The sequence below is a fragment of the Pseudonocardia sp. MH-G8 genome (assembly GCF_002262885.1).
Lineage (GTDB): Bacteria > Actinomycetota > Actinomycetes > Mycobacteriales > Pseudonocardiaceae > Pseudonocardia.
Genome location: NZ_NKYF01000019.1, coordinates 113,988 through 169,624 on the forward strand (window position 1 = coordinate 113,988; position 55,637 = coordinate 169,624).

Sequence of the window (55,637 nt, forward strand, 5' to 3'; positions counted from 1 at the left end):
GCCGACCCGACGGCGACGACCGACGCGCCCGCGTCCAGGAACTCGCGGGCGTTGCCCGCGCCCATCCCGCCGGTGGCGACGAAGCGGACCTGCGGGAACGGGCCGTGCATCGCGGCGAACCACCCGGCGCCGAGCACAGACGCGGGGAAGGCCTTGACCCAGTGCAGGCCGAGGCCGACCGCGCGCTGCACGTCGGACGCGGTGGCGACGCCCGGCAGGTGGGCGAGCCCGGTGTGGGCACTCGCCGCGGCCACCCGCTCGTCCAGGCCGGGGGCCACGGTGAACGCCGCGCCCGCGTCGGCGGCGTGGCGCACGTGGTCGGTGCTGGTCACGGTGCCTGCGCCGACCGGGAAGCCGCGGGCGGCACCTGCCGCGACGGCGGCGGCGAGCGCCTCGACGGCCTCGGGGTCCTGGATGGGCACCTCGACGGCGGTGATGCCGTTGTCCCACGCCCGCTGCGCGAGCTCGACCGTGCGGGCCACGGAGAATCCCCGCAGGATCGCCATCACCGGACGCCCGGCGAAGACCTCGTCGAAGAACCCGGCTACGGGCGCCATCCCAGCTCCTTGGAGATCGTGGTGGTGACCTCGGTCAGCCGCGGGAGCAGCTGCCCGAGGTCGTCGAGCGAGGCGCGGGCCTTGAGCGCGGTGATCGAGACCGCGGCCATGACGTGGCCGGACGCGTCCCGCACGGGCATCGCGACGCAGTTGACGTAGTCCTCGTACTCGCCGTCGTCGACCGACCACCCGCGCTCGGCCACCACCGCGAGCTCCTCGCGGTAGCGCGTCGCCGAGGTGATCGTGGTGTCGGTGTGGCGGGCGAAGTCGGTGGTGGCGAGCATCGCGTCGACGAGCGCGGCGGGCTGGAACGCGAGTATCACCTTCGCGACACCCGCGGTGTGCAGGCAGACCTTCTGCCCGACCTCGGAGTACAACCGCACCATCCCGGGCTGGTCGATCTTCTCGGCGTAGACGATGCCGGAGTCCTCCAGCGCCGCGAGGTGGATCGTGTGCGTGCACTCCTCGCCGAGCGCCCGCAGGTGCGGGCGGGCCACCCCGGCCAGGTCGAACTGCTCGATCGCGAGCTGCGCCAGGCCCGCGAGGCGGTAGCCGACGCTGTAGCGGCCGTCCTCGTGGCGCCGGGTCAGCCCGCACTCGGTGAGCGTGCCGAGGATGCGCAGCGCGGTGGAGCGGTGGACGTCGAGGTGCTCGGCCACCTCGGTCTGCGTGCGCGGGCGAAGGCTGATGAACTCCAGGGCCTCGGCGGCGCGCTGGATGCTCTGGGACATCTATGTCTCCGGCAGGTAGTCGTGGGTGCTGCTCAGTGCCCGGGCCGCCAGGTCGTGCCCGGCCCGCAGTCTCCCAGCGGCATCCGTGCCGCGGAGCAGTTCCGACAGGTACCCGGCCGCGAACGCGTCGCCCGCTCCCACGACCTCCACGACCTCGACGGCGTGGGCCGGGACGAACACCGGCTCCGTGCCGGCCGCCGCGATCTCGGTCGCCCCGACCGCGCCGTCCTTGACGACCAGCCGCGGCCGGGCGCCCATGAGCGTCGAGACGGAAGACGCGTCCGGCGTGCCCCACAGGCGCTGGGCCTCGTCCTGCCCGACGAAGACGACGTCGGCGCGGCGGGCCAGCTCGAGCAGCACCGGGCCCGCCTCGGCGGCGGGCCAGAGGCCCGGCCGGTGGTTCACGTCGAACGACACCAGCATGTCGCGTTCGCGCGCCACGGCGTAGATCGCGTCGAGCAGCCCGCGGCAGCTCGCGGACAGTCCCGCGGTGATGCCGGAGACGTGCACGACCCTGGTGGCCGACCAGTCGAGACCGTCCAGGAGGTCCGGGCTCATGCGGGACGCGGCCGAACCGCCCCGGTAGTAGTACACCTGCGTGTCCTTCGGGCCCGGATCCTTGAAGTAGACCCCGGTCGGCGTGTCCGCGAGCGCGCGGACCGCCGAGGTGTCCACGCCGTGCCGGGCGACGGCGGCGAGCATCCGCCTGCCCAGCGGGTCATCGCCCACCTGGCTCAGCCACGCCGCGCGGTGCCCGCGCTCGGCCAGGTACAGCGCGACCGTGGACTCCGCCCCTCCGACGTGCAGTGCGAAGTGCTCGGCCAGCTCCAGCGGCGCCGGCTCCACGGGCGTCACGAGGATCATGCTCTCGCCGACGCAGAGGACCTCCGGGGACTCAGCCGGCGACGGGGTCACGGTCACGCTCGGTCTTCCTCCTTCTCGAACGGGCGGCGGCGCGCAGCCGCGGGCCGGCGACGGCGAGCACGCTCAGGGCGAGCAGCGCGAGCGCGATGGGGCTGGTCAGGATGCCGTTCGCGCCGTCGATGAGCAGCGCGCGCCGCAGGTTGCTCTCCGCGAGCGGGCCGAGGATGAGCCCGAGCACCATCGGGCCCGCCGGGAAGCCGAACCGGCGCATCCCGAGCCCGAGAACCCCGAACACGAGCATGAGAGCGACGTCGAACGGGTTGTTCTGGACGGCGAACGTCCCGACCATGCAGAACGTGATGATCACGGCCCACAGGTAGCGCTGCGGGAGCGCGAGCAGCTTCACCACACCCTGCAGCCGCAGCAGGCTGAGGCCGAGGGTCACCGCGGTGGCCACCAGCATGATCGTCGCCAGGCTGAACACCAGGTCCGGGGAGTTGACGAACAGCGACGGGCCCGGCTGCAGGCCCCAGATGATCATCGATCCGAGCATCACCGCCATCACCGAGTCGCCGGGAACGCCGAGGGCGAGGGTGGTCGTGACGGACCCGCCCATCGTCGCGGTGCTGGCGGTGTCGGGCGCGGCCAGCCCTTCGAGGGAGCCCTTGCCGAACTTCTCCGGGTGCTTCGACGCGCGCCGCGCCTGGTCCCACGCGATGACGCCGGCGATGTCGCCACCCGCCGCCGGGATCACCCCGACGACCGCGCCGACCCCCGCGCCGATCGCGGCGGGTCTGCGCAGCTCGCGGCGTTCGCTGCGGCTGGGCCACCAGCTGCCGAGCTGGGTGATCAGGGCCGGGCGGGCGCCGCGCCGGGCGCAGACGATCTGGTTGAACACCTCGGCGATGCCGAACAGGCCGACGATCGCCGCGATGAACGGGATGCCGCTCGACAGCTCGGGCAGGCCGAGCGTGAAGCGTTGGTCCCCCGTGATCGGGTCGCGCCCGACCGTCCCGAGCAGCAGCCCGACCACTCCGGCGACCAGGCCCTTGGCGACCTTCTCCCCGGAGACGCCCACCATCATCGTCAGCCCGAACACGACCAGCGCGAACATCTCGGCCGGGCCGAACTGCAGCGCGATCCCCGCCAGCGGCTGGGCCGCGAAGATCAGGATGAGGATGCCGACGACCGACCCGAACGCGGACACGAGCGCGGAGCTGGTCAGCGCGACGCCTGCGCGGCCCTGCTTGGCGAGGGGGTAGCCGTCGAACGTAGTGGCGATGGACGCCGGGGTACCGGGCGTATTGATCAGGATCGCCGGCACCCGGTCGCCGAACTGGGCGGCCACGTAGATCGCGAGCAGCACCGAGAGGCCCTGCAGCGGTTCGAGGGTGAGTGTGAAGCCGGCGGCGAGCGCGACGGCCATGGTGGCGGTCACGCCCGGGATGGCGCCGACGAGCGTGCCGAGCAGCACGCCGATCAGCAGGCAGAGCCCGATCGTCGGGTCGAGCAGCGCGCCGACCCCGTCCAGCAGCGCGCTCACAGCGGCACCTGCAGCAGCAGCCCGAAGATCACGTACAGCAGGCCGGTGGTGAGCAGCGGGAACACCAGGAGCGCCCGGATGCCGCGGCCTCCGGTCACGAACACCAGCCCGGCGATCAGCGGCACCGTGACGACCAGGAAGTGCAGCTGGTACCAGGCCGCGCCGTAGCCGACGATCAGCGCGAGCACCGCGATCAGCTGAGCGACCCCGTGACCGCTCGCCGGCTCCTCCTCGGGAGCCGACGGCCTCGTCAGCCCCAGCGTCGCGAGCGCGACGGCGCCGACGATCAGCGCGACGCCCAGCACGGTGGGCCACCATTGCGGCCCGAGCTCGCTCTCGTGCGCCGCGACGATCGTCGAGCGCGCGAGCAGCACGCCGATCCCGGCGGCCAGCACCACCGCTGCGGCCCCCAGCTCCCGCACCCGAGAGGCGGCCAACGCGGGGGGAGCCGCTTCCGCCTCCGGGGCCGACTCCTGCTCGGTGATCCCGGACATCACGGCGCCTCGGACAGGGCGGCGAACCGCTCGCTCTCCGCCCGGACGAACTCGGTGGTCTCGGCAGCGGAGCGGTACAGCGGGATGTTCCCGCCGGACGTGATCAGCTCGACGAACGGCTGCGACTCGGCCGCCGTCCGCACGGCCGCCTCGAGCGCGGTGGCCGCCTCCTGCGGGAGCCCGGCCGGCGCGGCGACCACGGCCCAGCTGCCGGTCACCACGTCGATGCCCTGCTCGACAGCCGTCGGGACGTCGGGCAGTGCCGGGGCCCGCTCCTCGGTGAAGGTGGCCAGCACGCGCAGCCTGCCGTCCGTGTGGGCGGGCGAGGTCTCCCCGATACCCGCGACGACGGCGTCGACCTGCCCACCGATCGCGGCGGTGATGCCCGGCGCGGCACCCTCGAAGGGCACGCCCTGGAACTGCACGCCGGCGGCCTCGCCCAGCTGCTGGGCGCCTGCCTCCCAGATCGAACCGGGTCCGGCGTTGGCCACCGTGACCGTTGCCGGGGCGGCCTGCGCTGCGGCGACCAGGTCCGCGAGCGTCTGGTGCGGGCTGTCCGCGGGCACGGCGACGGTGCCGGGCTGCGAGTTGGCCTGGCCGAGGAAGTCGTAGGCGGCGGGGTCGACCGCGTATCCCTGGTGGGCGAGCATGGCGACCTCGACCGGGAACACCGCGATGTTGTAGCCGTCGGGCTCCAGGCCGGCGACGTGCTGCATGCCCACCGACCCTGCGCCGCCCGGCCGGTTCTCCACCACGATGGAGACGCCGAGGGCGCTCTCCATCTCGGCGGCCAGCGTGCGGGCGGTGAGATCGGTGGCCCCTCCCGCCGACGTGGGCGTGAAGAACGTGATCGTGTCGCTCGGGAACGCCTCGCCTGCGTTCCCGCCGCCCGACCGATCGGCGCAGCCGACCAGTGCGGCACCGGCCGCGACGGCCGTGACCGCGACGGCGACGAGTCGGGATCGCCGGATCCAACCGGACATCTTCGTCCTCCCAGTGGAGATTGTTGCAGTAGATGCAACGCTGTTGCGTTGGAAGGACCTTAAAGGCCTGCCCATATGGAGACAAAGCCCGTGTGACCGACGTGGCACCGGCCGGGCGAGCCCGGACTCCGTGGGGCCTGGTCGTACTGTTCGTCCTCGATCCGTCAGGCACCGGTCGAGGGTCTGTCGAGAGACGTGTCAGGGACCTGTCAGGCCGAGCCCAGCGACCCCGTGGCCAGGATCCCGCCGTCCACGCGCACGGTCTCGCCGGTGATCCAGGACGCCGCGTCGGAGACGAGGAACGCGACCAGGCCGGCCACGTCCTCCGGGGTCCCGAGCCGCTTCATCGGGTAGGCGGCGCTCACCTTCTCCTCGCCCTCGGCGTACAGGGCCGTGGCGAACGTGGTCTTGACGATCGCGGGGGCCACGGCGTTGACGCGGATCGAGGGCCCGAGCTGCCACGCCAGCTCCTCGGTGAGCCGGATGAGCGCCGCCTTGGACGCGCCGTAGGCGGGGATCACGCCCGACGACCGGATGCCGGCCACGGACGCGATGTTGACCACCGCGCCGCCGTGCTCGCCCATCCAGGCCTTGTGGGCGAGCTGCACGAACCCCAGCGCGGCGACGACGTTCGTGTCGAAGGTCTTGCGGACGGCATCGAGGTCGGCGTCCATGAGCGCGCCGTAGGTGGGGTTGATCCCGGTGTTGTTCACCAGGATCGCGAGATTGCCGAACCGCTCGACGGTGCGGGTGACCGCTTCCTCGCGCGCGTCGGCGGAGCCGGCGTTGCCGGGCAGCGCCAGCACCCGGTCCGCGTCGGCGGCGGCCGCGAGCCGCTCGGCCGCAGCGGCGAGCTCGTCCGGCTTGCGGGCGGTGATCGTGACCGAGGCACCCCTGGCCAGCAGCTGCGCGGCGATGGCGAAGCCGATGCCCCGGCTCGCGCCGGTGACGAGGGCGGCGCGGCCGGTGAGATCCTGGGGGTGGGCGGCGGTGATGTCGGTCATGTCCGGACCCTACTGTCGGAATCCACTCGCGCCGGTCGGTAGTCTGGAACCCGTGATCGTGGTCCGGATCGAGTAGCGCGGCGGCTGTGTGCCGCCCCTGTCGATCGTTCGGACGTCCTGGAGTTCTTCTCGTGATCACCGCTACCGACCTTGAACTGCGTGCCGGTTCCCGGATCCTGCTGTCCGGCGCCACCCTGCGGGTGCAGGCCGGCGACCGCATCGGTCTCGTCGGGCGCAACGGCGCCGGCAAGACCACCTCGATGCGTGTGCTCGCGGGTGAGGGCGAGCCCTACGGCGGCGCGATCAGCGCCACCGGGCCCGTGGGCTACCTGCCGCAGGACCCGCGCGAGGGCGACCTGTCCGTCACGGCCAACGATCGCGTGCTGTCCGCGCGCGGGCTCGACGTGCTGCTGCGCAAGATGGAGAAGGCGCAGACGGCGATGGCCGAGCTCGTCGACGGCGACGAGAACGCGAAGGCGGTGCGCGAGTACGGCCGGCTCGAGGAGCGGTTCTCCGCCCTCGGCGGCTACGCGGCCGAGAGCGAGGCCGCGCGCATCTGCACGCACCTCGGGCTGCCCGAGCGCGTGCTCACCCAGTCGATCGCCACGCTCTCCGGTGGGCAGCGCCGTCGCGTGGAGCTGGCCCGCATCCTGTTCGCCGCGTCCGACGGCGGGTCGCAGAGCGCCACCACGCTGCTGCTCGACGAGCCCACCAACCACCTGGACGCCGACTCGATCACCTGGCTGCGCTCGTTCCTGTCGTCGCACGAGGGCGGGCTCGTCGTGATCAGCCACGACACGGACCTGTTGGCCGACGTCGTCAACAAGGTGTGGTTCCTCGACGCCACGCGCGGCGAGGCCGACATCTACAACATGGACTGGCGCCGCTACCAGGAAGCGCGGGCCACCGACGAGAAGCGCCGCCGCCGCGAGCGCGCCAACGCCGAGAAGAAGGCCGCGGTCCTGCACACCCAGGCCGCGAAGATGGGCGCGAAGGCCACGAAGGCGGTGGCGGCCAAGAACATGGCCCGCCGCGCCGACCAGATGTTGGCCGCGCTCGAGCCGGAGCAGCAGGCCGACCGCGTCGCGCGGATCCGCTTCCCGGACCCGGCGCCGTGTGGCCGCACCCCGCTCACGGCCGAGGGGCTGTCGAAGGCGTTCGGCTCGCTCGAGGTCTTCACCGGCGTCGACCTCGCGGTCGACCGCGGCGCCAAGGTCGTGGTGCTGGGACTCAACGGCGCCGGCAAGACCACGCTGCTGCGCCTGCTCGCCGGCACCGAGAAGCCTGACGCGGGCGAGGTCCTGCCCGGCCACGGGCTGCGCACCGGCTACTTCGCCCAGGAGCACGACACGCTCGACATGGCGGCCACGGTCTGGGAGAACGTGCGCCACGCCTCGCCGGACACCCCCGAGCAGAAGCTGCGCACACTGCTGGGCGCGTTCATGTTCTCGGGCGATCAGCTGTCACAGCTCGCGGGCACCCTGTCCGGCGGCGAACGCACCCGGCTCGCGCTCGCCGGGCTCGTCTCCAGCGCCGCCAACGTGCTGCTGCTCGACGAGCCGACGAACAACCTCGACCCGGCCAGCCGGGAGCAGGTGCTCGATGCGCTGCGCCACTTCGCCGGCGCGGTCGTGCTCGTCACGCACGACCCGGGTGCGGTCGAGGCGCTCGCGCCGGACAAGGTGATCGTCCTGCCCGACGGCACCGAGGACCACTGGTCGGCCGAGTACCTCGAGCTCGTGCAGTTGGCCTGATCGGGCGATTCGTCCGGCGTGTCGGGCCACCCGATCGGGCTGACATCGGCAGTGCCCCTGCGTGTCGGCGAGCCGCACGGAAGGTCACGCGTCACCGCTCTCGGCTCCTGGGGTGACTCACAGGTGGCGACGGGGTGACATCGGGGTGTGCGGGACGAGTCAATGATCACCCGTACGCGTGATCCATTTGGCCGAACCGTTCACCGATCACCGAGTGGATCTCCTGGCACGGGGTAATCCCGTGGACGATCATTGCCGCACCGGGGGGAGCCGGAAACGATCTGCCTGCGGTCGACGCAGGTGGGCGAAGGAGATCATGGTCATGGCCGACCTCAAGAAGGGGGCCCGGATCACGGGCACCCAGCGCGACAAGCTCGCCACCGACCTGAAGAAGAAGTACGAGAAGGGCGCCAGCATCCGCGCCCTCGCGGAGCAGACCGGCCGGTCCTACGGGTTCGTGCACCGGGTGCTCTCGGAGACGGGTGTGACGTTGCGCGGGCGCGGTGGCGCCACCCGCACGAAGAAGGTGGCCCCGAAGAAGTAGCCCCGCGGGGCGGCCGGCCCCGGGGCCGGTGCCGCTCCGGGTTAGCCTGCCGGTCATGACGACGGCGACGGTCGATCCGGAGCTCCTGCAACGCGGCGGGCTGACGCTCGACGTCGACGGGCCACGAGCGACCATCACGCTCGCTCGTCCCGAGGTGCTCAACGCGCAGACCCCGCCGACGTGGGAGGCGTTCCGGACGATCGGGGAGGCGTTGCCCGAGCAGGTCCGGGTCGTCGTGGTGCGCGGTGCCGGCCGGGCCTTCTCCGCCGGGCTCGACCGCCGGTTCTTCGCCGCGCAGGAGGTCGAGGGTGCCCCGGGTCTGTCGGCGATCGCGGCACTGCCCGACGACGACGCCGACGCCACCATCGCGGGCTTCCAGCTGGGCTTCTCGTGGCTGCGTGAGCCGGGGCGGGTCACCGTCGCCGCGGTGCAGGGGCACGCCATCGGCGCCGGGTTCCAGCTCGCGCTGTCCTGCGACCTGCGCGTGGTCGCCGACGACGTGCAGTTCTGCATGGCGGAGCCGGGGCTGGGCATCGTCCCCGACCTGGGCGGCACCTACCCGCTCGTGCACGCCGTGGGCTACGCGCGCGCCGTGGAGATCTGCCTGTCCGGGCGCCGGATCGGCGCGGAGGAAGCCGTGGCCACGGGGCTCGCGCTGCGCGCCGTGCCGACCGCCGAGCTGGACGACGCGGTCGACGCGCTCGCGGCCTCGCTGGTCGTCGCGCCCCCGAAGGCGGCGACCGAGACCCTCGCACTGCTCGCCGGTGTCGCCGAGGGTGCCGATCCCGCCGCGGCGCTGGCCGCCGAGCGCGCCGCGCAACTGCGCAGGCTCCGTTCACTCGCCGCCGGCGAGGGCTGAGCGCCGTCATGATCGGCAGGAGTGGTGTGAGGGCGTCAGATTTGTCGCCGCGGCACCACTTTCGCTGATCATGACCGCTCGCGTTCCGGAACGCGGCCCGGTTTCATGGTCAGGTCGACGTCAGGGCTGTCGCCGCGAGCTTTCACAGCCCTGGTGCCGATGTGACCACGTCACCAGGTGCCGACGACGGTGCCGTTCGTCGCGCGGGATCGAGCCGGCGGCGCCGGGAATCCGCCGACGGCCCGTTCGTAGGCGTGGGCCACGCGCAGCACCGTCGCATCGGCGAAGTGCTTCCCGATGATCATCATTCCGACGGGCAGGCCGTCGACGGGGCCGGCGGGCACCGAGCACGCCGGGTGGCCCGTCACGTCGGTGACGCACGTGTTGGTGATCATCTCCAGGGCCCGGGGGATCACCTCCTCGCGCGGGGCGTCCGGCTGCGGCAGCACCGTGGCGCGCAGCGGCAGCGTCGGCATGACGAGCACGTCGTAGCGCTCCAGGGCCTCGTCGTAGGCCGAGCGCAGCCGCGGCACCAGGTTGCGCGCCATCGCGTAGTGGCGGCCGTGGTGGCGGTCGACCGCGTACCGGCCGGCCAGCAGCACGAGCTTCACGGTCTCGGAGAACCGGCTGCCGTCGGCGCGCCACCGGCTGCCGTAGTGCGCCATGACCTCCGGGTCGTAGGCGCCCTCCCAGTTCATGCCGTAGCCGTTGCCGTCGACCATCTGGGCCATGGCGCCCTCGGTGGCGATCACGTCCCAGATCCGCGCGCCGTGGACGTGCCAGGGGATCGAGACCTCCTCGGCGGTGAGCCCGGCGTCGCGCAGGACGTCGACCCCGGCGCGCACCGCCGCGTCGACCTGCGGCTCGGAGTTCGGGTGCCCGAAGCCCTCCGCCACCACGCCGACCCGCAGGCCCTCCGCGCCGCGGGCGAGCGCGCCGACGTAGTCGTCGGGCACCAGGTCGCCGGGCTGGCGGGGGTCGAGGCCGTCCGCTCCGGCGACGACCGACAGCACGAGGGCCGCATCCGCCACGGTGCGGGTGATCGGGCCGAGGTGGTCGATGGTCTGCTCGATGGGGAAGGCGCCGGTGTAGGGCACCAGCCCGTGCGTGGGCTTGTGCCCGACGGTGCCGCTGTAGGCCGACGGGATGCGCACCGACCCGCCCTGGTCGCCGCCCATGGCGACGTCGACGACCCCGCCCGCGACCAGTGCCGCGCTCCCCGACGACGACCCGCCCGCCGAGCGGCGCTCGTCCCACGGGTTGCGCACCGGCCCGGGACGCGAGGTGTGCGAGCCGCCGGAGAAGCAGAGGTCCTCGCAGACGGCCTTGCCCGCGATCGTCGCGCCCGCGGCGAGCAGCCGCGAGACGACGGTGGCGTCGCGCAGCGGGACGTGGCCCTCCAGGTACAGCGAGCCGTTCATCATCGGCACGCCCGCGACGGCGGTGTTGTCCTTGATCGCGACGGTGCGGCCGGCGAGCGGGCCGTGGCCGCCCTCGGTGATCGCGGTGGTGACGTACCAGGCGCCGTAGGGGTTGTCGGCGCCGTCGGGGCGCTGCCAGGCGCGTTCGGGAGCGGTCGGGGCCGATGCGGCGTACAGCTGCTCGACCGCGTCCCACGAGGCCAGCAGCCCGTCGACGAACGGGCTGAACGAGGTGACGTCGGCATCGGAGAGGCCGAGGCCGTAGCGCTCGGCGACGGCGCGGATCGCGGCCGGGTCCGGTGGGTCCACGGGCATGTCCGGCCTCCTCGTCGACGCGTCCGACGACCGTAGCGAGCACAGCGGCGGCCGGGCAACGGCTCGGGAGCAGGTCCCGGGAGTAAAGGCGCCGGCCCGCGTGTTGGATGCAGGGTTGCAACGGTGTAAGTGAAGGGGGCCGCGGATGGATCGGCCGATGGGGATGCTGCGCGGGGTCGTGCGCGGTGCCGAGGCGCCGAAATCGATCAAGAAGGGCACGATCCCGAGGATCTGGGCGTTCGCGCAGCCCTATCGCGGCTGGTTGCTGGCGTTCCTGCTGCTCACCGTCGTCTCGGCCACGGTCGGCGTGCTCACGCCCGTGCTCGCCGGCCGCGTCGTCAACGCGATCGTGGCGGGCGGCGAGGTGTCGGCGGCCGCGGCCACCGTGGTCGGTCTCGCTGCGGGGATCGCGGCGCTGGCGGTGCTGGAGGCCGTCGTCGGGCTGGTGTCGCGCTGGTTCTCCTCCCGGATCGGTGAGGGTCTGATCGTGGACCTGCGCCGAGCGGTCTACGAGCACGTGCAGCGCATGCCGGTGGCCTTCTTCACGCGCACGCGCACCGGCGCGCTGGTCAGCCGGCTCAACAACGACGTCATCGGCGCCCAGTCGGCGATCACCTCGACGCTGGCCACGGTGCTGAGCAACAGCATCCAGCTCGCGCTCGCGCTCGGCGTGATGATCACGCTCGCGTGGCAGGTGACGCTGCTGGCCCTGGTGCTGCTGCCGATCTTCGTGCTGCCCGCGCGCCGCTTCGGCCGGCGCCTGGCCGAGCTGCGCCGCGAGGCGGCGGACCTGAACGCCGGCATGGGCAACCAGATGACCGAGCGGTTCTCCGCGCCCGGCGCCACGCTGGTGAAGCTCTTCGGAAGGCCCGAAGAGGAGGCGCAGGACTTCGGCGAGCGCGCCGAGCGCGTCCGCGACATCGGTGTGCGCACCGCGATGGTCTCCCGCGTCTTCGTCACGGCGCTCTCGCTGGTCTCCGCGTTGGCCCAGGCGCTGGTCTACGGCCTCGGCGGCTGGCTGGCCGTCACCGGCCGGATCGAGCCGGGCACCGTCGTCACCCTCGCGCTCCTGCTCACCCGGCTCTACACGCCGATGACGGCGCTGGCCAACGCCCGCGTCGACGTGATGACCGCGCTGGTCTCGTTCGAGCGGGTCTTCGAGGTGCTCGACCTGGAGCCGATGATCACGCAGGCCCCGGACGCGGTGGACCTGCCGGACGGCCCCGTCGACGTGCGGCTGCGCGACGTCCGGTTCGGCTACCCGAGCGCGGACCGCGTGTCGCTGGCCTCCCTGGAGGAAGTTGCGGTGCTCGACACCCGCGGCGGCGAGGAGGTGCTGCACGGCGTCGACCTCGACGTCGGCGCGGGGCAGCTGGTCGCCCTGGTCGGCTCGTCCGGGGCCGGGAAGTCGACGCTGGCCTCGCTCGTCCCGCGGCTCTACGACGTCGACGCCGGCGCGGTGGAGCTCTCGGGGATCGACGTGCGACGGCTGACGGCCGCGTCGCTGCGCGGGGCGGTCGGCGTGGTCACGCAGGACGGGCACCTGTTCCACGACACGATCCGCGCGAACCTGCGCTACGCGGCACCGGAGGCGAGCGACCCCGAGATCGTCGAGGCGCTGCGCCGCGCCCGGCTCGGGGAGCTGTTCGACGCGCTGCCCGACGGCCTGGACACGGTGGTGGGGGAGCGCGGCTACCGGCTCTCGGGCGGCGAGCGCCAGCGGCTGACGATCGCGCGACTGCTGCTGGCCCGGCCGCGCGTCGTGATCCTCGACGAGGCCACCGCCCACCTCGACTCCGAGTCCGAGGCCGCGGTGCAGGAGGCACTGGCCGAGGCGCTGCAGGGGCGCACGGCGATCGTCATCGCCCACCGCCTGTCCACAGTGCGCGCCGCGGACCAGATCGCGGTGCTGGAGCACGGCCGGATCGTCGAGCGCGGCACGCACGAGCAGCTGCTCGCGCGCGACGGGCGCTACGCGCAGCTGCACCGCACGCAGTTCGCACCCGAACCGGTCGACGGCGTCGAGTGCGGGATCCCGGGGTGCACCGCCCGCCACAGAGAGGAGCACCTGGTCGGCTGAGGCGTGCGCCTGAAGGCCCCTTCGAACAGCATTCTGGCTCCAAGGTGCGTTGAAGCCGGTCCTGCGCGTGGGCGGGTCGTACTGCGGCGCTCTGTGGTGTCAGCGCTTGCGGACCGCGCCCTCCACCACGTCGAGGACCACGTCGAGGCCGCCGGCGAGGTCGTCGGCCGGTAGGCCCATGGCGAGCTGGGACACCAGGCCTTCCAGCACCAGCTCCAGGTAGCGGGCAAGCACCGGGACGGGGACGTCGTCGCGCAGGGTGCCGGCCGCGGCCTGGCGGGCGAGGCGCTGCTCGGTGGCGGCGGTGAGGGTCTCGGCGTGGGCGCGCCAGCGATCGCGGAAGCCGGGGTCGGTGCGCGCGCGGCGCGCCACCTCCAGGAACGTGGCGGTCCAGCTCGTGTCCAAGGATTCGGGGGCCGACACGAGCTCCCGCATGACCTGCACGAGCCCCTGCGCGGCCACCAGCTCGGCCATGCGCTGCGCGTCCTGCTCGGCGAGCGCGAGGAAGAGTGCTTCCTTGTCCCGGAAGTGGTGGAAGATCGCACCTCGGGACAGGCCGGTGGACTGCTCGAGCCTGCGGACGGTGGCGCCCTCGTAGCCGTGGCGGGCGAAGCAGGACCGGGCGTCGTCGAGGATCTGCTGGCGCCGCGCAGCGAGCTGGTCGATGCTGACGCGAGGCACCCGGCCGAGGATAGCCGGATCTCCAGACGTACGTACGGCTTGCGAAGGCGGGCGGAATCCGTTCCGCGAATCGTCACCGGAAATCGTCGGGGCCCAGCGGTAGCGTCACTCGCATGGTGGATGAATCAGTGGTCACGATGGTGCGCGGCGGTCGGGACGCCCCGGTGGACGGTGTGGGCGCGGATCCCCCCGACGCGGGTCCCTCCGTGCTGCGCGACTGCGCCGACGCCGAGGCCCACGTCGGCTCGGTCTGTTTCAAGCACGGTCCTCCGAAGCTGGTGGGCGTCGAGCTCGAGTGGCTCCTGCACCCTCCCGAGCCGCATTCGCTGCCCGACGCCGCCACGCTCGCCGCCGCCCTCGGGCCGCACACACCTCCCACCCTCGATCCGTCCTCTCCCGCTCGTCCCCTCCCCGCCGGCTCCGCTGTCACCGTGGAGCCCGGAGGGCAGGTGGAGCTCGCCAGCCCACCGCTGCCCGACCTCGCGTCCCTGCTGCAGGCCACCCGCGACGACGCGGCCGCCCTGCACGCGCTCCTCGCCGCCGCCGAGCTGCGTCCCGGCCACCGGGCCACCGACGCGCTCCGCCCGCCCCGCCGGATCCTCCAGCACCCCCGCTACGCGGCGATGGAGGAGTCCTTCGACCGGCGCGGCCCGCACGGACGGAGCGCGATGTGCTCCACCGCCGCCGTCCAGGTCTGCCTCGACGCGGGGGAGGCGCACGAGGTCGCGCAGCGCTGGGCCGTGCTGCACGCGCTCGGCCCGGTGTTGCTGGCGGCCTTCGCCAATTCACCCACGCTGCACGGCAGGCGCACCGGCTGGAAGTCCTCGCGCTGGGCCAGCTGGCAGCACGCCGACCCGTTCCGCACGGCACCACCCGCGGCGAGCGACGACCCGGCGGCCACGTGGGCGCGCCGGGTGCTGGACAGCCCGCTGCTGTGCGTGCGCGGGGCGGGCAGCTGGTCGGTACCGGCCGGCATCACCTTCGCCGACTGGGTGCGCGGAGCACTGCCCGCCCCGCCCACCACCGCGGATCTCGACTACCACATCTCGACGCTGTTCCCGCCGGTCCGCCCGCACGGGCACCTCGAGGTGCGCTACGTCGACGCCCAACCCGGGCACCGCTGGGCCCTGCCCGTCACGGTGCTGGTCGCCCTGCTGTCGGACAGCAGCACGATCGAGCGTGCCCGTGAGGCCTGCGAGCCCGCCGGCGGGCGGTGGATCTCCGCCGCGCGCCACGGCCTGTCGGACCGCGTGCTCGCCCGCGCGGCCGCCACCGTCTTCGAGCTGGCCATCGGCCGGCTGCCGGCCGTCGGCGCCCCGCAGTGGGTGGCCGACGACCTCACCGCCATGACCGAGCAGCAGGTGCTCCGCGGGCGGTGCCCCGCCGACGACCCGGAACTCCCGGAGGGAGCGATCTCATGACGAGCACGACCCCCACCGCCCCCGGCACCGATCCGGACCACGGGAGCAGCGAGGAGCTGCGCGCCAGGGTGGCCGCGCTGCTCGCGCAGTCCCGGGCGCGCAGCACCGCCCTCACCGACGCGGTCGACGAGGCCGACCTGATCGCCCAGCACTCGCCGCTGATGTCGCCGCTGGTGTGGGACCTGGCGCACATCGGCAGCCAGGAGGAGCTCTGGCTGGTCCGCGACGTCGGCGGCCGCGAGCCGCTGCGCCCGGAGATCGACGGGCTCTACGACGCCTTCCAGCACTCGCGCGCCAGCCGCGTCGAGCTGCCGCTGCTCACCCCGTCCGAGGCCCGCGCGTACGTGGCACAGGTCCGGGACAAGGCGCTCGACGCGCTGGAGCACAGCCCGCTGCGCGGGCGCAGGCTCGTCGAGCACGGCTTCGCCTTCGGCATGATCGTGCAGCACGAGCAGCAGCACGACGAGAGCATGCTCGCCACCCACCAGCTGCGTGCCGGTGCGCCCGTGCTGCACGCACCGCCTCCTCCCGCCGGGAGGGCCCCGGCGGCCCGCGAGGTGCTCGTCCCGGGCGGCCCGTTCACGATGGGCACCTCCACCGAGGCGTGGGCGCTGGACAACGAGCGGCCCGCGCACGTCGTGCACGTGCCGGCGTTCGTGATCGACACCGCCGCGGTCACCAACGGCGAGTACGCCGCGTTCGCCGACGCGGGTGGCTACGACGACCCGCGGTGGTGGAGCGCGCCGGGTTGGGCGCACCGGGTCGCGGAGGACCTGGAGGCGCCGCAGTTCTGGCGGCGCGACGGCTCCGGCACCTGGTACCGCCGCCGGTTCGGCCGGGAGGAGCCGATCGTGGCCGACGAACCGGTGGTGCACGTCTGCTTCCACGAGGCGCAGGCGTACGCGCGCTGGGCGGGCAAGCGGCTGCCCACCGAGGCGGAGTGGGAGAAGGCCGCGCGCCACGACCCGGCCACCGGCCGGTCGCGGCGCTACCCCTGGGGCGACGAGGAGCCCGCCTCCGCGCACGCCAACCTCGGCCAGCAGCACCTGCAGCCCGCAGCCGCGGGTGCCTTCCCGCGCGGGGCGTCGCCGCTGGGCGTGCAGCAGCTGATCGGCGACGTCTGGGAGTGGACGAGCTCGGGCTGGCACCCCTACCCGGGCTTCGAGGTGTTCCCGTACCCGGAGTACTCGCAGGTGTTCTTCGGCGGCGACTACCGGGTGCTGCGCGGCGGCTCGTTCGGCACGGCTCCCGCGGCCGTCCGCGGCACGTTCCGCAACTGGGACCACCCCATCCGCCGGCAGATCTTCGCCGGCTTCCGGTGCGCGCGCGACCCCCGGCCCGAGGAAGCGGCGGCGTAAGCGCGTGTGCCGTCACCTGGCCTACGTCGGGCCGCCGGTGCCGCTCGCGGCGCCGGTGCTCCGGGCGCCGCACTCGTTGCGCCACCAGTCCTACGCCCCCGCCGACATGCGCGGCGGGGGCACGATCAACGCCGACGGCTTCGGGGCGGGCTGGTACCCGCAGCCCGGCGGCCCGGCTGCGCGCTACCGCAGCGCGCAGCCGATCTGGTCCGACGCGTCGTTCGCCGCGCTGGCCGGCGCCACGCACTCGTCCGCAGTGCTGGCCGCCGTCCGGTCTGCCACGGTCGGCATGCCGATCACCGACACGGCCGCGGCGCCGTTCGCCGAGGGGCCGTGGCTGTTCAGCCACAACGGCGTGGTGCGCGGCTGGCCGCAGAGCGTCGCGCCGCTGGCCGCCGCGCTGCCCGTCGCCGACCTGATCACGCTCGACGCCCCCACCGACGCCGCGCTGCTGTGGGCGCTGGTCCGCCACCGGCTGCGTGCCGGCGCGGATCCGGCCGACGCGCTCGCGGCGGTGGTGGTGGAAGTCGCCGCCGCGGCGCCCGGCTCGCGGCTGAACCTGCTGCTCACCGACGGCGCCACCATCTGGGCCACGACCTTCGACCACGCCTTGTGCGTGCACATCGACGAGGGGAGCGCGCTGGTCGCGTCCGAACCGCTCGACCCTTCACCGGCGTGGACCGCGGTGCCCGACCACCACGTGGTGGTCGCCGGCCCCGGCCACTGCCGCACGACCCCGTTGCCGCTCTACGAGGGAGCCCGATGACCGTCCCGTTGCTGGACATCCACCTCACCGACGCCGACGCGGAGTCCGCGCTGCGCGCCGACGCCCGCGCCGGCCTCACCGCGGTGCCGAAGCACCTGCCGCCCAAGTGGTTCTACGACGCCCGGGGGAGCGCGCTGTTCGAACAGATCACCGCGCTGCCCGAGTACTACCCCACGCGCACGGAGCGGGCGCTGCTGGAGGGCAGCGCCGACGCGATCGCCGCCGCCTCGGGCGCCGACACGCTCGTCGAGCTGGGCTCGGGGTCCTCGGCGAAGACCCGGTTGCTGCTCGACGCGTTCGGGCGGGCGGGCACGCTGCGCCGCTACGTGCCCCAGGACGTGAGCGAGCCCGCGCTGCGCGAGGCGATGTCGGCGCTGGCCGTCGAGTACCCCGACGTGGAGTTGCACGGCGTGGTCGGCGACTTCACCGCTCACCTGGACCGGCTCCCGCCCCACGGGCGGCGGATGGTCGCGTTCCTGGGCGGCACGATCGGCAACCTGCTGCCGGCACAGCGCGCGGAGTTCCTGGGCGCGCTGCGGGCGGCGCTGCGTCCGGGCGAGCAGTTCCTGCTGGGCACCGGCCTCGTCACGGACCCGGCCGTCCTCGTCCCCGCCTACGACGACGCGGCCGGTGTCACCGCCGAGTTCAACCGCAACGTGCTGCACGTGCTCAACCGCGAGCTGCGGGCCGACTTCGACGTCGACGCGTTCGCCCACCGGGCCCGCTGGGACGCCCACCACGAGTGGATCGAGATGAGGCTGGTGGCGCAGCGGCCGATGACGGTCACCCTCGCCGAGCTGGAGCTCACCGTCGCGTTCACCGCGGGGGAGCAGATGTGCACGGAAGTGTCGTCCAAGTTTCGTCTGCCCGGGGTGCGCGCGATGCTCGCCGAGGCGGGGTTCGCCGTCGTGCACAGCTGGACCGACGCCGACGAGCGGATGGCGCTCACGCTGGCGAGCGCGGCATGAGCGGCGAGTGGCGCAGCGACGGGGTGCGCGTCGTCCCGGGCGACGCGCTGGACGCGAACACCCCTCAGACGCCCGGGATGCACCGCGCGGCCGCGATCACGGCGGCCCGCACCGGTGCCCAGCGGTTGTGGGCGGGCACGGTGACGATCCACCCCGGTGCGCGCACCGGCGCCCACCACCACGGCGAGCTGGAGAGCGTGATCTACGTGGTGCGCGGCCGGGCGCGGATGCGGTGGGGCGAGCGGCTGGAGTTCACGGCCGAGGCCGGGCCGGGCGGGTTCATCTTCGTGCCGCCGTTCGTGCCGCACCAGGAGATCAACGCCCTCGACGACGAGCCGCTCGAGTGCGTGCTCACCCGCAGCGGCCAGGAGCCGATCGTCGTGAACCTCGACATCGAGGGCGTGGCGGACCCCGAGCACGTGCCGTGGGTCGACCCGACCCACCCGGATCCCGGCCACCCGGCCCCGTGACCGCCGCCGCCGGCAACCGGGCGGCGGTGGATACCGGCATTCACTTCTCGAATGACGCTCGTGGCGCGGGTCCATTGACGGGTGGGACCGGCTCCGGCGAGGGTCGGAAGGTGGTGGACGCGTCGCGGCGGGCCCGCAGCGACGCAGGCGGTGAGAGGACCTGATGGTGGAGACAGCGGACATCGTCCGACCCGACCCCGAGCTCGTCGCCGGTCTGGAGCGCATCGGGAGCGCGACGGCCAGCAGCGAACTCGCCAAGCAGTTCGGTATCCGCAGCGCCCACATCGCCGGCCCGGTCTGCCGGACGCCCGGTGCCCGGGTGGCCGGTCCCGCCCTCACCCTGCAATGCCTCCCGAAGCGGGAGGACCTCTACCCGGTGGACGAGTACAGCCAGCCGGAGCGCCAGCTGCACCGGCAGGTCCTGTACCACACCCAGCCGGGCGACATCGTGGTCGTCGATGCCCGCGGGGACATGACCAGCGGGATCTTCGGCGAGATGATGCTCACCTACTTCGCGGGCCGTGGCGGCAAGGGGATCGTCGTCGACGGCTGCATCCGCGATTTCGCCGACGCCGCCGGGCTCGGGATCGGCATGTGGCTGCGGGGCACCACTCCCAACTTCCACACCCAGACCGGCATCGTCCCCACTGCGGTGAACGTGCCGGTCGCGTGCGGCGGCACCGTCGTGGTGCCGGGCGACATCGTCATCGCCGACGACGACGGCGCCGTGGTCGTGCCGATCGCGCTGGCCCCGAAGCTGCTCGAGATCGCGGGCGCGCACGCGGAGTGGGAGGTGTTCTCCCGGATGAAGCTCGCAGAGGGGGGCGACCTGCGCCGCTACTACCCGCTCTCGGACGAGGCGCGCCCTGAGTACGAGCAGTGGCGTGCGGACCAGTCCGCCGGAGGGTCACCCGAGAGCGGGTGACCGGTCGGGTGCAGCACGTCGCTGCACCCGCGGCCCGCCCGCGCCCTGGTACAGCAGGGCGACGGGCGGCCCGCCGCGGAGGCAATCCTCCGCGTCAACGATTCATTGACGCCATCGAAACGGCAATGTATCGAGGACGACAACCACGAGCAGATCGCTCCCGGATCCCGATCCGGTGTCCTAGAGTGGCCGGTCCCTGCTGACGCCGAGCACAGGAGGACCCATGAACGAAGTGGGGAACGAGGCCGCACCCGTCGAGGTCGAGGTCGATGTCGAGGTCGTCCGGGAGGCCGGCGCCGTCGTGGTCGTCGTCTCCGGCGAGGTCGACCTGTCGACCGGGAGCGAGCTCCTCGACGCGCTGATCTCCGAGGTGGACCGGCATCAGGGTGGGGGCCCGCTCATCGTCGATCTCGACGGCGTCCGGTTCCTGTCCTCGGCGGGTCTCTCGGCCCTCGCCCAGGCAGATCGTGCGGCGCGGGAGCGCGAGGTCGACCTGCGGGTGGTCTCGAGCAGCCGGGTCACCTTGCGGCCACTACAGATCACCGGGCTGACCGGCAGGCTCGCGGTGTTCGCCGACAGGGCCGACGCGATGGCCTACGGGTCGGCCGACGCGCCGTCGCGGCGGATCAGTTGACGGCGGGTGCGGGCTTCCGGATCACGAGCAGCGCGATGTCGTCCGACCGACGGTCGAACCGTTCGAGGAGCTGCGTGCACAGCTCCTCGGGTTCGGTGTCGAGGCAGACCGCGCCCCGCAGCTCCTCGAGCGAATCGTCCAGGTCGATGCTCGGTGCCTCGATGAGCCCGTCGGTGACGAGGACGATCGACCAGGCCGGCGGCAGGGTGTGTACCGAGCTCGCACGCTTCGGGACGCCCAGCCCGAGCATGGCCCCGTACACCTCCAGGTACTCGCCGCCGCCGTCGTGGACGAGCAGCGGGGGCAGGTGGCCCGCGTTGGCGATCCGCACCTCGTTGCGGCTCCGGTCGAGCAGCAGCAGGCAGAGGGTGGCGAATTCCGAGGGGTGGTAGCGGGCCAGCATGCGTTCGAGCCTGCGGAGGATCTCGGCCGGGTCGTCGTCGTCCACGGCGTAGGCCCGCAACGCGTGGCGCAGCTCGACCATCACCGTGGCCGCGTGGATCGAGTGCCCGGCGACGTCGCCGATCGCGATGAGGGTCCGGTCGGCGTCGAGCCCGATGAGCTCGTAGAAGTCGCCGCCGATCTCGGCGTTGTCGGCCGCCGGGACGTAGCGCACGGCGGTCTCGAGGCCCTCCGCCCGGGGAGGTTCGCTCGGCAGGAAGCTGCGTTGCAGGGTGAGCGCGAGGTTGTGCTCCTCGGTGTGGAGGCGCAGCGCGTCGGTCGCGAGCATCGCGGCCCGTCCGAGCTGGATGAGCAGGCTCTCCTGCTCGTCGGTGAGCGGGGACAGCCGCACGGCGATGCACAGGGGCGACCTGTCGTGGCGGGGGGACAGCAGCAGTGCCTCCCACTCGCCGGTTCCGTCGGGCGCTTCCTCCGGGAGGAGCCGGCGCCGGACGGTGGGCGTACCGGGCTGGGGGGCGTGGACCGTCAGGTCGTCCAGCAGCTGCCGTGGTGCCGGGGGCGGCGTGGTGCCGATCGGCCGGTCGCCCGCGAGCGCGCGCAGGGGCTGTCCGTCCGGGGCGGGCACGAGCGCCATCGCCCGGGTGTCGAAGATGTCGGAGGCTCCGGCGGCGATGGCCGCGGTGAGCCGGTCGAAGCCGGTGGCGGCGTGCATGGCGTGGGTGGCGTGCTCCAGCCGGGCGAGCCGGACGGCGAGATCCTCGGCGGCGGCCCGGGCCCGGTAGTAGCGCAGCACCGAGTGGACCGTGGCCAGCAGCTCGTCGGGCTCGACCGGTTCGGTCAGGTAGGCGTCGGCGCCCCGGTTGAGCCCGCGCGCCCGGTCCGCGCCCCGGATCGAGGTGGCAGACAGGTGGATGACCGGCTGCATCATCGAGGGGTCGTTCTTGATGTGGTCGCACACGTCGAGGCCGCTCATGTCGGGCAGGCCGACGTCGAGCACGACGAGATCGACCCGCTCGTTCTTCAGCACGCCCAGTGCCCCACCACCGGTGCCGGCCTCCAGCACCTCGTACCCGTGGCGCCTCAGCCAGCTGCCGGAGATGTACCGGCTGGCCGGGTTGTCGTCGACGACGAGGACGACCCCCTGGCGCTCCCCGCCGTCCCCGGCCGTCACGGCGGCCCTCCGACGAGGCGGGCGGCCGCCGCCGCGGCGTGCAGCAGGAGCTCGGGTGTGAAGGAGGACTTCCCGACGACCACCGTGGTGGCGGCGAGCCGGGCGCGGTGCGCGCCGTCGAGATCCGCGGAGGTGACGATCACAACCGGCACGTCGTCGAGGTCGGCGTCGCGACGCATCTCGTCGAGGACCGCGGATCCGTCGGGCGGGGGGATGTCCAGATCGAGCATCACGAGGTCGGGCCGTTCGGCGCGCATCGCGCGCAGCGCCGCCGCGCCGTCCTCCGCGTCGATGACCCGGTCGGCGTAGGGCCCGAGTGCCCCGTGCGCGATCTCCCGGAATCCGGGGTCGTCGTCGACCACGAGCACGCGGTGGTAGCGCCCGGCCGGGGTCGCATCGGCCCGCATCGGCATCCGGAACGTGACGGTGGTGCCCGTGCCCGGCTCGCTCTGCAGGTCGAGGGCGCCACCGAGAACACCCGCGAGCCTGCCCGCATGGGGCAGCCCCAGGCCGGAGCCGCTGCGGTGGCGCTGCAGGGGTCCGGGCACCTGGTGGAACTCCTCGAAGACACGTTCCCGGTGCTCGGGCGGGATGCCGATGCCGGTGTCGGCCACGACGATCTCGACCATGTCGCCGTCCTGCTGGACGCCGGCCGTGCATCGCACCCGGCCCCGCTCGGTGAACTCCACGGCGTTGCTCACGAGGTTGCGCAGGATCTGGCCGAGGAGCCCGGGGTCGGTCCACAGGACGACCGGCGGGTCCGGCGCCTCCACCACGAGATCGACCTCGGGGGAGGTCACCATGGGCTGCAGCGACGCCTCCAGGTGGCCGAGCACGGTGCCCAGGTCGGTGAGCCGGGGGCGGATCTCGATCTGGCCCGCTTCGGCCTTCGCGACGTCGAGCAGCTCGTTCACCAGCGACAGCAGCGTCGCGCCCGAGTCCCTGATCAGCTCGACCCGGTGGCGCTGCTCGCTTGTGATCGGGTCGGACCCGGGGTCGAGCAGCAGCCGCGACAGCCCGATCACCGAGTTCAGCGGCGTGCGCAGCTCGTGGCTCACGTTCCTCCAGAACCGCGTCTTGCTCTCGTTCACCTCCTGGAGCCGCCCGGTCGCCTCGTCGAGCTCCGCGTACAGGGCGACGACGCCCTGGTTGGTCTTCTCCAGCTCCTCGGAGAGCTCCGCGTGCAACGCCAGCACACCGCGGTTGGTCTCCTCGAGCTCGGCGTTCGCCCGCAGCAGGTCCTCCTGGCGGGCCCGCAGGTCGTCGAGGGTGGAGAGCAGGTCCTGGTTCTGGATGCGCAGCCCGTCGAGGGCGTTGCCCGGGCGCACGTCCCTGCACGCGCTGCGGAGGGTGGCGATCCGCTGCGGCGTGAGCGCCTCCGAGCCGGGAGGCAGCTTCTTGGCCAGCACCACCGACCCGCCGTCGGCGTGCCATGTGAGGTCGCAGCCGTCGGTCAGGCGAGCGGCCGCCGCGATACCGTCGACGGCGGCCAGCGCGTCGTGGTCGCGGGCGCCGCCGAGCCGCCCCGACCACGTCGCCGTGATCAACAGCGCCGGGCGCGGCTGCGCCGCCATCGCGATCGTCACCGTGGTGGGTGCGTCGAGGCCGGCGAGCTCCCTGGTCAGCTCGCTGATGGCGGTGGCCACCCGGACCTGGTCCTGGTTCTCCAACCCGACGATCGCGGCGACGTCGCGCCCGCGCTGCCTGGCGAGGAAGACGTCGTGCTCGGTGACGATGCGCAGGCCGACGAGCTCGTGCCGCTCGGCGGTCGTCGTCGCGGCGGTCGTCGTCATGGCCCGGCCCTCCCCACCAGCACGCATGCATCGTCGCGTCGGACGCCGGCGTCGCGCAGCAGCACCGCGGCGAGGAGCAGGGGCGTGCGATCGAGCAGCCCCCGCGTCTCGATCCCCGCCCATCGAGACCGCACGCCGTCGGAGTGCATCACGACGACCGCGTCCGGTGGGAGCGGGTACTCGAACGTCCGGACGATCGGGTCACGGTACCCGGCGACCCCGCCGACGGAGACCATGCTGCGTTTGCCCCCGTCGTCGAGCACCGCGCCCGAGACGTTCCCGATCCCGGCGAACCGGACGATCCCGGCTCCGGCGTCGAGCTCCGCCACCGACGCCGCGGCGCCCCGGGTGCCGGCGAGCACACCGTGGATCCGCCGCAGGACCGCGGCCGGGGGCGAGGCCGGCTGCAGCGGGTCCTCGAAGGTCCGCACGGCCTCCCGGGCGGCGGACGCGGCGAGCGGGCCGTGGCCGGAGCCGTCGCAGACCAGGAACGACACCCCTGCCTCGTGGGTCCGCACGGCGTAGGCGTCGCCGCACAGCGACTCGCCGGACAGCGCGCGGGTGATGCCGGCGGCGTCGACGGCGGGTGCCGGGTGATCGCCGGCGTCGAGCCGCGGCCCGTCGAACCGGGCGACCAGCACCGTCCCGCGACCCGGCTCCGAGCTGATGTCCAGGAAGTCGGCGAGGCGGCCGATGGCGCCGAGCCCGATGCCGAGCGTCCCCGCGGCCGAGCTCCCGTCGCGCCGCGCCGCGTGCAGGTCGGGGATCCCCGGTCCGCCGTCGATCGCGACCACCTCGACCGCGGCGCCGGCCAGCCCGCGGACGGCCCGCAGCGCCACCGCGCCGCCGCCGCCGTGGCGGTGGACGTTGGACGCGATCTCGGTGACCGCGAGCCCGACGTCGGCGACCCGGCCGACGCGCAGCCCCAGCGTCGCGGCCAGCTGCTCGGCGGCCCGTCGGGCCCTGCCGACCGCACTCGGGTCGTCGACGGTGAGCCACGCGACGTCCTCGACGTGCGGGTCGGCTACCGGGTCCACTTCACCACCGTGACCGTGGTTCCCTGCCCGAGGGCCGAGGTGAGGTCGAACTCGTCGACGAGCCGGCGCGAACCGCCCAGCCCGAGACCGAGACCGGTTCCGGTCGTGTAGCCGTCGGACAGGGCCTGCTCGACGTCGGCGATGCCCGGCCCGGAATCGCTGAACCGCGCCCGCACGCCACGCCTGCCGTCGCTCTCGACGACCTCGACGTGCGCCCTGCCTGCGCCGCCGTGCACGAGGGTGTTGCGGGCGAGCTCGCTCGCGGCTGTCACCAGCTTCGTCTGGTCCACCAGGGACAGTTTCACCGCAGTGGCCTTGAGCCGCACGAGCTGCCGGACCCGGACGACGTCGTCGCCGGTGCGGATCTCCAGCTCGTCGGCCGTGTCGGCGGGGGTCACCGGTCCGGCGGGGTGGACCGGGCCCTGCCGGTGTCCACGTCCGCGGGCACGTCGTCGGCGTCGACCACGCGGAGCCCACGCTCCGCGCCCGGGCGGCGCAGGATCGCCAGTCCGCGTTCCAGGTCGAGCGCCGTACGCACGCCCTCGAGCGACAGGCCGAGCTCGACGAGCGTGATGGCCACCGCGGGCCGCATGCCGACCACGACGGCCTCCGCGTCGAGGATCCTGGAGAGCGAGGCGACGGTGGCGAACATGCGCCCGATGAAGGAGTCGACGATCTCGACCGCCGAGATGTCGATCACGACACCGGTGGCGCCGGTGGCGACGATCCGCTCGGCCAGGTCCTCCTGCAGGGCCAGCACGGACTCGTCCTGCAGGTCGACCTGGATCGACACCAGCAGGGCGTCGCCCAGCGACAGGATCGGCACGCGGTCCATCAGTCCGTCCTCGCCCGGTGCCGCCGCACCACCTCCACGCCGCTGCCGCGCAGGGCGTGCAGCAGCGCATCGGCCAGCGTCGCCTTCGTCGGGATGTCGCCGAACTCGATGCCGAGCGCGACGATCGTCTGCGCGATCTGCGGCCGGATGCCGGAGATCGTGCACTCCGCGCCCATCAACCGCGCCGCGACGACGGTCTTGAGCAGGTGCTGGGCGACCTCGGTGTCGACGGCAGGCACCCCGGTGATGTCGATGATCGCGTGCTCCGAGCCGGTGTCCACCAGCGTCTGGAGCAGCTTCTCCGTGACGACCTGGGTGCGGCCGGAGTCGAGCGTGCCGATCAGGGGGACGGCCAGGACACCGTCCCACAGCTTCACGACGGGCGTACTGAGCTCGAGGAGCTGCTCCGCCTGCTCGGAGATCACCTGCTCCCGGGCGCGGGTGATGTGCGCGACCATCAGCAGCCCCAGCGCGTCGGTCCAGCGGGAGACCGTCATGAACGTCTCCGGCGTCTGGTCGCCCTTGAGCGCCATCGCGAGGAGCGGCTCCTTGAGCGCGAACATGACCGCGGCGGTCTCGCTCGGGACGAACCCGCTCCGGGCCCGCAGGCGCGCGAGGTCGGCGATCATGGCGCGGACAGGTGCGTAGGCCTCCGCGTGGACGTCGAGGCCTGCGTCGGTGAGTGCGGGCGGCAGTGTGCGCAGCAACTCACCGCAGTTGTGCTCGAGCTCGGCCCGCGTGACGCGACCCCCGTACGCGTCGGCCGCGGCCACCGCCCACCGCCGGGTCAGCTCCGGCTCGTTGTCGGCCACCAGTTGCCGGAGCCATCGCTCCACATCAGCCATTGCTGCACCTCACACGTCGTCTATCAGCAACATCATGCATGACGCCTGCGTGAGCGCACTCCCTGCCGGTGCGTGGGCGAACGCTCGGCGACGTCGAGATGACGATGGAGTGAACGGTGTTTTCGATATGACACGATCTGGCGGCGGTATTCGTGCCACGCCGGAACGGGGTGAGCACGCAGCGTCACGACGCGAAAGACCGCGGCGGGCGACCCGTACCGGGTCGCCCGCCGCCGCCGTGGAGCCGGAGGTGTCAGCCGCGCAGCATCCCGCGCAGCACGTACTGCATGATCCCGCCGTTGCGGTAGTACTCCGCCTCGCCGGGGGTGTCGATGCGGACCACCGCGTCGAACTCGACGGTCTCGCCCGACTCCTTCGTGGCCGTCACGTGCACGGTGCGCGGGGTGGGGCCCTCGTTCATCGCCGTGACGCCGCTGACGGCGAAGGTCTCGGTGCCGTCCAGGCCCAGCGACTGCACCGACTCACCCTCGGGGAACTGCAGCGGCAGCACGCCCATGCCGATCAGGTTGGAGCGGTGGATGCGCTCGTAGCTCGCCACGATGACGGCGCGGACACCGAGCAGCGCGGTGCCCTTCGCCGCCCAGTCGCGCGAGGAGCCCGAGCCGTACTCCTTGCCGCCGAGGATCACCAGCGGCGTGTCCTGGGCGGCGTAGTTCTGCGCGGCGTCGTAGATGAACGCCTGCGGGCCGCCGTCCTGGGTGAAGTCGCGGGTGTAGCCGCCGCTGACGTCCTCCAGCAGCTGGTTGCGCAGCCGGATGTTGGCGAACGTCCCGCGGATCATCACCTCGTGGTTGCCGCGCCGCGAGCCGTAGGAGTTGAAATCGCGCTTCTCCACGCCGTGCTCGCGCAGGTACTGCCCCGCGGGGGTGTCCTCCTTGATCGAGCCGGCCGGGGAGATGTGGTCGGTGGTGACCGAGTCGCCCAGCAGCGCGAGCACCCGGGCTCCTGCGATGTCCTGCACCGGCTCCGGGTCGGGCTCCATACCCTCGAAGTACGGGGGCTTGCGGACGTAGGTGGACTGCGGATCCCAGGCGAAGGTGTTGCCCTCCGGCGTGGGCAACGAGCGCCACCGCTCGTCGCCGGCGAAGACGTCGGCGTAGTCCTTGGTGAACATCTCCTGGTTGATCGCCGAGTCGATCGTGGTCTGCACGTCCTGGGCCGAGGGCCAGATGTCGCGCAGGTACACGTCGGCGCCGCTCGGGTCCCGGCCCAGCGGCTGGTTCTCGAAGTCGAAGTCCATCGTGCCGGCCAGGGCGTAGGCGATCACCAGCGGCGGCGACGCCAGGTAGTTCATCTTGACGTCCGGGTTGATCCGGCCCTCGAAGTTGCGGTTGCCCGACAGCACGGAGACGACCGAGAGGTCGGCCTCGTTGACCGCGGCCGAGATCTCGTCGGCGAGCGGGCCGGAGTTGCCGATGCAGGTGGTGCAGCCGTAGCCGACGAGGTGGTAGCCCAGCTTCTCCAGGTACGGCCAGAGACCGGCCTTCTCGTAGTAGTCGGTGACGACCTTGGAGCCCGGGGCCATCGACGTCTTCACCCACGGCTTGACGGCCAGGCCCTTGTCCACCGCGTTCTTGGCCAGCAGCGCCGCACCGAGCATCACCGACGGGTTGGAGGTGTTGGTGCACGAGGTGATCGAGGCGATCACGACGGCGCCGTGGTCGATCTCGAACGAGGCACCCTCGGGCGTGGTGACCGAGGTGGCCTTCGACGCGCGCCCGTGGGCACCCGTGGCTGCGCTGATCGGCGCGCGGGGTGCGCCGTTGCCGTTGCCGCTCGAGCTGTGCGCGGGGGAGTCGCTGGCGGGGAAGGACTCCTCGCTCGACTCGTCGACGGCCGACTGCAGGCCCGCGTCGTCGGCGCCGTGGTCGACGTAGTCGCGCAGCGCGCTGCGGAACGCCTCCTTGGACTCGGTGAGCGCGATCCGGTCCTGCGGGCGCTTCGGGCCGGCGATGGACGGCACGACCGTGGACAGGTCCAGCTCGAGCGTCTCGGAGAACACGGGCTCCCGCGACGGGTCGTGCCAGAGGCCCTGCTCCTTGGCGTAGGCCTCGACGAGCTCGATCTGCTCGCCGGAGCGCCCGGTGAGCTTCAGGTAGCGCACGGTCTCGTCGTCGATCGGGAAGATCGCGGCCGTGGAGCCGAACTCAGGGCTCATGTTGCCGATCGTGGCGCGGTTGGCCAGCGGCACAGCGCCGACGCCCTCGCCGTAGAACTCGACGAACTTGCCGACGACGCCGTGGCGACGCAGCATCTCGGTGATCGTCAGGACCACGTCGGTGGCGGTGGCGCCGGCCGGGATCTCGCCGGTGAGCTTGAAGCCGACCACGCGGGGGATGAGCATCGAGACGGGCTGGCCGAGCATGGCGGCCTCGGCCTCGATGCCACCGACGCCCCAGCCCAGCACACCGAGGCCGTTGACCATCGTGGTGTGCGAGTCGGTGCCGACGAGGGTGTCGGGGTAGGCCTGCCCGTTCCGGGTCATCACGACACGGGCGAGGTGCTCGATGTTGACCTGGTGCACGATGCCGGTGCCGGGCGGCACGACCTTGAACTCGCTGAACGCGCCCTGGCCCCAGCGCAGGAACTGGTAGCGCTCCTTGTTGCGCTGGTACTCGAAGTCGACGTTGCGCTCGAAGGCGTCCGGGCGCCCGAAGACGTCGATGATCACCGAGTGGTCGATCACCAGCTCGGCGGGGGCGAGCGGGTTGACCTTCGCCGGGTCGCCCCCGAGCTCGGTGACGGCCTCGCGCATGGTGGCCAGGTCGACGACGCAGGGCACGCCCGTGAAGTCCTGCATCACCACGCGCGCCGGGGTGAACTGGATCTCGGTGTCCGGCTCGGCGTTCGGGTCCCAGCCGGCGAGGGCGCGGACGTGGTCGGCGGTGACGTTCGCGCCGTCCTCGGTGCGCAGGAGGTTCTCCAGCAGCACCTTGAGGCTGAACGGCAGCCGCTCGGCGCCGTCGACGGCCGACAGCCGGAAGATCTCGTGCTCGGCCCCGCCGGCCCGGATGGTTCCTCTCGCCCCGAAGCTGTCGGTGCTCATGCGCCGACCTCGCTGCGTTCGGCTGCCGCGTTCACGCGGGCGGGGCCGATGATTCGGTCGCTGCGCTCCCTCATGAGTGGACTGTCCTCCTGGCGGTGGTGGGCGCTCTGGATCGGTTCCCGGAGTCTCGCGCACCGACACGCTCCCGGTACGACGGGCCCCGCACTCGTAAACAGTACGCTTGTCCGGTTATTTGGTCGAGTCGCCCCCTCTCCTGCTCCCGGTCCACCGATGTGGTGGAAGTTGCCCCCGGTGCGGGTGTGGCGCCGGGTGCGGGAGCTCCCGGAGTGGCACAGTGCGATCGCTCCTCACGCGTAGTGATCCATCTCGGACGGAGGTCGGTCTCGTGCAGGGAACCGGGCGCCGGTCGGTGCGCGTCCTCGTGCTGGTCCTGCTGTTCGGGCTGCTGAGCGGGACGACGGCCGTGGCGCAGGAGCCGCCACCACCGCCCAACCCGAGCGACGACGACCTGCTGCGCAGCCAGGAGAGCGTGGACGGGCGGGCCGGCGAGGTGGCGCGGCTGACCGCCGAGCTGGCGGAGCTCGACAGCCAGGCCGACGACCTGCAGATCGAGCTCGCGTCCCAACGTGAGAACGCCTCGGCGGCACTGGCGGACCTGCAGGCCGCCCAGGACGCCGCCGCAGCCGCCGCGGCGCGTGCCGAGGACGCCCGCGTGCAGACCGAGGCCGCGACCGTGGCGATCGACGAGGCGCGGGCACGACTGGACGACTTCGTCGCCGTCACCTACCAGCAGGGCCTCGACACCGGCCCGCTCGGCCTGCTCACCGACGCCACCAGTCCCGAGGACTTCCTCGCGCGCGCGGAGTACGCAGACCTCATCGCCCGCACGCAGCTGCAGGCGCAGGACGGGCTGGAGCGCGCCCGCGTCGGCAAGGCGAACGCCGACTCGACAGCCCGCGCCGCCCTCGAGGAGGCCCGCGACCTCGAGGAGGACGCCGAGACGGCGAAAAGCGTGGCCGACGAGGCGCTGGCCGCGGCGCAGGAGGCGTCGCGGGTCCAGGCGGAGAAGCTCGCCGGAGTGGCCGCGCAGCGCGGGCGGGTGCAGGAGCTGCTGGCCGCGGCGGAGGCGGCCGACGCCGGTCTGCACGCGCAGCGGCAGCGGTTCGGCGAGTGGCAACGCCGGATGGAGGCCGAGCGGGCGGCGCGGCAGCGCGCCGAGCGGGAGGCCGCGACGGCGCGCCTGGCGTCCGAGGAACGGTCGTCCGGATTGCGGGGCACGGCGGCCGTGCAGCGCGTGGTCGACCGGGCCATGTCGCAGATCGGTGTGCAGTACGTCTGGGGCGGGGGCACCGGCCGCGGCCCGAGCACGGGGATCCCGGACGCGTTCGGGTCCTCGCTCGACCGCGTCGGCTTCGACTGCTCGGGGCTCATGCTCTACGCCTTCAACGGCGCGGGCGTGGACCTGCCGCGCGTGAGCCGCAACCAGTTCCACGCGGGCCGCAAGGTGCCGATCGACGACATCCGCGCCGGCGACATGGTCTTCTACCGCGACGGCGGCGACCCGATCCACCACGTGGCGATGTACGTCGGGGACGGGAAGATGATCGAGGCCCCGTACACCGGTGCGAGCGTGCGCGTCGTCCCGCTGCGCACGAGGGACCTGCTGCCCGAGGCCACCCGAGTGCTCTGACCGGGCGGCCCGCGCCGGTCAGGGGCGGGGGATGTTGCGCAGGTTGGACCGGGCCAGCGCGAGCATCTTCCCGACCCCGCCGCCGAGCACGGTGCGGCCGACGGCGAGCGCGAAGCCGCGCACCTCGCCCGCGGTGAGGGTGGGCGGCATCGAGAGCGCGTTGGGGTCGGTGACCAGGTCCAGCAGCGCCGGGCCCGGGTGGGCGAGCACCTCGCGGATGCCGTCGGCCACCTCACCGGGCTGCTCCACGCGCCGCGCGTGCAGGCCCGCGCCACGGGCGATCGCGGCGAAGTCGACGTGGTCGTGGTCGGTCTCGAACTCGGGGAAGCCGTCGACGAGCATCTCGAGCTTGACCATGCCCAGCGACGAGTTGTTGAAGACGATCACCTTGACCGGCAGCCGGTGGGTGCGCAGGGTCAGCAGCTCCCCGAGCAGCATCGCCAGCCCGCCGTCGCCGGCCATCGCGATCACCTGCCGGTCGGGGGCGGCGAACTGCGCACCGATGGCGTGGGGGAGCGCGTTGGCCATGCTGCCGTGCTTGAACGAGCCGAGGATCCGCCGCCTGCCGTTCGGGGTGATGTAGCGGGCGGCCCACACGTTGCACATCCCGGTGTCGCTGGTGACGATCGCGTCGTCGTCTGCCAGCTCGTCGAGCACGTCGGCGGCGTACTCGGGGTGGATGGGCACCTGGTGCGCCACGTCGCGGGTGTAGGCCTCCACCACCCGGCTCAGCGCCCGCTCGTGGCGGCGCAGCATGTCGTGCAGGAACCCGCGGTCGGTCTTGCGGGTGAGCTTGGGCAGCACCGCGCGGACGGTCTCGCCGACATCGCCGACCACGCCCAGCTCCAGGGGCGTCCGGCGGCCGAGCTGGGTGGGGTCGATGTCGACCTGCACGGTGCGGGCCTGGGGGAGGAACGCGTCGTAGGGGAAGTCGGTGCCCAGCAGCAGCACCAGGTCGGCGCCGTGCATCGCCTCGTGGCAGGCGCCGTACCCCAGCAGCCCGCTCATCCCGACGTCGAACGGGTTGTCGTACTGGATGAACTCCTTGCCGCGCAGTGCGTGCCCTACGGGCGCGCCCAGCGCGTCGGCCAGCGCCATCACGTCGTCGTGGGCGTCCCGGCAGCCGGCGCCCGCCATGATCATGACGCGGTCGGCGGCGTCGAGCCGCGCGGCGAGCTCGTCGACCCCGGCGGCGTCGGGCACGACGCACGGCGGTCCGGCCTGCACCGCGCCGCGTCCCGTCTCGTGCACCGCGTCCTGCGCCGCGACGTCACCGGGCAGCACGAGGACGGACACGCCACCGCGGCCGAGCGCGTGTTGGACGGCCACCCGGGCCAACCGGGGCAGCTGGCCGGGCACGCTGATCATCTCGCAGTAGTGGGAGCACTCGACGAACAGCCGCTCGGGGTGGGTCTCCTGGAAGAAGTCGGTGCCGATCTGCGTGGTGGCGATGTGGGAGGCCAGTGCCAGCACCGGCGCTCCGGATCGGTTCGCGTCGTAGAGGCCCTGGATGAGGTGGGTGTTCCCGGGCCCGCAGCTTCCCGCGCAGACCGCGAGCCGGCCGGTGACCTGGGCCTCCGCCGCCGCGGCGAACGCACCGGCCTCCTCGTTGCGCACGTGGACCCAGTCGATGCCGCCGCGCGCCGATCCACCGCTGCGCCGGATCGCGTCGACGACGGGGTTCAGGCTGTCGCCGACCACCCCGTAGATGCGTTGTACCCCTGCCTGGGACAGGACCGCGACGAGCTGTTCCGCGACAGTAGGCATGCCCGCGACAGTAGCCATGCCCACGACTGCCCGGCGTCGGGCCGGTGAAACGGCGGGTGCCTCCGATGTCAACGAATCATTGACGCCATCGGATCGTCTCCCTTTCGTTGACCGCTCGCCGCTGACGCGGCGGCGGGCAACGACGGGAGAGGGCCGGGTTCACCGGCGTCTCACGGTCTGCGCGGTGGAATGGGGCGGTGAGCGTCCAGGAGTCCGTCCCGAGCCCGGCCCACGAGGGGGAGCGCCTCGAGCGCGTCGTCTTCGAGATCAAGCGCGTGATCGTCGGTCAGGACCGGCTGGTCGAGCGGATGCTCGTCGGCCTGCTGGCCCGCGGCCACCTGCTGCTCGAAGGCGTGCCGGGCGTGGCGAAGACGCTCGCCGTCGAGACCGTGGCGAAGGTCGTCGGCGGCACGTTCTCCCGCCTGCAGTTCACCCCCGACCTGGTGCCCGCCGACATCCTCGGCACGCGCATCTACCGGCAGGGGCGCGAGGAGTTCGACGTCGAGCTCGGCCCCGTCGTCGCCAACTTCGTGCTCGCCGACGAGATCAACCGCGCGCCGGCCAAGGTGCAGTCGGCCATGCTCGAGGTGATGGCCGAGCGGCACCTCTCGATCGGGGGCCGCAGCTACCCGATGCCCGACCCGTTCCTGGTGCTCGCCACCCAGAACCCGATCGAGAACGAGGGCGTCTACCCGCTGCCCGAGGCCCAGCGCGACCGGTTCCTGTTCAAGCTCATCGTCGAGTACCCGGGCGTGGAGGAGGAGCGGGAGATCGTCTACCGGATGGGCGCCGAGCCGCCCGTCGCGCAGCAGGTGATCGAGCCGGCCGAGCTCACCCGGCTGCAGCAGGTCGCCTCGCGCGTGTTCGTGCACCACGCCCTCGTCGACTACGTGGTGCGCCTCGTCGTGGCCACCCGCACCCCGGCCGAGCACGGTCTCACCGACATCGCGGGCTGGGTGTCCTACGGCGCCTCGCCACGCGCCACGCTGGGCATCGTGGCCGCCTCGCGGGCGCTCGCCCTGGTCCGCGGCCGCGACTACGTGCTCCCGCAGGACGTGCTCGACGTGGCCCCGGACGTGATGCGCCACCGGCTGGTGCTCTCCTACGACGCCGTGGCCGACCAGGTGCCGGTGGACCACATCATCTCGCGGGTCCTCGCGACGGTGCCGCTGCCGCAGGTCAGCGCGCGGCCGCAGGGTGGGCCGGCGCAGTACCCGGCGAGCAGCCCGGCGTGAGCCCGCCGGACGTCCAGGACGGTCGTCCGCCCGCCGGGAGCGGGCCGGAGGCCGGGGTTCCCGTAGCCGGGCGCCGGCGCGTGCCCATCGCGCCTCCCTCGTTCCGGGACGGTCGGATGGAGGCGGCGCTGCGCACCCTCGAGCTCGCGGTGCGGGGGCGGCTGGACGGTCTCCTGCAGGGCAACCACCTCGGCCTCGTTCCCGGACCGGGCAGCGAGCCGGGGGAGGCGCGCGACTACCAGCCCGGCGACGACGTGCGCCGCATGGACTGGGCGGTCACCGCCCGCACCACCGAGCCGCACGTGCGGGAGACGGTGGCCGACCGCGAGCTCGAGACGTGGGCCGTGCTGGACCTCTCGGCGAGCCTCGACTTCGGCACCGCGGCCTGCGAGAAGCGCGACCTGGCTCTCGCGGCGCTCGCCGCCGTCACCCACCTCACCCGCGGTGGCGGGAACCGGATCGGGGCGATCGTCGCCACCGGCGAGAAGGTGGTGCGCATCCCCGCCCGCGGCGGGATGGTGCACGCCCAAGGAATGCTGCGGCGCGTCGCGAGCACGCCGCGTGCGCCCGAGGGCACGCGGGGCGATCTCGCCACGGCGATCGAGCAGCTGCGCAGGCCGCCCCGCAGGCGCGGGCTCGCCGTCGTGATCTCGGACTTCCTCGGCGATCCGGTCTGGGAGCGCGCCCTGCGTGCGCTGTCCGCGCGTCACGAGCTGCTGGCCGTGGAGGTGCTGGATCCGCGCGAGATCGAGCTGCCCGACGTCGGCACCGTCGTGCTCGCCGACCCCGAGACCGGCCGGCAGCGCGAGGTGACGATCACACCGCTGCTGGCGCGGGAGTTCGCCGCGGCCGCCGCCGAGCACCGCGAGCAGGTGGCGGCGGCGCTGCGGCGCTGCGGGGCGGCCCACCTGACGCTGCGCACCGACTCGGACTGGATCGCCGACGTCGTGCGGTTCGTGCTCGCCCGCAAGCGCACGTGGTCGGGAGGGCGCTGAATGTTCTCGCACCCCTGGTGGCTCCTGCTCCTGCTCGTCGTGGCCGCGCTGGCCGTCGGGTACGTGCTGCTGCTGCGCAGGCGCCGCCGGGACACGATCCGGTTCACCAACCTCGAGCTGCTCGAGCGGGTCGCGCCGAAGCGGCCCGGCTGGTACCGGCACGTGCCCGCCGCCGCGCTGATCGCCGCGCTCGCCGTGCTCACCGTGGCGCTGGCCGGGCCGATGGCCGAGGCGCGCGTGCCGCGCAACCGGGCCACGGTGGTCCTGGTGATCGACGTGTCGCTGTCGATGCAGGCCACGGATGTGGAGCCGAGCCGGCTCGCGGCCGCGCAGGTGGCCGCGAAGGACTTCGCCGACCAGCTCACGCCCGGCATCAACCTCGGCCTGGTGTCGTTCGCGGGCACGGCGGCCGTGCTCGTCTCGCCGACGCCGGACCGGGCGCCGGTGAAGCGGGCCGTCGACGGCCTGAAGCTGTCCGAGTCCACCGCCACCGGCGAGGCGATCTTCGCGGCGATGCAGTCGGTGGAGATGTTCTCGCAGGCCATCGCGGGCGCCGCTGCCGAGGGACCCCCGCCGGCGCGGATCGTGCTCATGAGCGACGGCAAGCAGACCGTCCCGGGCGGGGTCATGCCCGAGGAGGAGCCGCGCGGGGCGTTCACGGCGGCGCGGTCGGCGTCCGAGGCCGGGATCCCGGTCTCGACGATCTCGTTCGGCACCGACTACGGCACGATCGAGATCAACCCGGGGGAGCGCACGCCGGTGGCCGTCGACGACGCGTCGATGCGCCAGATCGCGGACCTGTCCGGCGGCCAGTTCTTCACGGCGGCGAGCGAGGACGAGCTGCGCCAGGTGTACGCGGAGCTGGGCGAGCAGATCGGCTACGAGGTGCGCCGCGTCGACACGAGCAGACCCTGGATGGCCGGCGGCGCCCTGCTCCTGGTGGCGGGCCTCGGCGCGGGACTGGCTCTGGGCCGCCGGTTGCCCTGACGAGACTGCGCCACGACACATCCACATCCAGACCCCGACTCGCGGCAGTCAGACCCCGACTCGCGGGGTGGGGGCTCACATCCCGCGAGTCGGGGTCTGAGTGCGTCCATGTCGCGCCCTGGCGCGGGGCCGTGCTTCGGGGAGGCTGGGTCGCCTGGCGGACCCGCGGGCCCATAGGGTGAGCGCGTGGGACGCAGCGTGCTGGTGACGGGTGGCAACCGCGGGATCGGGCTGGCGATCGCCCAGGCGTTCGCCGCGCAGGGGGACCAGGTGGCGGTGACCCACCGCAGCGGCGCCGACGGCCTGCCCGAGGAGCTGCTGCCGGTGCAGTGCGACGTCACGGACTCCGCCGCCGTCGATGCCGCGTTCACCGCGATCGAGGAGAAGCACGGGCCCGTCGAAGTGCTGGTCTCCAACGCCGGGATGAACGACGACACCCTGCTCATGCGGATGAGCGAGGACTCGTTCACGAAGGTCATCGACGCCAACCTCACCGCCGCCTACCGCGTGGCCAAGCGCGCCTCGAGGGGCATGTTGAAGGCCAGGAGCGGGCGGATGATCTTCATCTCCAGCGTCGTCGGGCTCACGGGGTCGGCCGGACAGGTGAACTACGCCGCGTCCAAGTCCGGCCTGGTCGGGCTCGCCCGTTCGATCGCCCGGGAGCTGGGCTCGCGGGGCATCACCGCCAACGTCGTGGCGCCCGGTTTCGTGGACACCGACATGACGCGCGCCCTGCCCGACGCGCGCCGCACCGAGATCCTCGGCCAGGTCCCGCTGGGCCGCTACGCCGACGCACGCGAGATCGCCTCCGCCGTCACGTGGCTGGGCTCCGAGGGTGCCGGGTACGTCACGGGGGCCGTGATCCCCGTCGACGGCGGCCTCGGCATGGGCCACTGACCCCCGCTCCGACCCCTTCACGAGAGGCTTCCATGGGACTGCTCGACGGCAAGCGCCTGCTCATCACCGGTGTGATCACCGACGCGTCGCTGGGTTTCCACGTCGCGAAGGTGGCGCAGGAGCAGGGCGCCCAGGTGGTGCTCACCGGGTTCGGCCGGATGCGCCTCGTCGAGCGGATCGCGCAGCGGCTGCCGCAGCCCGCGCCCGTCGTGGAGCTCGACGTCTCCGACCAGTCGCAGCTGGACAGCCTGGTCGAGCGGGTGTCGCCGCACCTGGGGGAGAACCCGGGGCTCGACGGCGTGCTGCACTCCATCGGGTTCGCCCCGGCGTCCTGCCTGGGCGAGGGCGCGTTCATGAGCGCCCCGTGGGAGGACGTCGCGCAGACGATCCAGGTGAGCGCGTACTCGTTCAAGTCCCTGTCCACGGCGCTGCTGCCGCTGCTCGGACCGGGCAGCTCGATCGTCGGGATGGACTTCGACAACCGCCAGGCCTGGCCCGCCTACGACTGGATGGGCGTCGCGAAGTCGACCCTGGAGTCGGTCACCCGCTACCTGGCGCGCGACCTCGGGCCGAAGGGGATCCGGGTCAACCTGTGCGCGGCCGGTCCGGTCCGCACGATGGCCGCGAAGTCGATCCCGGGCTTTGCGGCGTTCGAGGACGCCTGGGACGGGCGCGCCCCGCTGGGCTGGGACGTCAACGACCCGACGCCGGTGGCGAAGACGGTCTGCGCGATGCTCTCGGACTGGATGCCGGCCACCACGGGCTCGATGGTGTGGGCCGACGGCGGCTTCCACGCCATCGGTGTCTAATGCGGGCGTGACCGAGTTCGACGCACTGCTGGTGCTCTCCTTCGGCGGCCCGGAAGGCCCGGAGGACGTCCGGCCATTCCTCGAGAACGTCGTGCGGGGCCGCGGCGTGCCGCCCGAGCGGCTGGACGCCGTGGAACGGCACTACCAGCACTTCGGGGGCGTCAGCCCGTTGAACGCGCGCAACCGGGAGATCATCGCCGCGGTGCGGGAGCGGATTGCGCTGCCGGTGTACTTCGGCAACCGCAACTGGCACCCGATGGTCGAGGACACCGTGGCGGAGATGGCGCGCGACGGCGTGCGCCGGGCGCTCGTGTTCGCCACGAGCGCCTACGGCGGCTACTCGGCCTGCCGGCAGTACGACGACGACATCGCGCGGGCCCGCACGGCGGTCGGGGAGTCGGCGCCGGAGCTGGTGAAGCTGCGCCACTTCTTCGACCACCCGCTGTTCGTCGCCGCCAACGCCGACGCCGTGCGTGCCGCGTACGCCACGCTGCCGGAGCGCGTCCGTGACGCCGCGCGGCTGGTGTTCACCGCCCACTCGATCCCCGCGGCCGCCGACGCCGCGGCGGGCCCGCCGGAGCAGGGCGGGCACCGCTACTCCCGGCAGGTCGCCGAGGCCGCCCGGCTGGTCGCGGCCGAGGTGGGCGTCGAGGAGCACGACGTGGTGTGGCAGTCGCGGTCGGGCCCGCCGCAGGTGCCGTGGCTGGAGCCCGACATCGTCGACCACCTCGACGTCCTGCACGGCAAGGGCGTGCCCGCGGTGGTCGTCTCGCCGGTCGGGTTCGTGTCCGACCACGTCGAGGTGATCTGGGACCTCGACACCGAGGCCCGCGAGCGCGCCGACGAGCTGGGCATGGCCCTCGCCCGGGCCGCGACCGCAGGCCCGGACCCGCGATTCGCCGACATGGTCGCCGAGCTGGTGGCCGAGCACCTGAACGACGCCGCACCGCGTGAGCTGGGCGACGAGCCGGGCGGCGGCTGCACCGTGAACGGCGCCCCGTGCGCCGTCGACTGCTGCCTACCGGCGCGCCGCCCCGCACGTCCGGAGTAGGTCCCGAACCCGCCGGGCGGCGGGGCCGTGATCGCCGCGGCTGTGGCGGCCACTACGCGGGCGGGCGTCGCCGAGCCGAATGCGTGAGCCGCTCGGCGAGTGCCGCGACGAGGTCACGGAGCTCGTCCGGTCGCTCGATGACGAACGGCAGGTCCAACGATGCGAGCACGCCGGGCAGCCAGTCGAGCCGTTCCGCCCGCAGCTCGACGCGGGCCCAGTGCCTGGGGTCCGCATCCACGTCGGCTGCTGACGCCGGCTCCTCCACCAGCGCGATACCGGCGGGGAGCCGGGTGCGGATCTGCTCGACGCTCCCCTGGACCCGCAGGGTCACCTCGTGCCGGTACGGAGCGGTGGCGAGCCCCGTGAGCACGCGCTGCGCCGGGTCGATCCCGGCGGGCGGCTCGAAGGAGCCGGGCTGGGTCCTCGCACTGGCGATGCGGTCCAGCCGGAACATCCGGTCTTCGCCGATCGCGGGATCGGCACCCGTCACGTACCACCGGCCCGAGTGGGCGACGAGCCCGTAGGGGTGCAGCGTGCGTCGGCTGGGCCGGCCGCCGGCGTCGGTGTAGCGGATCGAGACCGGCCGGTGGTGGCGCACCGCGTCGGCGAGCGGGAGCAGGACGGCGGACTCCGGGGCGGCCGGCTCTCCGGCCGGCGCGGTGAAGGCGATGGAGTCGAGCACGGCGTCGAGCCGGTGGCCGAGCCGCTCGGGCAGCACCCGGCGGATCTTCGCCGCCGCCGTCTCGCTCGCCGTACCCGTGGCCGTCGCCAGGCCGGCTCGGCGTCCTGCGACCAGGCCGAGCAGCACGGCGAGCGCTTCGTCGTCGCTCAGCATGAGCGGGGGCATGCGGTATCCGGGGGCGAGCCGGTAGCCGCCGTAGCGGCCGCGCACCGACTCGACGGGCACGTCGAGGTCGATGAGGTGGCCGACGTAGCGCCGCACCGTGCGTTCGTCCACGTCGAGCCGGCCTGCGAGTTCGGCCACGGTCCGGATGCCTCCCGACTGCAGGAGCTCCAGCAGGATGAGCACGCGGGCGGTGGGTCGGGCCATCCCCGCAGTATCCCCCAATACCGGGCAGGTTCTGCCCGGTATTCGTCGTAGCGTGCGGTCAGCAGCACCGACGACCAGGAGCACCGATGAACTTCGTCTCGATCCGCATCATCACCGGCGACGTCGCCCGCCTCGTCGCGTTCTACGAGCGCGCGACCGGAGTGCGGGCGACCTGGGCCAACGACGATTTCGCCGAGCTCAGGACCGCCTCGGCCACCCTCGCGATCGCCGGCACCCGCACCGTCGCGTTGTTCGGATCCGGTTCCGCCCAGCCGGCCGACAACCGCAGCGTCATCATCGAGTTCCTCGTCGACGACGTGGACGGCGTGCACCAGAACCTGACCGACCTCGTGCAGGACTTCGTCACCGAGCCCACCACGATGCCCTGGGGCAATCGCGCGCTCCTGTTCCGCGACCCCGACGGCAACCTCGTCAACTTCTTCACCCCCGTCACCCCGGCCGCCGTCGCGAAGTTCGCCCGCTGACCCGCCGGCCCCGCCCGTCGGTGAAGATCTATCTCAGGGTGGACGAGCGCGCGGGCGGCCGCGGGCAGGCTCGTCACCGTGACGATCACGACGAAGCGACGAGCCGTCGCGGGCGCCGTCGCGCTGCTGGCGGCTCTCGGCGCGACCGTGGCCTGCGGAGATCCGGCGGCCGGGCCGATGGCGTGGCAGGACTGCCACGACGGCCTGCAATGCGCGCAGATCACCGTGCCGGTCGACTGGAACGCCCCCGACGAACCCGAGACGATCACGATCGGCCTCGGCCGGTTCCCGGCCCGTGAGCCGGCGAACCGGGTCGGGACGCTCCTGCTCGGTCCCGGCGGGCCGAACCCGGTGCTCTTCGCATTGCCGCGGCTGGCGCCGCAGATCGGCGAGCTGAACCGGTGGTTCGACGTGGTCGTGTTCGACCCTCGTGGGATGGGGGAGAGCAGCGGCGTCTCCTGTCCGAGTGCCTCGCCCGCGCTGCCGGTCTGGGCCGAGCCGGACCGGGAGCGCTACGACGAGCACGCCGCGGCACAGCGCCGCTTCGCCGACGACTGCGCCGACGCGCTGGGGCCGCTGCAGGGCCGGATCGACTCCTGGCAGGTGGCCCACGACATGGACGCGATCCGTGAGGCACTGGGCGAGCCCACGCTGAACTATTTCGGCAACTCCTACGGCACCGTCTACGGCCAGGCCTATGCAGAGCTGTTCGGCGACCGCATCGGGCGCATGTACCTGGACAGCGTCATCGACCACACCACGGGCGACCTGTACGCATTGCTCGAACCGAAGGCGGTGGCGCTGGAACGGAACCTGCACGAGTTCGCGGACTGGTGCGCGCGCGAGCCGGCCTGCGCCCTGCACGGCCGGGACGCGCTGACCGTGTGGGACGAGGCAGCGGCCGGGCCGGGGCGCGAATCACTGATCAACGGCACATCGCTCGCGGTCCGCAGGCCGCAGCGCTGGCCGCAGCTGGCCACCGCACTCGCCACGGGCGACCCTGGCGGCCTCGCACCACCGGCACCACCCGCGGGACTGCAGGCCGCAGTTCCGGGCAGGTACCTCCTGGGCCTCGCCACCTGCGCCGATCTCCCGGCGGTGGACCACGCGCAGCTGGTCGCCGTCACCGAGCGGCTGCGGACCACGGCGCCGCGGATCGGCTGGATCGAGGCATTCGGAACGCACGGGCGGTGCGCCGGGTTGGGCGGTGGGACCTACCCGTCACACCCGATCACGGCGAAGGAATTGCCGCCGATCCTCGTCGCCGGTGGCGACAGCGATTCCGCCACTCCACCGGAGTGGGGCCGGCGGGTGGCCGACCAGCTCGGCGGCCGGTACCTCGCGTCCGCAGGCGGGCACTCGCGCTATCTGGGCGGCGACGAGTGCGTCCGCCGGATCGTCGACCACTACCTGGTCTCGGGGCAGCTGCCGGCGCCCGAGACGCGCTGCCCGTCCTGACGATCCGGTAGGAACGACTCATGGACGCATGGCGCCGCCTGTCGCGGACCGCCCGGGACGGCGTGCTCGCTGCCGCGGCGGCCGTAGGCCTCTACGGGGCCGCGGTACTCGAGGGGGCGGCCGCGCCGGCCGCCGCGCTCGCGCTGCTGAGTGTGGGCGTGGCGGCTCCGCTCGTACTCCGCAGACGGCTCCCGCTGCTGAGTGCGTTGGCTGCAGCGGTGGTCAGCCTCGCCGGGCTGGGCGTGCCGGAGTGGTCGGGCCGGCTCGTGGTGATGGTCGCGTTCTGTGCGGCGGCCTACCAGGGGGCGCGCCCGGCACTGGTCCTCGCAGCCTCGGTCGGATGGTTCGTCGCCACATCACTGGGCGCGGTAGCGCCCACCACGGTCGCCGCGTTCGCGGAGATCCTCGTCGTCGGAGTCGCGCCGGTGGCGGTGGGGGTCGCATTGCGCACCGGTCGGCTCCACGCGGAGCAGACCGTGCGGCTGCACCGTGCGGAGGCCGCGCACACGGTGGCCGAGGATCGCGCCGCCGTCGCCCGCGACGTGCACGACGCGGTGGGGCACCACCTCACCGCGATCCGGATGCAGGCCGCCGCAGCCCGCCACGTCGTGCGGCCGGAGGCGATGCCCCCGGTCGCAGGCCGGGCCCTCGAGACAATCGACGAGGTGGCGGCTGCGGCGATCACGGACGTCCGAGACGTGCTCGCCGCGCTGCGTGAGCCCGCCGCGCACGACGTGCGTGCCCTCGCCGAACGGCTCAGCACGCCGGCGTGCCCGATCACGGTGATCTCGGCGGGACCGGACGCGCCGCTCGGCGTCGCGGGACACCTGCTGCTGCAGGAGGCGCTGACGAATGCGGTGCGGCATGCCGGCGCCAGCGCCGTCGACGTGCGGATCGTGCATGACCGGGACGCGATCACGATCCTCGTCGAGGACGACGGCACCGGTCCCGGCCCGTCCGCGCACACGGAGGGCGCGGGGATCCGCGGTATGCGCGAGCGCGCGCGCCGGCTCGGCGGCACCCTGCAGATCAGCGGACGACAGCCCGCCGGCTGGCGCGTCCACGCCCACCTGCCGGTCCGATGACCATCCGGGTGCTCGTCGTGGACGACCAGCAGGCCGTCCGGTCCGCCCTGTGCCTCGTACTCGGTTCCGAGCCGGACATCGACGTCGTCGGCGATGTCGGCGACGGCGCCGCCGCCATCGTGGCGGCACAGGAGACGGGCCCGGATGTCGTCCTGATGGACATCCGGATGCCCCGGATGGACGGGATCGCGGCGATCCGGGAACTGCGGGGTACCGCCGTGATCGCACTCACGACGTTCGATCTCGACGAGTACCTGTTCGGCGCACTGGCGGCGGGTGCGGTCGGGTTCCTGCTGAAGGACAGCCCGCCGCAGCGCGTACTCGACGCGGTGCGAGCGGCGGCGGACGGGCACGGACTGATCGACCCGACGGTCACCCCGCGACTCGTCGCCCGCTTCGCCGCGCTCAGCCCGCGGCCCGCCGGCCAGGAGCTCCGGCGGCTGACTGCCCGGGAGCACGAGGTGTTGCTCCTGGTCGCCGAGGGGCTGAGCAACGCCGAGATCGCCCGGGATCTCTGGATCGAGGAGGGGACGGTGAAGACCCACGTCAATCGGCTGCTGGCCAAACTCGGCCTGCGCACCCGGGTGCACGTCGTCGGGTACGCCTACGAGCACGGCCTCCTCGCCGGTGGCTCCGCCCGCCGTCACCGATGACAGCGGACGCCGCACCGCGGTCTCGTCCACCCCGCCCGACGCGACTCGGTCAGGCGATCCCCGGGTAGAGGGGGTGCGGGGCCAGCAGTTCGGCCGCGTCACCGGCGACGGTGGCCGCGACGGCAGGGTCGAGGTCGTAGCGGGCCTTCGACGTGCCCGGCTGCGTGCTGGTGAGCACGGTGGCGATCAGCCCGGCGATGCGGTCCATCTCGTCGGTCCCGAGGCCGCGGGTGGTCAGCGCGGGGGTGCCGATCCGGATCCCGGAGGTGTACCAGGCGCCGTTCGGGTCGCGCGGGATCGCGTTGCGGTTGGTGACGATGCCCGACTCCAGCAGCGCCGCCTCCGCCTGCCGCCCGGTGAGGCCGTGGCCGGAGACGTCCAGCAGCACGAGGTGGTTGTCGGTGCCGCCGGTGACGAGGCGGACGCCGCGGCGGCGCAGCCCGTCCGCCAGCGCGACGGCGTTGTCGACGATGCGCTGGGCGTAGATGCGGAAGTCGGGGGTGCGGGCCTCGGCGAGTGCGACCGCCTTGGCCGCCATGACGTGGGGCAGCGGGCCGCCCAGCACCATGGGGCAACCGCGGTCGACGTGCTCGGCGAGCTCGTCCTGGCAGAGCACCATCCCGCCACGCGGGCCGCGCAGGGACTTGTGCGTGGTGGTGGTGACGATGTGCGCGTGCGGCACGGGGTCGAAGTCGCCGGTCAGCACCCCGCCGGCGACGAGCCCGGCGAAGTGCGCCATGTCGACGAGCAGGGTGGCGCCCACCTCGTCGGCGATCTCGCGCATGGCCGCGAAGTCGACGCGGCGCGGGTAGGCGGAGTAGCCGCCCACGATGATCAGCGGCCGGAACTCGCGCGCGGCGGCGCGGAGGGCGGCGTAGTCGAGCAGACCCGTCTCGGGGTCGGTGCCGTAGCTGCGCTGGTCGAACATCTTGCCGGAGATGTTCGGGCGGAACCCGTGGGTGAGGTGCCCGCCCGCGTCCAGCGACATGCCCAGCATCCGCTGGTCGCCGAGCTCGTGGCGCAGCGCGGCCCAGTCGGCGTCGCCCAGGTCGTTGACGTGGCGGGCCTGCGCGCGTGCCAGCGCCGGGGCCTCGACGCGCTGCGCGAGCACCGCCCAGAAGGCGACGAGGTTGGCGTCGATGCCGGAGTGCGGCTGGACGTAGGCGTGCGGGGCGCCGAACAGCTCGCGCGCGTGTTCCGCGGCGATCGACTCGACGGTGTCGACCTGCTCGCAGCCGGCGTAGAAGCGGCGCCCGACGGTGCCCTCGGCGTACTTGTCGCTGAGCCAGTTGCCCATGGCCAGCAACGTGGCGGGCGAGGCGTAGTTCTCGCTCGCGATCAGCTTGAGCGATCCGCGCTGGGCGGCCAGCTCATCGGTGATCGCCTGCGCGATGCGCGGTTCGACGGCCCGCACCGCGTCGAGCCCGGCCGTGACGGCGAGCGATTCTGCGGTGGTCTCACCTGTGGACGACATGCCTGGCCTCCTGCGCGAGGTGGATGGCCCAGGCGCACGGCACTACAGGTCACGGCGACCGGGCCGCTCCCCGATGGTTTGATCCATCCCAGCGCGCCAGTCACGGCCCGGGCGCAGGGTAGCAGCGGCGTGACGGGCGTGTGCTCAGAACTCGGGGGCCGCACGTTCCTGCGCGGCGAGCAGCTCGTCGCCGTGCGCGAGGGTCCAGTGCCCGAGTGCCACCATCGGGCCCTCGACCAGGCTCCGCCCGAGCTCGGTCAGCCGGTACTCGACGCGGGGCGGGGCCTCGGCGTAGGCGTGCCGGCTGATCAGGCCGTGCGCGAGCAGCCGGTGCAGGGACTCGGTCAGCACCTTGTCGCTCATGCCACCGATGCCCTCGCGCAGCTCACGGCGTCGGCGCGCTTCCCAGCGCAGCGCGGCCAGAACCACGGGATCCCAGGTGTGGGCGAAGAGGTCGAGAGCCGCGCGCAGCCGGCAGTCGGCGACCAGCTCCTCGCACCGGCCGTCGTGCTCGCTCATGGTCTCCATCATGGCCTCCCCGTCGCGCACCGATCGGTGCGCAACGGACTGCCTACCGTCGCGACCGAACGGACGGCCCGGAACGGCAGGAAGGCACGGACGATGCGGATCGGGATCCTCGGCACGGGGACTTTGGCGGAGGCGCTGGGCACGGGATGGGTGCGCGCGGGCCACGAGGTGGTGGTCGGCGGTCGCTCGCCGGGAAAGGCGCAGGCGCTCGCCGACCGGCTGGGAGGTGCGACGCGTGCCCTCCCGCCCCAGGAGATCGCGCACGGTCGGGACGCCGTGCTCCTCGCGGTGGCGTGGGCCGGCGTCGAGGACACCCTGCGCAGCGCGGGCGCGCCGGACGGCACGCTCGACGGGACTCCGCTGATCGACCCCACCAACGCCGTCGAGCACGGGGTCGGTGTCCTGCTGACCGAGCCGCACGGTTCGGCGGCGCAACGGGTCGCCGCGCTGGCGCCCGGTGCGCACGTCGTCAAGGCGTTCCACCTCTTCCCGGCGCAGCGGTGGACGCAGCCACGCGAGGCCGGCGACACGCCCGTGACGGTCGCGGTGTGCGGCGACGACGCCGACGCGTTGCGGGTCACCGGCCGGCTCGTGCGCGACGTCGGCGGTGTCCCTGCGGTGCTCGGGCCGCTGGGCAGGGCCCGGCAGCTCGAGGAGGCAGCCGGCTTCGTCATCGGGCTCGCGTTCGCGGGGTTCGATCCCGTCTCCGCGGTGCCGTCGGGCTGACGGCTCTGGTCCCGGGCCCGCCCCGAGCGCGACACACGTGCGCTCGCACCCCGACTCGCGGGGAGAGACCCCGACTCGCGGGGGAGGTACCCGAATCTCCGCGAGTCGGGGGCTCGCGGGCGTCGTGTCGCGCCCGGTCAGGGAGCGGGGTCGGGGGCTGCGGCGATCGCAGCGGCCACCAGGTCGGCGGCGGTGCTCGCCCGGCTGCGCAGCCCGCGGTCGTAGTGCTCGGTGGTGGCGATCGTGGCGTGGCCGACGTCGGCCTGGACGTGCTGGATCCGGGCGTCCTGCTCGAGCGCGATCGTGACGTAGGCGTGGCGCAGGGCGTGCGGGTGCACGCGGTCGGCCACCCCGTCCAGGGCGGGGCCTGCGTGGGTGGCGATGCGACGCAGGAGCGTGTAGAGGTCCACGCGGGAGCAGCGGCCGCCGTCCCGGGTGGAGATCATCGGGCTGCCGCCTGCGAGGGTGCGGCCCCGTCGGGCGGGCGCGGCCGTGCCCCCGAGCCGGTCGCGCTCGGTCAGGTAGGCCGTGAGCGCCTCGCGCGCGAGGTCGGTGAGGTACACCTCGCGGTGCAGGCCGCCCTTGCCGAGCACGCGGACCACCTCGTCACCGCCGGTGCGGTAGAGGTCGTCGCGGTCGAGCCCGACGAGCTCGGAGATGCGCAGCCCCAGCGTCAGCAGCGCCACGACGGCCACCGCGCGCAGGGCGTAGAGCCGGGCGAGCCGCGGGCTGCGCGAGTACGGCAGGCGCGCGGCCGACAGCAGCAGGGCCTTGAGCTGCTCGGCGGTCAGCCGCACCGTCGGTGACGACTCGCGGGCGCTGGAGGACAGGCCCAACCGCGCGCGGTTCAGCGCCGCCGGGTTCGCCGCCACGGCACCGGTCTCGGCCAGGTGCCCGTAGAGGGCCGAGAGGGTGGAGAGCATCCGCTGGCGGGTCCGGCGCTGGGCACCGGCCGCGTCGAGCGCGTGCAGCCACGCCTTGACGTGCCCCGCGGTCGCGTCGCGGGGGTCCAGCGCGCGGCGGGCGCAGAAGCGGAACCAGGCCAGGTCGTGCAGCGGGCCGGGGGGTGCCGCCGGTGGGCCCGGACGCTCGGGCGCCGCCGCCGGGTCGATCCACGTGATCGGCAGTCCGAGCGCGTAGGCGTAGGTGCGGCGGGTGCCCGCGTTCGCGTACTGGGAGAGCCAGTCGAGCAGCTGGTCGCGCAACGTCTCCGGGTCCGCGACACCCGGCCATACCGACTCGTCCGGGACGAGGGGGCGTACGGCGGGGGAGCGGTGGCGGACCGCCTCGAGCACGGCGAGCGGATCCTGCTCCATCCGCAGGACGCTACCGGCCCGCGCCGGCCGGGCGACGCTCCTCGACGCGGTCGGCGGGTCCGGCCGGGGTACCGCGCTGATGGCTCTACCGGTGCACGCACGGGGGACTGCCGAACCAGGCCGCCGGGTGGTGATCACGTGGTCGTGGTGTCGCCCTTCGCGCCCGCCGGGTCGAGGTCGATGCGCACGGTGAGCATCTCGCCCTCGGCCAGTGCCCGCAGCAGCACGCCGTCGAGGCGGTAGCCGGGCCTGCCCCGACCGAGGGCGTGGTGGCGGGCTGCGGCGTCGTCGCCGGGCAGGGGGTGCGCGGTGCCCGTGCGCCAACGGCTGCGCAGCCCGTCGCGCAGCCGGGCCGGACGGGCCTTGATCCGCACCCGGGGGTGGGCCCGCAGGTTGCGCACGAACGCCGCCCGCTCACCGAGGGCGGCGATCAGCCAGAAGGTGTCGCCGTCCAGGCCGTTGGCCACAGGCACCCGGCGCGCCCGGCCCGTGCGTCGCCCCACGGTCTCCAGCACGGCGTAGGTGGGCGGCTCCAGCCCGCGTGCGATCAGGCCCGCCACCAGCGGGTTGAGCAGCTTGTTCTGCAGGGGGAGTAGGCGGCGGGTCACCTGTGGACCGGGCATGTCGCTGCTCCTGGGTCTCGGGGGATGCGGCGTTCGTACGGAGGACGGCACGAGCCGTGCCGATGTGACACCTCCCGGCGCGCGGGCCCTCCCGAGCGTCGAACCGCCCTCCAGCGGGGGGTACCAGTCGCCGACCCCACTTCGAGCGGGCTGCACCAACGAAACACCCGTTTCGTTGGGAGCTGGATCAGTTGACGCAACACCGAACCGGTTAGAAGGTTGGCAAACTACGAACTGATAGCGTTCCGACCATGATCGACGAGGCCGCACGCTGCGGATACAGCAAGTGCCGGGCCGAGTTGCCACCTCCCGGCCCGCAGGGCGGCAGGCGGCGCTCCTTCTGCCGGGACACCCGTTGGGAGGGCGGGCGGACGTGTGCGCAGATGGCGCGCGGGGAGCGCGATGCGCTGGACGCGCTCGGCCTCGACTCGGGGCGCGCGACGTTCCGGCTCGACGCGGACCGGATGCGCGAGCACGTCGAGGCCGTGCGCGGCCCGGTGGTCGAGCTCGCCGGATCCCTGGACGCCGTGGCGACCCGGCTCGACGAGGTCGAGGGCAGCGCGCTCACGGCCGTGGAGGCCGCCAACCGGACGGCGGCGCAGGCCGAGGCTGCGCGCGTGGAGGCGCAACAGGCGGCGGAGCGGGCGCAGCGGGAGGCGAAGGAGGCGAAGGAGCGCGCCGGGCAGGCGGCCCAGGACCGCGCGGAGGCGGTGGAGCGGGCCGCGGCCGCCGCACGTCAGGCGCTGGAGTCGACCGAGGCGCTCGGGGCGGCCCGCCAGGTGGCCGAGGAGGCGTTGAACGCGCGTGGTGCGGCGCAGGAGCGCGCCGAGGCGGCGGTCCACCGCGCAGGCGAGGCCGAGCGGGCCGGGCGGGAGGCGGCGTTGCGGGCCGAGCGCGCCGAGGCCGAACGCGGGGCGGCCCAGGACCGCGCGCAGGAGTGGCGGGGCGAGGCCGAGCAGCTGCGGGCGGAGCTGTCCGCGGTGCGGGCCGAGCTCGCCGCCGCGGCGGATGCTCGTGACGCCGCCGCCCGGCGCGCAGAGGACGCGATCGGCGCGGTCGAGGGGGAACGCGAGGGGCGCCGGCGGGCCGAGCAGGAGCTCACCACCGTCCGCGAGCGGGCCGAGGCCGCGGCGGCACTGTGCCGGCGCTCGGACGCCGAGCTGGAACGGGCGCGGGCCGAGCTCGAGCGCGCCCACGCCGACGCCCGCCAGGCCCGCGCCGACGTCGACGCGCTGCGCGAGCGGGGCACCGACGAGCTGCGGGAGCTGGTCGTGGCGGCGCTCGACCGCGGGCACCGGCTTCGCGAGGGCGACCCGCGGTAGGTCTGGTCCCGGCCCGCGGGCTCAGGCGAGGGCGGCGACCAGCAGGGCGAAGGCGGCGATGATGACGGCGACGCGGACGTGGTGGAGGCGGTTCCAGCGGTTCACCTGCTCCTTCCAGTCGGCGGGTCGGTTCTCAGGGGTCCATGTCTTGCTCCGGTTGTTGATCGGGACGAGCAGCAGGATCGACATGATCACGCTGAGGATCAGCAATGCGCCTGCGGTGACGACGAGCCCGGTGCCGTCCTGGGGCCATCCGGCGATGGCCCAGACGGTGACGAGGGCGAGCGACGCGAGGTACCAGACCGGCATCACGGCGCCGAGCATGCGGCCCCCGTGGGCGTGGCCGAGTTGGCCGCTGTCCTCGGGGAGGGCGTTGAGGATCGGGTTGATGACGAAGGCGACGGAGAACTCCACCCCCACCATCACACCGACGACCACGGTGGTGACGACCTCGAGTGCGTTGAGCATGACGACCCTCTGTATCTAGCACTGCTAGCGGACGAGGCAACGCTAGCACTGCCGCTGCTCGTACGGCTAGCGGTGCTAGGATCGGTTCATGTCGGTACAGGACCGCAAGCAGCGCGAACGGGCGGAGCGCGAGCGCCTCATCGTGGCGACGGCCCGTGAGCTCGCCGAGCAGCAGGGTTGGGACGCGGTCACCACCCGCCTGCTCGCTCAGCGCATCGAATACAGCCAGCCCGTCCTCTACAGCCACTTCCGCGGCAAACGCGAGATCGTCGGGGCCGTTGCCCTCGAGGGTGCCGCCGAGATGGCCGTGGCGGTGCGGGCCGCGGCGTCCAGCGCGAACAGCCCGCGGGAGCGGGTCGCCGCCCTCGCCCGTACCTACCTCGACTTCGCCGCCCGCAACCCGGCGGTCTACGACGCCCTGTTCCAGCTCGACGGCGGCCTGGCGTTCGCGCAGGACGACACCCCCGAGCCCCTGAAGGACGCCTTCGCCGCGTTGCTGGAGAGCCTGGGCGAAGTCGCCGGGGACGGCGTCGACCCGGCGCTGTTCACCGAGGTGTTCTGGGCGTCCCTGCACGGCCTGGCGACCCTGACCCGTGCCGGACGGCTGCCGCCTGAGGACGTCGGGCCGAGGGTGGCGTTGCTGGTGGACCGGTTCGCCGTGGGCTGACGCAGGTCGAGGTGCGGATCAGGGTGACGCCTGGGCCCGGGTGGCCTAATGTCACCTCACCGTCCGTCACCGCCGCCTGTCGCTGCCCTGTCCCGGGGGTCTCCTGTGTCCGACCGCGCCACCTCTCCGACCAGCGCGACTCCCGCGCACCGCCTGCCCGTCCGCACGCTGCTCGCGGCGTCGGTCGGCAACGCCATCGAGTGGTACGACTGGACGGTCTACGCGACGTTCAGCATCTTCTTCGCGACGCAGATCTTCCCGTCCGGGGATCCCGCGCTCGCACTGATCAACACGCTGGCGACGTACGCGCTGGCGTTCTTCTTCCGCCCGCTCGGCGGCTGGCTGCTCGGCCGGTTCGCCGACCTGCACGGCCGGCGCACCGCGATGCTGTTGACGATCGTGCTGATGGCGGGCGGGTCGTTCATCATCGGGATCCTGCCGACCTTCGAGATGGTGGGCTGGCTGGCCCCGATCCTGCTGCTGCTCGCCCGGATCGGGCAGGGGATGTCGCTGGGGGGCGAGGTCTCGAACGCCTCGGCCTACCTCGCCGAGATCGCCCCGGCGGAACGGCGTGGCCGCTACTCGTCGTTCTTCTACATCTCCACCGGCTCGGCGGTGCTGATCGCGTCGCTGCTGGGGGCGCTGCTCACCGCGGTGATGTCGCGCGAGGACCTCGCCGCCTACGGCTGGCGGATCCCGTTCATCCTCGGCGGCGTCCTCGGGCTCGTGGGCCTGTGGCTGCGCCGGGCGATGCCCGAGACCGACCAGTTCGAGGAGAACAAGGTCAAGGCGCAGGCCCTGCGCCACCCGCTGCTCATGACGCTGCGCGAGCACCCCAAGGCCGTCGGCCAGCTCATCGCGTTCACGCTGCTCTCCACCCTCTGCTACTACACCTTCTTCTCCGCGCTCACGCCGTTCGCGGTGAGCTCGCGCGGGGCAGACGCCGGCCAGGTCTTCACCGCCCTGTCGATCGCGACGGCGCTGTTCGTGGCACTCCAGTACCCGATGGGCGCGCTGTCGGACCGGTTCGGCCGCAAGCCGCAGCTGCTGGTCTGGTCGGCGGCGACGGCCGTGCTGATCGTGCCGTTGTCCAGCCTGATCGGGCCGGGGCTGTGGAACATGCTCGTGGTGTTCTGCGTGGGGCTCGGGCTTTACACGGCGATGACCTCGATCGCCCCGGCGGTCATGAGCGAGCTGTTCCCCACCGAGCTGCGCGGCCTCGGCATCGGCGCCTGGTACAACCTCACGGTCGCGACGTTCGGCGGCACGGCCCCGCTGGTGATCCAGGCGCTGTCCGGCGCGGGCCTGGCACAGGTCTTCTTCTGGTACGTCGCCGGGGGTGCCGTGCTCGCGTTCCTGGTGATCCTCACACTGCCCGAGACGAAGGGGCAGGTGCTGCGGTGACCACCGCCGTCGAGCTGCTGGGCGAGCTGATCCGGTTCCGCACGGTCGGCGGCGGTGAGGGCGCCGCCGCGCGGCACTGCGCCACCCTGGCCGAGGGGGCCGGGCTCACCACCCGGCTGCTGGAGTGGGAACCGGGACGCGAGCAGCTCGTCGCGCGCACCACGGGCGGTGACGGTCCTCCGCTGACGTTCACCGGGCACCTCGACACCGTGCCCGTCGCGCCCGATGACTGGTCGGTGGACCCGTGGGCCGCCGCGCGCGACGGCGACAAGGTGGTGGGCCGCGGCGCCAGCGACATGAAGTCCGGCGTGGCCGCGGCGCTCGCGGCCACCGTCGCGCACGCCGCGCGCCCGCACAGCTGCCGCGGCGTGCAGCTGGTGCTCACGGCGGGGGAGGAGACGGGCTGCACCGGGCTCGTCCGCCTCGATGCGCCGGAGCGGGACGCGATCGCTCGTGGCGGCCCGCTCGTGGTCGCCGAGCCGACGGCCAACGAACTCGTGCTCGGGCACAAGGGCGCGCACTGGATGCGGCTGCGCGCCACCGGCCGGGCCGCCCACGGCTCCGCGCCGGAGCTGGGGGACAACGCCGCCGTCCGGCTGGCGCGGGCCGCGGTCGCCCTGCACGACCACGCCGGCTGGCCCCGGCACGACCGGTTCGGTCCGGTCACCGCGAACGTCGGTGTGCTGCGCGGCGGGGTGGCACCCAACGTCGTGCCCGATGCTGCGGAGCTGCTGCTCGACGTCCGCACCGTCCCGGGAGTGGACCCCGCCCGGCTGCGGGCCCAGGTGGGGCTGCTGGCCGGGGAGCGCGTGGAGGTGGCCGACCACGTGGTGCTGCCGCCGCTGGACACCGGTGCCGACGACCCGTTCGTGGGGATGGTCCGCGCGGCGCTGCAGGCCGGTGGGCTACCCGACGACGTCGCGCCACCGGCACGGTTCTTCACCGACGCCTCGGTGCTGGCCGGCCTGTTGGGTGACGGGGACGCGGCCCCGACCGTGGTGCTCGGCCCGGGCGAACCCGACCAGTGCCACGTGGTGGACGAGTACTGCCTCGCCACGCGCGTGGAGCAGGCGGTCACGGTGTACGAGGAGCTGCTCGCCCGCTGGTGCGCGCCGGCCTGAGCGCAGGCTGCGCGACACACACGCGCCCAGGCCCCGACTCGCGGGGTGGGTGCACACCTCACCTCCGCGAGTCGGGGTGTGAAACGCGCGAGTCGGGGCCTGGGACGCGCGGATCGCGCTGTGGGCGCGCGCGAGTCGCGGGCCGGGGGTGTCTGGCCCGGGATCAGACGAGCGGGCTGCTCGCCAGCACCCGGACGGCCTCGGCCACGGCGGCGCGGCGGGCCACCCGCACGGCGGTCTCGATGGGGCGCAGGGCCTCGCGGCGGGCCGTGGCGGCCGACGCGGAGAGCGCGCCACCGGGCTCGTCGACGGACGCGGCGGCGAGGATCGCCTCCACCTCGTCGGCGTGCTGCAGCACCCGCAAGGCCTGCGGCGGCATCCCGTCGGGCCACAGCGACGCCGGCCGCGCCCGCAGCGCGGCGGCGATCTCCTCGCGGACACCCGGGCGGTGGCGGGCCACGCCCAGTGAGGTGAGGACCGAGGCCGAGCGGCGCACCTCGTCGCGCAGCTCGCGCTCGGCCTGGCTCAGCGCCACGAACTCGGGGGGCGGTCCGGGCTCGGCGACCGAGTGGACCGTCCAGCGCAGGACACCGTCGGCCACCGGGGCCGGCACGATGCCCAGGCCCACGCCCAGGCTCGTCTCGGGGAACAGCACACCCTCGCCCGCCTCGGTGGCGGCCCGGCTGAACGCCCCCGGACCGGGCAGACCGCGCACGTCGCCGGGAACCGGCAGGACCAGGCGGGCGGGACCGACGGCGTCGTGGCCGCCCGCTGCCCGGCGCAGCGCCGCGAGCAGGAACGTCAGCGACGATCCCCGCTCGCCGGGTGGCGGGAGGGCGGTGCGGCGCGCGGTGTCCACGTCGGCGGCCTGGACGTCGTGCGCGTCGGCCCAGGGCGCGAGCGCGTCCAGGACGTCGTCGGGCGCAGCGGCGCCCACCAACCAGGCCGAGGCCCACACGGTGGCGGTGGCGGAGGGGCAGGGCACCGAGCCAGGCTAACCACGTCCGGGTGCGGAGGCACTGCCGCGTGGGGGTGAAGCCGAATACGCTGAGTCGTCGCAGCTCACGACGGGTGATCCGGCGTGTCGCGCGGGACGCGCCGCCGCGGGGGGTAGCGAACCCGCCCCGGGAAGGCGCGTGTCGGGCACCGGATCCGGGACCCGCTGCCGGTAGAACGGTGCCCGTGACCCGTGCGCACGACTACCGAGGGGCGTTCGGCGCCGACGGCACCCGCGTCCGCAGCCGCAAGCAGATCCCGGAGGTGCCCGCCGAACCCGGCCTCGTGGTGGAGGATCCCGCCAGCGGCTACTGCGGGGCGGTCGTCGCGATCGACGTCCGCGGCGTCACGCTGGAGGACCGCCACGGCGGCAGGCGGGTCTTCCCGCTGCGCCCGGCCGCGTTCCTCGTCGAGGGCGCGCCGGCCACGCTCGTCGTCCCGAAGCGAGCGCCCGCCGCCCCCACGCGCTCGGCGTCGGGCTCGGTGCGGGTGCAGGGGCACACGGCGCGGACGGCTCGCGCGGCCCGGATCTGGGTGGAGGGCCTGCACGACGCGGAGCTCGTCGAGCGGGTGTGGGGCCACGACCTGCGCGTCGAGGGCGTGGTCGTGGAGCCGATGCACGGGATGGACGACCTCGCCGCGGCCGTCGCGGAGTTCGGGCCGGGACCGCAGCGGCGGCTCGGCGTGCTCGTCGACCACCTGGTCCAGGGGTCGAAGGAGACCCGCGCCGCCGCGTCCGTCGCCGGACCGAACGTGCTGGTCACCGGACACCCCTATGTCGACGTCTGGCAGGCCGTGAAGCCCTCGGTCGTCGGCATCCGGGCCTGGCCCGAGGTGCCGCGCGGTACCGACTGGAAGACCGGGGTGTGCCGGGCGCTGCGCTGGGGGGAGCCCGCCGACGGCGCCCGCCGGGTGCTCGGCGCCGTGCGCGACTACCGCGATCTGGAGACCCCGCTGATCGGAGCGGTGGAACAACTCATCGATTTCGTGACGACCTGATCGAACCCCCATCGGCGAGCGACGTCGATCTGGAAGGATCAGGCACCATGACGGCCGCTGTGATCTGGCTCATCCTCGGCGTCGTCCTGGTCGTGGCGGAGGTGCTGTCCGGCGAGTTCGTCCTGCTGATGCTCGGCGGGGGCGCGCTCGCGGCGGGAGGCGTGTCGCTGCTCGTGGGCGGCCCGGTCGTCGGCGGCGTCGTGTTCGCCGTCGCGTCGGTGCTGTTGCTGCTCGCGGTGCGCCCGGCGTTGCGAAAGCGGCTGGACCGGGGCGTCGACTCCGGGGCCATGCACCACGAGGCGCTGCTGGGCAGCACCGCGGTGGTCGTGGCCCGGGTGGACGGGCAC

General features: G+C 73.5%; 53 protein-coding genes and 1 riboswitch (2 of these 54 cut by a window edge). Of the genes, 29 read left to right on the plus strand and 24 right to left on the minus strand.

Going from position 1 to position 55,637, the window contains the following annotated elements:
- The 7 genes from CFP66_RS31845 to CFP66_RS31875 all read right to left on the minus strand — a co-directional run.
- Window positions 1–557, minus strand: partial view of a bifunctional 4-hydroxy-2-oxoglutarate aldolase/2-dehydro-3-deoxy-phosphogluconate aldolase gene (locus CFP66_RS31845; RefSeq protein WP_094928923.1) — the 5' portion only. 46 nt of this gene lie to the left of the window's left edge; only the first 557 of its 603 coding nucleotides appear in the window; its start codon is at window positions 555–557; its stop codon lies beyond the left edge, outside the window.
- Window positions 545–1,288: an IclR family transcriptional regulator gene (locus CFP66_RS31850; protein ID WP_094928924.1), complete on the minus strand. Its 744-nt coding sequence runs from the start codon at window positions 1,286–1,288 to the stop codon at window positions 545–547. The genes CFP66_RS31845 and CFP66_RS31850 overlap by 13 nt, the downstream gene beginning before the upstream one ends.
- Window positions 1,289–2,209, minus strand: coding sequence for a sugar kinase (locus CFP66_RS31855; protein WP_233159886.1), 921 nt, complete (start codon window positions 2,207–2,209; stop codon window positions 1,289–1,291).
- Window positions 2,184–3,695, minus strand: a complete 1,512-nt coding sequence (locus CFP66_RS31860) for a tripartite tricarboxylate transporter permease (protein WP_094928925.1) — start codon at window positions 3,693–3,695, stop codon at window positions 2,184–2,186. Before CFP66_RS31860 ends, CFP66_RS31855 begins: the two co-directional genes overlap by 26 nt.
- On the minus strand, window positions 3,692–4,189 hold the full coding sequence (locus CFP66_RS31865; protein WP_143517432.1) for a tripartite tricarboxylate transporter TctB family protein: 498 nt from the start codon (window positions 4,187–4,189) through the stop codon (window positions 3,692–3,694). The genes CFP66_RS31860 and CFP66_RS31865 overlap by 4 nt, the downstream gene beginning before the upstream one ends.
- Window positions 4,189–5,172, minus strand: coding sequence for a tripartite tricarboxylate transporter substrate binding protein (locus tag CFP66_RS31870; RefSeq protein WP_094928927.1), 984 nt, complete (start codon window positions 5,170–5,172; stop codon window positions 4,189–4,191). The genes CFP66_RS31865 and CFP66_RS31870 overlap by 1 nt, the downstream gene beginning before the upstream one ends.
- Before the next feature lie 209 nt (window positions 5,173–5,381).
- On the minus strand, window positions 5,382–6,176 hold the full coding sequence (locus CFP66_RS31875) for an SDR family oxidoreductase (protein ID WP_094928928.1): 795 nt from the start codon (window positions 6,174–6,176) through the stop codon (window positions 5,382–5,384).
- Window positions 6,177–6,307: 131 nt separating this feature from the next.
- Between CFP66_RS31875 and CFP66_RS31880 the strand changes: the two genes are divergently transcribed.
- From CFP66_RS31880 to CFP66_RS31890, 3 genes are all read left to right on the plus strand, one after another.
- Window positions 6,308–7,930 (plus strand): ABC-F family ATP-binding cassette domain-containing protein, encoded by a 1,623-nt coding sequence (locus CFP66_RS31880; RefSeq protein WP_094928929.1) that lies wholly within the window; start codon window positions 6,308–6,310, stop codon window positions 7,928–7,930.
- Window positions 7,931–8,252: 322 nt separating this feature from the next.
- On the plus strand, window positions 8,253–8,474 hold the full coding sequence (locus CFP66_RS31885; RefSeq protein ID WP_094928992.1) for a helix-turn-helix domain-containing protein: 222 nt from the start codon (window positions 8,253–8,255) through the stop codon (window positions 8,472–8,474).
- 55 nt (window positions 8,475–8,529) lie between these two features.
- Window positions 8,530–9,333 (plus strand): enoyl-CoA hydratase/isomerase family protein, encoded by an 804-nt coding sequence (locus CFP66_RS31890; RefSeq protein WP_094928930.1) that lies wholly within the window; start codon window positions 8,530–8,532, stop codon window positions 9,331–9,333.
- Between the two features lie 170 nt (window positions 9,334–9,503).
- Here CFP66_RS31890 and CFP66_RS31895 read toward each other — a convergent pair whose 3' ends face one another.
- Window positions 9,504–11,069 carry an amidase gene (locus tag CFP66_RS31895; RefSeq protein WP_094928931.1) on the minus strand — a complete coding sequence of 522 codons (1,566 nt, stop codon included), beginning with the start codon at window positions 11,067–11,069 and terminating at the stop codon, window positions 9,504–9,506.
- A gap of 145 nt (window positions 11,070–11,214) precedes the next feature.
- On the opposite strand from CFP66_RS31895, the gene CFP66_RS31900 reads away from it, so the two are divergent.
- Window positions 11,215–13,149 (plus strand): ABC transporter ATP-binding protein, encoded by a 1,935-nt coding sequence (locus tag CFP66_RS31900; protein WP_094928932.1) that lies wholly within the window; start codon window positions 11,215–11,217, stop codon window positions 13,147–13,149.
- A gap of 99 nt (window positions 13,150–13,248) precedes the next feature.
- Here the strand turns inward: CFP66_RS31900 and CFP66_RS31905 are convergent, their stop codons facing one another.
- Window positions 13,249–13,830, minus strand: coding sequence for a TetR/AcrR family transcriptional regulator (locus tag CFP66_RS31905; RefSeq protein ID WP_094928933.1), 582 nt, complete (start codon window positions 13,828–13,830; stop codon window positions 13,249–13,251).
- 113 nt (window positions 13,831–13,943) lie between these two features.
- Here CFP66_RS31905 and egtA point away from each other — a divergent pair, with 113 nt between their 5' ends.
- From egtA to CFP66_RS31940, 7 genes are all read left to right on the plus strand, one after another.
- The gene (gene egtA / locus CFP66_RS31910; protein WP_233159887.1) at window positions 13,944–15,251 is read left to right on the plus strand and encodes an ergothioneine biosynthesis glutamate--cysteine ligase EgtA; all 1,308 of its coding nucleotides are present in this window, start codon (window positions 13,944–13,946) and stop codon (window positions 15,249–15,251) included.
- Window positions 15,248–16,609 (plus strand): ergothioneine biosynthesis protein EgtB, encoded by a 1,362-nt coding sequence (gene egtB / locus CFP66_RS31915; protein WP_094928934.1) that lies wholly within the window; start codon window positions 15,248–15,250, stop codon window positions 16,607–16,609. The genes egtA and egtB overlap by 4 nt, the downstream gene beginning before the upstream one ends.
- A 4-nt stretch (window positions 16,610–16,613) precedes the next feature.
- Window positions 16,614–17,375 carry an ergothioneine biosynthesis protein EgtC gene (gene egtC / locus CFP66_RS31920; RefSeq protein ID WP_094928935.1) on the plus strand — a complete coding sequence of 254 codons (762 nt, stop codon included), beginning with the start codon at window positions 16,614–16,616 and terminating at the stop codon, window positions 17,373–17,375.
- Window positions 17,372–18,343, plus strand: coding sequence for an L-histidine N(alpha)-methyltransferase (gene egtD / locus CFP66_RS31925; protein ID WP_094928936.1), 972 nt, complete (start codon window positions 17,372–17,374; stop codon window positions 18,341–18,343). Before egtC ends, egtD begins: the two co-directional genes overlap by 4 nt.
- A complete protein-coding gene (locus tag CFP66_RS31930; protein ID WP_094928937.1) occupies window positions 18,340–18,813 on the plus strand; it encodes a cupin domain-containing protein in 474 nt (157 codons plus the stop codon). The genes egtD and CFP66_RS31930 overlap by 4 nt, the downstream gene beginning before the upstream one ends.
- Before the next feature lie 163 nt (window positions 18,814–18,976).
- Window positions 18,977–19,738 carry a ribonuclease activity regulator RraA gene (locus CFP66_RS31935; protein WP_094928938.1) on the plus strand — a complete coding sequence of 254 codons (762 nt, stop codon included), beginning with the start codon at window positions 18,977–18,979 and terminating at the stop codon, window positions 19,736–19,738.
- Between the two features lie 223 nt (window positions 19,739–19,961).
- Window positions 19,962–20,372, plus strand: coding sequence for an STAS domain-containing protein (locus CFP66_RS31940; protein WP_094928939.1), 411 nt, complete (start codon window positions 19,962–19,964; stop codon window positions 20,370–20,372).
- Here CFP66_RS31940 and CFP66_RS31945 read toward each other — a convergent pair.
- The 7 genes from CFP66_RS31945 to CFP66_RS31975 form a co-directional block, all read right to left on the minus strand.
- A complete protein-coding gene (locus tag CFP66_RS31945) occupies window positions 20,365–21,945 on the minus strand; it encodes a fused response regulator/phosphatase (RefSeq protein ID WP_094928940.1) in 1,581 nt (526 codons plus the stop codon). The genes CFP66_RS31940 and CFP66_RS31945 overlap by 8 nt on opposite strands.
- Window positions 21,942–23,738: an ATP-binding protein gene (locus CFP66_RS31950; protein WP_158228282.1), complete on the minus strand. Its 1,797-nt coding sequence runs from the start codon at window positions 23,736–23,738 to the stop codon at window positions 21,942–21,944. The genes CFP66_RS31945 and CFP66_RS31950 overlap by 4 nt, the downstream gene beginning before the upstream one ends.
- Window positions 23,735–24,775: an ATP-binding SpoIIE family protein phosphatase gene (locus CFP66_RS31955; protein ID WP_094928942.1), complete on the minus strand. Its 1,041-nt coding sequence runs from the start codon at window positions 24,773–24,775 to the stop codon at window positions 23,735–23,737. The genes CFP66_RS31950 and CFP66_RS31955 overlap by 4 nt, the downstream gene beginning before the upstream one ends.
- The gene (locus CFP66_RS31960; RefSeq protein ID WP_094928943.1) at window positions 24,763–25,173 is read right to left on the minus strand and encodes an ATP-binding protein; all 411 of its coding nucleotides are present in this window, start codon (window positions 25,171–25,173) and stop codon (window positions 24,763–24,765) included. Before CFP66_RS31960 ends, CFP66_RS31955 begins: the two co-directional genes overlap by 13 nt.
- The gene (locus CFP66_RS31965) at window positions 25,170–25,610 is read right to left on the minus strand and encodes an STAS domain-containing protein (RefSeq protein WP_369805222.1); all 441 of its coding nucleotides are present in this window, start codon (window positions 25,608–25,610) and stop codon (window positions 25,170–25,172) included. The genes CFP66_RS31960 and CFP66_RS31965 overlap by 4 nt, the downstream gene beginning before the upstream one ends.
- Complete coding sequence (locus CFP66_RS31970; protein ID WP_094928944.1) at window positions 25,610–26,455, minus strand: STAS domain-containing protein; 846 nt, start codon at window positions 26,453–26,455, stop codon at window positions 25,610–25,612. The genes CFP66_RS31965 and CFP66_RS31970 overlap by 1 nt, the downstream gene beginning before the upstream one ends.
- Window positions 26,456–26,708: 253 nt before the next feature.
- Window positions 26,709–29,522: an aconitate hydratase gene (locus CFP66_RS31975; protein ID WP_094928945.1), complete on the minus strand. Its 2,814-nt coding sequence runs from the start codon at window positions 29,520–29,522 to the stop codon at window positions 26,709–26,711.
- A gap of 346 nt (window positions 29,523–29,868) precedes the next feature.
- Between CFP66_RS31975 and CFP66_RS31980 the strand changes: the two genes are divergently transcribed.
- Complete coding sequence (locus CFP66_RS31980; RefSeq protein WP_094928946.1) at window positions 29,869–31,173, plus strand: NlpC/P60 family protein; 1,305 nt, start codon at window positions 29,869–29,871, stop codon at window positions 31,171–31,173.
- Between the two features lie 18 nt (window positions 31,174–31,191).
- Here CFP66_RS31980 and CFP66_RS31985 read toward each other — a convergent pair whose 3' ends face one another.
- Entirely contained in the window at window positions 31,192–32,940 is a 1,749-nt protein-coding gene (locus CFP66_RS31985; RefSeq protein WP_094928947.1) for a pyruvate dehydrogenase, read from the minus strand.
- Window positions 32,941–33,137: 197 nt separating this feature from the next.
- On the opposite strand from CFP66_RS31985, the gene CFP66_RS31990 reads away from it, so the two are divergent.
- The 6 genes from CFP66_RS31990 to CFP66_RS32015 all read left to right on the plus strand — a co-directional run bounded on the left by CFP66_RS31990 (window position 33,138) and on the right by CFP66_RS32015 (window position 38,914).
- On the plus strand, window positions 33,138–34,175 hold the full coding sequence (locus CFP66_RS31990; RefSeq protein ID WP_094928948.1) for a MoxR family ATPase: 1,038 nt from the start codon (window positions 33,138–33,140) through the stop codon (window positions 34,173–34,175).
- Between the two features lie 116 nt (window positions 34,176–34,291).
- Entirely contained in the window at window positions 34,292–35,170 is an 879-nt protein-coding gene (locus tag CFP66_RS31995) for a DUF58 domain-containing protein (RefSeq protein WP_094928949.1), read from the plus strand.
- Window positions 35,171–36,157 (plus strand): VWA domain-containing protein, encoded by a 987-nt coding sequence (locus CFP66_RS32000; protein ID WP_094928950.1) that lies wholly within the window; start codon window positions 35,171–35,173, stop codon window positions 36,155–36,157.
- Between the two features lie 186 nt (window positions 36,158–36,343).
- Complete coding sequence (gene fabG / locus CFP66_RS32005) at window positions 36,344–37,054, plus strand: 3-oxoacyl-ACP reductase FabG (RefSeq protein ID WP_094928951.1); 711 nt, start codon at window positions 36,344–36,346, stop codon at window positions 37,052–37,054.
- A 32-nt stretch (window positions 37,055–37,086) separates the two neighbouring features.
- Window positions 37,087–37,863 (plus strand): enoyl-ACP reductase FabI, encoded by a 777-nt coding sequence (gene fabI, locus CFP66_RS32010; RefSeq protein ID WP_094928952.1) that lies wholly within the window; start codon window positions 37,087–37,089, stop codon window positions 37,861–37,863.
- A 7-nt stretch (window positions 37,864–37,870) separates the two neighbouring features.
- A complete protein-coding gene (locus CFP66_RS32015; RefSeq protein WP_094928953.1) occupies window positions 37,871–38,914 on the plus strand; it encodes a ferrochelatase in 1,044 nt (347 codons plus the stop codon).
- A gap of 52 nt (window positions 38,915–38,966) precedes the next feature.
- On the opposite strand, the gene CFP66_RS32020 is transcribed toward CFP66_RS32015, so the two are convergent.
- The gene (locus CFP66_RS32020) at window positions 38,967–39,965 is read right to left on the minus strand and encodes a YafY family protein (protein ID WP_094928954.1); all 999 of its coding nucleotides are present in this window, start codon (window positions 39,963–39,965) and stop codon (window positions 38,967–38,969) included.
- A gap of 86 nt (window positions 39,966–40,051) precedes the next feature.
- Here CFP66_RS32020 and CFP66_RS32025 point away from each other — a divergent pair, with 86 nt between their 5' ends.
- From CFP66_RS32025 to CFP66_RS32040, 4 genes are all read left to right on the plus strand, one after another.
- Window positions 40,052–40,450, plus strand: coding sequence for a VOC family protein (locus CFP66_RS32025; RefSeq protein WP_094928955.1), 399 nt, complete (start codon window positions 40,052–40,054; stop codon window positions 40,448–40,450).
- 78 nt (window positions 40,451–40,528) lie between these two features.
- Entirely contained in the window at window positions 40,529–41,908 is a 1,380-nt protein-coding gene (locus CFP66_RS32030) for an alpha/beta hydrolase (RefSeq protein ID WP_094928956.1), read from the plus strand.
- 20 nt (window positions 41,909–41,928) lie between these two features.
- Window positions 41,929–42,993, plus strand: coding sequence for a sensor histidine kinase (locus tag CFP66_RS32035; protein WP_094928957.1), 1,065 nt, complete (start codon window positions 41,929–41,931; stop codon window positions 42,991–42,993).
- Window positions 42,990–43,646 (plus strand): response regulator transcription factor, encoded by a 657-nt coding sequence (locus CFP66_RS32040; RefSeq protein ID WP_094928958.1) that lies wholly within the window; start codon window positions 42,990–42,992, stop codon window positions 43,644–43,646. The genes CFP66_RS32035 and CFP66_RS32040 overlap by 4 nt, the downstream gene beginning before the upstream one ends.
- Before the next feature lie 49 nt (window positions 43,647–43,695).
- Here the strand turns inward: CFP66_RS32040 and CFP66_RS32045 are convergent, their stop codons facing one another.
- Together CFP66_RS32045 and CFP66_RS32050 are read right to left on the minus strand one after the other, a co-directional pair.
- Window positions 43,696–45,120: a glycine hydroxymethyltransferase gene (locus CFP66_RS32045; RefSeq protein ID WP_094928959.1), complete on the minus strand. Its 1,425-nt coding sequence runs from the start codon at window positions 45,118–45,120 to the stop codon at window positions 43,696–43,698.
- A 19-nt stretch (window positions 45,121–45,139) separates the two neighbouring features.
- A riboswitch (ZMP/ZTP riboswitch) is annotated at window positions 45,140–45,234 on the minus strand.
- 30 nt (window positions 45,235–45,264) lie between these two features.
- Window positions 45,265–45,639: a helix-turn-helix domain-containing protein gene (locus tag CFP66_RS32050; protein WP_198961793.1), complete on the minus strand. Its 375-nt coding sequence runs from the start codon at window positions 45,637–45,639 to the stop codon at window positions 45,265–45,267.
- Window positions 45,640–45,741: 102 nt separating this feature from the next.
- Here CFP66_RS32050 and CFP66_RS32055 point away from each other — a divergent pair, with 102 nt between their 5' ends.
- A complete protein-coding gene (locus CFP66_RS32055; RefSeq protein WP_094928961.1) occupies window positions 45,742–46,374 on the plus strand; it encodes an NADPH-dependent F420 reductase in 633 nt (210 codons plus the stop codon).
- A 137-nt stretch (window positions 46,375–46,511) separates the two neighbouring features.
- Here the strand turns inward: CFP66_RS32055 and CFP66_RS32060 are convergent, their stop codons facing one another.
- Window positions 46,512–47,690 (minus strand): tyrosine-type recombinase/integrase, encoded by a 1,179-nt coding sequence (locus CFP66_RS32060; protein WP_094928962.1) that lies wholly within the window; start codon window positions 47,688–47,690, stop codon window positions 46,512–46,514.
- A 134-nt stretch (window positions 47,691–47,824) separates the two neighbouring features.
- Window positions 47,825–48,313, minus strand: coding sequence for a nitroreductase/quinone reductase family protein (locus tag CFP66_RS32065; protein ID WP_094928963.1), 489 nt, complete (start codon window positions 48,311–48,313; stop codon window positions 47,825–47,827).
- Between the two features lie 251 nt (window positions 48,314–48,564).
- Here CFP66_RS32065 and CFP66_RS47420 point away from each other — a divergent pair, with 251 nt between their 5' ends.
- Entirely contained in the window at window positions 48,565–49,635 is a 1,071-nt protein-coding gene (locus CFP66_RS47420; RefSeq protein ID WP_143517433.1) for a response regulator receiver protein, read from the plus strand.
- A gap of 21 nt (window positions 49,636–49,656) precedes the next feature.
- Here CFP66_RS47420 and CFP66_RS32080 read toward each other — a convergent pair whose 3' ends face one another.
- On the minus strand, window positions 49,657–50,103 hold the full coding sequence (locus tag CFP66_RS32080; protein WP_094928966.1) for a DUF1772 domain-containing protein: 447 nt from the start codon (window positions 50,101–50,103) through the stop codon (window positions 49,657–49,659).
- A gap of 88 nt (window positions 50,104–50,191) precedes the next feature.
- Here CFP66_RS32080 and CFP66_RS32085 point away from each other — a divergent pair, with 88 nt between their 5' ends.
- The 3 genes from CFP66_RS32085 (at window position 50,192) to CFP66_RS32095 (ending at window position 53,295) form a co-directional block, all read left to right on the plus strand.
- A complete protein-coding gene (locus tag CFP66_RS32085; RefSeq protein ID WP_094928967.1) occupies window positions 50,192–50,770 on the plus strand; it encodes a TetR/AcrR family transcriptional regulator in 579 nt (192 codons plus the stop codon).
- 105 nt (window positions 50,771–50,875) lie between these two features.
- Window positions 50,876–52,174: an MFS transporter gene (locus tag CFP66_RS32090; RefSeq protein WP_233159888.1), complete on the plus strand. Its 1,299-nt coding sequence runs from the start codon at window positions 50,876–50,878 to the stop codon at window positions 52,172–52,174.
- Window positions 52,171–53,295 (plus strand): M20 family metallopeptidase, encoded by a 1,125-nt coding sequence (locus CFP66_RS32095; RefSeq protein WP_094928969.1) that lies wholly within the window; start codon window positions 52,171–52,173, stop codon window positions 53,293–53,295. Before CFP66_RS32090 ends, CFP66_RS32095 begins: the two co-directional genes overlap by 4 nt.
- A gap of 163 nt (window positions 53,296–53,458) precedes the next feature.
- Here CFP66_RS32095 and CFP66_RS32100 read toward each other — a convergent pair whose 3' ends face one another.
- On the minus strand, window positions 53,459–54,280 hold the full coding sequence (locus tag CFP66_RS32100) for a hypothetical protein (RefSeq protein WP_094928970.1): 822 nt from the start codon (window positions 54,278–54,280) through the stop codon (window positions 53,459–53,461).
- 197 nt (window positions 54,281–54,477) lie between these two features.
- Here CFP66_RS32100 and CFP66_RS32105 point away from each other — a divergent pair, with 197 nt between their 5' ends.
- Together CFP66_RS32105 and CFP66_RS32110 are read left to right on the plus strand one after the other, a co-directional pair.
- On the plus strand, window positions 54,478–55,290 hold the full coding sequence (locus tag CFP66_RS32105; protein WP_094928971.1) for a DUF3097 domain-containing protein: 813 nt from the start codon (window positions 54,478–54,480) through the stop codon (window positions 55,288–55,290).
- Window positions 55,291–55,337: 47 nt separating this feature from the next.
- Window positions 55,338–55,637: the 5' portion of an NfeD family protein gene (locus CFP66_RS32110; RefSeq protein WP_094928972.1), read on the plus strand. Its footprint extends 135 nt past the window's final position; the window shows 300 of its 435 coding nt (coding positions 1–300); the start codon lies at window positions 55,338–55,340; its stop codon lies beyond the right edge, outside the window.

Bases quoted from the DNA above. Each gene is read 5' to 3' on its own strand.
- CFP66_RS31850 (WP_094928924.1), bottom strand. From the start codon at position 1,288: ATGTCCCAGAGCATCCAGCGCGCCGCCGAGGCCCTGGAGTTCATCAGC.
- CFP66_RS31865 (WP_143517432.1), bottom strand. From the start codon at position 4,189: ATGTCCGGGATCACCGAGCAGGAGTCGGCCCCGGAGGCGGAAGCGGCT.
- CFP66_RS31870 (WP_094928927.1), bottom strand. From the start codon at position 5,172: ATGTCCGGTTGGATCCGGCGATCCCGACTCGTCGCCGTCGCGGTCACG.
- CFP66_RS31875 (WP_094928928.1), bottom strand. From the start codon at position 6,176: ATGACCGACATCACCGCCGCCCACCCCCAGGATCTCACCGGCCGCGCC.
- CFP66_RS31885 (WP_094928992.1), top strand. From the start codon at position 8,253: ATGGCCGACCTCAAGAAGGGGGCCCGGATCACGGGCACCCAGCGCGAC.
- CFP66_RS31890 (WP_094928930.1), top strand. From the start codon at position 8,530: ATGACGACGGCGACGGTCGATCCGGAGCTCCTGCAACGCGGCGGGCTG.
- CFP66_RS31895 (WP_094928931.1), bottom strand. From the start codon at position 11,069: ATGCCCGTGGACCCACCGGACCCGGCCGCGATCCGCGCCGTCGCCGAG.
- CFP66_RS31900 (WP_094928932.1), top strand. From the start codon at position 11,215: ATGGATCGGCCGATGGGGATGCTGCGCGGGGTCGTGCGCGGTGCCGAG.
- egtA (WP_233159887.1), top strand. From the start codon at position 13,944: ATGGTGGATGAATCAGTGGTCACGATGGTGCGCGGCGGTCGGGACGCC.
- egtB (WP_094928934.1), top strand. From the start codon at position 15,248: ATGACGAGCACGACCCCCACCGCCCCCGGCACCGATCCGGACCACGGG.
- egtD (WP_094928936.1), top strand. From the start codon at position 17,372: ATGACCGTCCCGTTGCTGGACATCCACCTCACCGACGCCGACGCGGAG.
- CFP66_RS31930 (WP_094928937.1), top strand. From the start codon at position 18,340: ATGAGCGGCGAGTGGCGCAGCGACGGGGTGCGCGTCGTCCCGGGCGAC.
- CFP66_RS31935 (WP_094928938.1), top strand. From the start codon at position 18,977: ATGGTGGAGACAGCGGACATCGTCCGACCCGACCCCGAGCTCGTCGCC.
- CFP66_RS31940 (WP_094928939.1), top strand. From the start codon at position 19,962: ATGAACGAAGTGGGGAACGAGGCCGCACCCGTCGAGGTCGAGGTCGAT.
- CFP66_RS31950 (WP_158228282.1), bottom strand. From the start codon at position 23,738: ATGACGACGACCGCCGCGACGACGACCGCCGAGCGGCACGAGCTCGTC.
- CFP66_RS31965 (WP_369805222.1), bottom strand. From the start codon at position 25,610: ATGGACCGCGTGCCGATCCTGTCGCTGGGCGACGCCCTGCTGGTGTCG.
- CFP66_RS31970 (WP_094928944.1), bottom strand. From the start codon at position 26,455: ATGGCTGATGTGGAGCGATGGCTCCGGCAACTGGTGGCCGACAACGAG.
- CFP66_RS31975 (WP_094928945.1), bottom strand. From the start codon at position 29,522: ATGAGCACCGACAGCTTCGGGGCGAGAGGAACCATCCGGGCCGGCGGG.
- CFP66_RS31985 (WP_094928947.1), bottom strand. From the start codon at position 32,940: ATGCCTACTGTCGCGGAACAGCTCGTCGCGGTCCTGTCCCAGGCAGGG.
- CFP66_RS31995 (WP_094928949.1), top strand. From the start codon at position 34,292: ATGGAGGCGGCGCTGCGCACCCTCGAGCTCGCGGTGCGGGGGCGGCTG.
- CFP66_RS32000 (WP_094928950.1), top strand. From the start codon at position 35,171: ATGTTCTCGCACCCCTGGTGGCTCCTGCTCCTGCTCGTCGTGGCCGCG.
- fabI (WP_094928952.1), top strand. From the start codon at position 37,087: ATGGGACTGCTCGACGGCAAGCGCCTGCTCATCACCGGTGTGATCACC.
- CFP66_RS32020 (WP_094928954.1), bottom strand. From the start codon at position 39,965: ATGGCCCGACCCACCGCCCGCGTGCTCATCCTGCTGGAGCTCCTGCAG.
- CFP66_RS32025 (WP_094928955.1), top strand. From the start codon at position 40,052: ATGAACTTCGTCTCGATCCGCATCATCACCGGCGACGTCGCCCGCCTC.
- CFP66_RS32035 (WP_094928957.1), top strand. From the start codon at position 41,929: ATGGACGCATGGCGCCGCCTGTCGCGGACCGCCCGGGACGGCGTGCTC.
- CFP66_RS32040 (WP_094928958.1), top strand. From the start codon at position 42,990: ATGACCATCCGGGTGCTCGTCGTGGACGACCAGCAGGCCGTCCGGTCC.
- CFP66_RS32045 (WP_094928959.1), bottom strand. From the start codon at position 45,120: ATGTCGTCCACAGGTGAGACCACCGCAGAATCGCTCGCCGTCACGGCC.
- CFP66_RS32050 (WP_198961793.1), bottom strand. From the start codon at position 45,639: ATGAGCGAGCACGACGGCCGGTGCGAGGAGCTGGTCGCCGACTGCCGG.
- CFP66_RS32055 (WP_094928961.1), top strand. From the start codon at position 45,742: ATGCGGATCGGGATCCTCGGCACGGGGACTTTGGCGGAGGCGCTGGGC.
- CFP66_RS32060 (WP_094928962.1), bottom strand. From the start codon at position 47,690: ATGGAGCAGGATCCGCTCGCCGTGCTCGAGGCGGTCCGCCACCGCTCC.
- CFP66_RS32065 (WP_094928963.1), bottom strand. From the start codon at position 48,313: ATGCCCGGTCCACAGGTGACCCGCCGCCTACTCCCCCTGCAGAACAAG.
- CFP66_RS47420 (WP_143517433.1), top strand. From the start codon at position 48,565: ATGATCGACGAGGCCGCACGCTGCGGATACAGCAAGTGCCGGGCCGAG.
- CFP66_RS32080 (WP_094928966.1), bottom strand. From the start codon at position 50,103: ATGCTCAACGCACTCGAGGTCGTCACCACCGTGGTCGTCGGTGTGATG.
- CFP66_RS32085 (WP_094928967.1), top strand. From the start codon at position 50,192: ATGTCGGTACAGGACCGCAAGCAGCGCGAACGGGCGGAGCGCGAGCGC.